General features: G+C 75.1%; 47 protein-coding genes and 2 riboswitches (2 of these 49 running past the window's edge). Of the genes, 21 read left to right on the top strand and 26 right to left on the bottom strand.

Annotated elements, in window-relative coordinates; genetic code table 11:
* Positions 1 to 98: the 3' end of a threonine--tRNA ligase gene (gene thrS, locus ABEB06_RS29790; protein WP_345699993.1), read on the top strand. The gene continues 1,093 nt to the left of window position 1, outside the view; 98 of the gene's 1,191 nt are visible here — the last part of the coding sequence; its start codon lies off the left edge, out of view; the stop codon is at positions 96 to 98.
* Here thrS and ABEB06_RS29785 read toward each other — a convergent pair.
* From ABEB06_RS29785 to ABEB06_RS29765, 5 genes are all read right to left on the bottom strand, one after another.
* Entirely contained in the window at positions 95 to 688 is a 594-nt protein-coding gene (locus ABEB06_RS29785) for a hypothetical protein (RefSeq protein WP_345699992.1), read from the bottom strand. The two genes, thrS and ABEB06_RS29785, sit on opposite strands and share 4 nt — an antisense overlap.
* Positions 685 to 1,275, bottom strand: coding sequence for a hypothetical protein (locus ABEB06_RS29780; RefSeq protein WP_345699991.1), 591 nt, complete (start codon positions 1,273 to 1,275; stop codon positions 685 to 687). The genes ABEB06_RS29785 and ABEB06_RS29780 overlap by 4 nt, the downstream gene beginning before the upstream one ends.
* Before the next feature lie 132 nt (positions 1,276 to 1,407).
* Complete coding sequence (locus ABEB06_RS29775) at positions 1,408 to 2,937, bottom strand: precorrin-2 C(20)-methyltransferase (RefSeq protein WP_345699990.1); 1,530 nt, start codon at positions 2,935 to 2,937, stop codon at positions 1,408 to 1,410.
* Positions 2,934 to 3,560 carry a precorrin-8X methylmutase gene (locus ABEB06_RS29770; RefSeq protein WP_345699989.1) on the bottom strand — a complete coding sequence of 209 codons (627 nt, stop codon included), beginning with the start codon at positions 3,558 to 3,560 and terminating at the stop codon, positions 2,934 to 2,936. The genes ABEB06_RS29775 and ABEB06_RS29770 overlap by 4 nt, the downstream gene beginning before the upstream one ends.
* Entirely contained in the window at positions 3,557 to 4,804 is a 1,248-nt protein-coding gene (locus ABEB06_RS29765; RefSeq protein WP_345699988.1) for a hypothetical protein, read from the bottom strand. The genes ABEB06_RS29770 and ABEB06_RS29765 overlap by 4 nt, the downstream gene beginning before the upstream one ends.
* Positions 4,805 to 4,935: 131 nt before the next feature.
* Positions 4,936 to 5,009, top strand: a riboswitch (cobalamin riboswitch).
* Between the two features lie 143 nt (positions 5,010 to 5,152).
* Between ABEB06_RS29765 and cobN the strand changes: the two genes are divergently transcribed.
* Together cobN and lnt are read left to right on the top strand one after the other, a co-directional pair.
* Positions 5,153 to 8,761, top strand: a complete 3,609-nt coding sequence (gene cobN, locus ABEB06_RS29760) for a cobaltochelatase subunit CobN (RefSeq protein ID WP_345699987.1) — start codon at positions 5,153 to 5,155, stop codon at positions 8,759 to 8,761.
* 61 nt (positions 8,762 to 8,822) lie between these two features.
* Positions 8,823 to 10,379: an apolipoprotein N-acyltransferase gene (gene lnt, locus ABEB06_RS29755; protein WP_345699986.1), complete on the top strand. Its 1,557-nt coding sequence runs from the start codon at positions 8,823 to 8,825 to the stop codon at positions 10,377 to 10,379.
* A 34-nt stretch (positions 10,380 to 10,413) separates the two neighbouring features.
* Here the strand turns inward: lnt and ABEB06_RS29750 are convergent, their stop codons facing one another.
* Entirely contained in the window at positions 10,414 to 11,178 is a 765-nt protein-coding gene (locus tag ABEB06_RS29750; RefSeq protein WP_345699985.1) for a VOC family protein, read from the bottom strand.
* A gap of 3 nt (positions 11,179 to 11,181) precedes the next feature.
* A complete protein-coding gene (locus ABEB06_RS29745; protein WP_345699984.1) occupies positions 11,182 to 12,090 on the bottom strand; it encodes an NADP-dependent oxidoreductase in 909 nt (302 codons plus the stop codon).
* 184 nt (positions 12,091 to 12,274) lie between these two features.
* Here ABEB06_RS29745 and ABEB06_RS29740 point away from each other — a divergent pair, with 184 nt between their 5' ends.
* The gene (locus tag ABEB06_RS29740; protein WP_345699983.1) at positions 12,275 to 12,946 is read left to right on the top strand and encodes a GTP cyclohydrolase II; all 672 of its coding nucleotides are present in this window, start codon (positions 12,275 to 12,277) and stop codon (positions 12,944 to 12,946) included.
* 85 nt (positions 12,947 to 13,031) lie between these two features.
* The gene (locus ABEB06_RS29735; protein ID WP_345699982.1) at positions 13,032 to 13,856 is read left to right on the top strand and encodes a hypothetical protein; all 825 of its coding nucleotides are present in this window, start codon (positions 13,032 to 13,034) and stop codon (positions 13,854 to 13,856) included.
* 76 nt (positions 13,857 to 13,932) lie between these two features.
* Here ABEB06_RS29735 and ABEB06_RS29730 read toward each other — a convergent pair whose 3' ends face one another.
* The 4 genes from ABEB06_RS29730 to ABEB06_RS29715 form a co-directional block, all read right to left on the bottom strand.
* Complete coding sequence (locus ABEB06_RS29730) at positions 13,933 to 15,321, bottom strand: glycoside hydrolase family 16 protein (protein ID WP_345699981.1); 1,389 nt, start codon at positions 15,319 to 15,321, stop codon at positions 13,933 to 13,935.
* A 3-nt stretch (positions 15,322 to 15,324) separates the two neighbouring features.
* Positions 15,325 to 15,487: riboswitch (cyclic di-AMP (ydaO/yuaA leader) on the bottom strand.
* Positions 15,488 to 15,598: 111 nt separating this feature from the next.
* On the bottom strand, positions 15,599 to 16,873 hold the full coding sequence (locus tag ABEB06_RS29725; RefSeq protein WP_345699980.1) for a family 16 glycosylhydrolase: 1,275 nt from the start codon (positions 16,871 to 16,873) through the stop codon (positions 15,599 to 15,601).
* Positions 16,874 to 16,878: 5 nt separating this feature from the next.
* A complete protein-coding gene (locus ABEB06_RS29720; protein WP_345699979.1) occupies positions 16,879 to 18,747 on the bottom strand; it encodes a glycosyltransferase in 1,869 nt (622 codons plus the stop codon).
* On the bottom strand, positions 18,744 to 19,940 hold the full coding sequence (locus ABEB06_RS29715; protein WP_345702038.1) for an NAD(P)-binding domain-containing protein: 1,197 nt from the start codon (positions 19,938 to 19,940) through the stop codon (positions 18,744 to 18,746). Before ABEB06_RS29715 ends, ABEB06_RS29720 begins: the two co-directional genes overlap by 4 nt.
* Before the next feature lie 258 nt (positions 19,941 to 20,198).
* Here ABEB06_RS29715 and ABEB06_RS29710 point away from each other — a divergent pair, with 258 nt between their 5' ends.
* Complete coding sequence (locus tag ABEB06_RS29710) at positions 20,199 to 21,488, top strand: carboxylate--amine ligase (protein ID WP_345699978.1); 1,290 nt, start codon at positions 20,199 to 20,201, stop codon at positions 21,486 to 21,488.
* On the opposite strand, the gene ABEB06_RS29705 is transcribed toward ABEB06_RS29710, so the two are convergent.
* From ABEB06_RS29705 to ABEB06_RS29675, 7 genes are all read right to left on the bottom strand, one after another.
* Complete coding sequence (locus ABEB06_RS29705) at positions 21,443 to 22,243, bottom strand: polysaccharide deacetylase family protein (protein ID WP_345699977.1); 801 nt, start codon at positions 22,241 to 22,243, stop codon at positions 21,443 to 21,445. The genes ABEB06_RS29710 and ABEB06_RS29705 overlap by 46 nt on opposite strands.
* A complete protein-coding gene (locus tag ABEB06_RS29700) occupies positions 22,240 to 23,199 on the bottom strand; it encodes a glycosyltransferase family 2 protein (protein ID WP_345699976.1) in 960 nt (319 codons plus the stop codon). The genes ABEB06_RS29705 and ABEB06_RS29700 overlap by 4 nt, the downstream gene beginning before the upstream one ends.
* Entirely contained in the window at positions 23,189 to 24,577 is a 1,389-nt protein-coding gene (locus ABEB06_RS29695; protein ID WP_345699975.1) for a lipopolysaccharide biosynthesis protein, read from the bottom strand. The genes ABEB06_RS29700 and ABEB06_RS29695 overlap by 11 nt, the downstream gene beginning before the upstream one ends.
* A 6-nt stretch (positions 24,578 to 24,583) precedes the next feature.
* On the bottom strand, positions 24,584 to 25,900 hold the full coding sequence (locus ABEB06_RS29690; RefSeq protein WP_345699974.1) for a glycosyltransferase family 2 protein: 1,317 nt from the start codon (positions 25,898 to 25,900) through the stop codon (positions 24,584 to 24,586).
* 5 nt (positions 25,901 to 25,905) lie between these two features.
* Entirely contained in the window at positions 25,906 to 26,733 is an 828-nt protein-coding gene (locus tag ABEB06_RS29685) for a glycosyltransferase family 2 protein (protein ID WP_345699973.1), read from the bottom strand.
* 275 nt (positions 26,734 to 27,008) lie between these two features.
* On the bottom strand, positions 27,009 to 29,078 hold the full coding sequence (locus ABEB06_RS29680; RefSeq protein ID WP_425559811.1) for a putative bifunctional diguanylate cyclase/phosphodiesterase: 2,070 nt from the start codon (positions 29,076 to 29,078) through the stop codon (positions 27,009 to 27,011).
* Positions 29,079 to 29,131: 53 nt separating this feature from the next.
* Positions 29,132 to 29,938, bottom strand: a complete 807-nt coding sequence (locus ABEB06_RS29675) for an SAM-dependent methyltransferase (RefSeq protein WP_345699971.1) — start codon at positions 29,936 to 29,938, stop codon at positions 29,132 to 29,134.
* A gap of 121 nt (positions 29,939 to 30,059) precedes the next feature.
* Here ABEB06_RS29675 and ABEB06_RS29670 point away from each other — a divergent pair, with 121 nt between their 5' ends.
* Positions 30,060 to 31,823: a glycoside hydrolase family 15 protein gene (locus ABEB06_RS29670; RefSeq protein ID WP_345699970.1), complete on the top strand. Its 1,764-nt coding sequence runs from the start codon at positions 30,060 to 30,062 to the stop codon at positions 31,821 to 31,823.
* A 93-nt stretch (positions 31,824 to 31,916) separates the two neighbouring features.
* Here the strand turns inward: ABEB06_RS29670 and ABEB06_RS29665 are convergent, their stop codons facing one another.
* Positions 31,917 to 34,223 carry a glycoside hydrolase family 6 protein gene (locus ABEB06_RS29665; RefSeq protein ID WP_425559717.1) on the bottom strand — a complete coding sequence of 769 codons (2,307 nt, stop codon included), beginning with the start codon at positions 34,221 to 34,223 and terminating at the stop codon, positions 31,917 to 31,919.
* A gap of 260 nt (positions 34,224 to 34,483) precedes the next feature.
* Between ABEB06_RS29665 and ABEB06_RS29660 the strand changes: the two genes are divergently transcribed.
* A complete protein-coding gene (locus ABEB06_RS29660) occupies positions 34,484 to 34,969 on the top strand; it encodes a DNA glycosylase AlkZ-like family protein (RefSeq protein ID WP_345699969.1) in 486 nt (161 codons plus the stop codon).
* On the opposite strand, the gene ABEB06_RS29655 is transcribed toward ABEB06_RS29660, so the two are convergent.
* Both ABEB06_RS29655 and ABEB06_RS29650 read right to left on the bottom strand, forming a co-directional pair.
* Complete coding sequence (locus tag ABEB06_RS29655; protein WP_345699968.1) at positions 34,942 to 36,900, bottom strand: S53 family peptidase; 1,959 nt, start codon at positions 36,898 to 36,900, stop codon at positions 34,942 to 34,944. The genes ABEB06_RS29660 and ABEB06_RS29655 overlap by 28 nt on opposite strands.
* A gap of 111 nt (positions 36,901 to 37,011) precedes the next feature.
* Positions 37,012 to 37,593, bottom strand: a complete 582-nt coding sequence (locus ABEB06_RS29650) for an antibiotic biosynthesis monooxygenase (RefSeq protein WP_345699967.1) — start codon at positions 37,591 to 37,593, stop codon at positions 37,012 to 37,014.
* A gap of 100 nt (positions 37,594 to 37,693) precedes the next feature.
* On the opposite strand from ABEB06_RS29650, the gene ABEB06_RS29645 reads away from it, so the two are divergent.
* From ABEB06_RS29645 to ABEB06_RS29610, 8 genes are all read left to right on the top strand, one after another.
* Positions 37,694 to 38,806 (top strand): aminotransferase class I/II-fold pyridoxal phosphate-dependent enzyme, encoded by a 1,113-nt coding sequence (locus ABEB06_RS29645; protein ID WP_345699966.1) that lies wholly within the window; start codon positions 37,694 to 37,696, stop codon positions 38,804 to 38,806.
* A gap of 133 nt (positions 38,807 to 38,939) precedes the next feature.
* Entirely contained in the window at positions 38,940 to 40,241 is a 1,302-nt protein-coding gene (egtA, locus tag ABEB06_RS29640) for an ergothioneine biosynthesis glutamate--cysteine ligase EgtA (RefSeq protein WP_345699965.1), read from the top strand.
* Positions 40,235 to 41,557: an ergothioneine biosynthesis protein EgtB gene (egtB, locus tag ABEB06_RS29635; RefSeq protein WP_425559716.1), complete on the top strand. Its 1,323-nt coding sequence runs from the start codon at positions 40,235 to 40,237 to the stop codon at positions 41,555 to 41,557. Before egtA ends, egtB begins: the two co-directional genes overlap by 7 nt.
* Complete coding sequence (egtC, locus tag ABEB06_RS29630; RefSeq protein ID WP_345699964.1) at positions 41,557 to 42,297, top strand: ergothioneine biosynthesis protein EgtC; 741 nt, start codon at positions 41,557 to 41,559, stop codon at positions 42,295 to 42,297. Before egtB ends, egtC begins: the two co-directional genes overlap by 1 nt.
* A gap of 26 nt (positions 42,298 to 42,323) precedes the next feature.
* Positions 42,324 to 43,304 (top strand): L-histidine N(alpha)-methyltransferase, encoded by a 981-nt coding sequence (egtD, locus tag ABEB06_RS29625; protein WP_345699963.1) that lies wholly within the window; start codon positions 42,324 to 42,326, stop codon positions 43,302 to 43,304.
* Positions 43,305 to 43,382: 78 nt separating this feature from the next.
* Positions 43,383 to 43,958: an RBBP9/YdeN family alpha/beta hydrolase gene (locus ABEB06_RS29620; RefSeq protein WP_345699962.1), complete on the top strand. Its 576-nt coding sequence runs from the start codon at positions 43,383 to 43,385 to the stop codon at positions 43,956 to 43,958.
* Between the two features lie 232 nt (positions 43,959 to 44,190).
* Complete coding sequence (locus ABEB06_RS29615) at positions 44,191 to 45,312, top strand: nitric oxide synthase oxygenase (RefSeq protein WP_425559810.1); 1,122 nt, start codon at positions 44,191 to 44,193, stop codon at positions 45,310 to 45,312.
* Between the two features lie 57 nt (positions 45,313 to 45,369).
* Positions 45,370 to 46,575 (top strand): aminoglycoside phosphotransferase family protein, encoded by a 1,206-nt coding sequence (locus ABEB06_RS29610; protein ID WP_345699961.1) that lies wholly within the window; start codon positions 45,370 to 45,372, stop codon positions 46,573 to 46,575.
* A gap of 42 nt (positions 46,576 to 46,617) precedes the next feature.
* Here the strand turns inward: ABEB06_RS29610 and ABEB06_RS29605 are convergent, their stop codons facing one another.
* On the bottom strand, positions 46,618 to 47,253 hold the full coding sequence (locus tag ABEB06_RS29605; RefSeq protein ID WP_345699960.1) for a TetR/AcrR family transcriptional regulator: 636 nt from the start codon (positions 47,251 to 47,253) through the stop codon (positions 46,618 to 46,620).
* Positions 47,254 to 47,389: 136 nt separating this feature from the next.
* Between ABEB06_RS29605 and ABEB06_RS29600 the strand changes: the two genes are divergently transcribed.
* Genes ABEB06_RS29600 through fabG form a run of 3 tightly spaced genes read left to right on the top strand, consistent with a single transcriptional unit; the run spans position 47,390 to position 50,547 of the window.
* Positions 47,390 to 48,538 (top strand): acyl-CoA dehydrogenase family protein, encoded by a 1,149-nt coding sequence (locus ABEB06_RS29600; RefSeq protein ID WP_345699959.1) that lies wholly within the window; start codon positions 47,390 to 47,392, stop codon positions 48,536 to 48,538.
* A gap of 24 nt (positions 48,539 to 48,562) precedes the next feature.
* Positions 48,563 to 49,750, top strand: coding sequence for a thiolase family protein (locus tag ABEB06_RS29595; RefSeq protein ID WP_345699958.1), 1,188 nt, complete (start codon positions 48,563 to 48,565; stop codon positions 49,748 to 49,750).
* A gap of 38 nt (positions 49,751 to 49,788) precedes the next feature.
* Complete coding sequence (fabG, locus tag ABEB06_RS29590) at positions 49,789 to 50,547, top strand: 3-oxoacyl-ACP reductase FabG (protein WP_345699957.1); 759 nt, start codon at positions 49,789 to 49,791, stop codon at positions 50,545 to 50,547.
* A gap of 66 nt (positions 50,548 to 50,613) precedes the next feature.
* Here the strand turns inward: fabG and ABEB06_RS29585 are convergent, their stop codons facing one another.
* The 3 genes from ABEB06_RS29585 to ABEB06_RS29575 form a co-directional block, all read right to left on the bottom strand.
* Complete coding sequence (locus tag ABEB06_RS29585) at positions 50,614 to 52,803, bottom strand: hypothetical protein (RefSeq protein WP_345699956.1); 2,190 nt, start codon at positions 52,801 to 52,803, stop codon at positions 50,614 to 50,616.
* Between the two features lie 118 nt (positions 52,804 to 52,921).
* Positions 52,922 to 53,962 carry a S66 family peptidase gene (locus ABEB06_RS29580; protein WP_345699955.1) on the bottom strand — a complete coding sequence of 347 codons (1,041 nt, stop codon included), beginning with the start codon at positions 53,960 to 53,962 and terminating at the stop codon, positions 52,922 to 52,924.
* A 39-nt stretch (positions 53,963 to 54,001) separates the two neighbouring features.
* Complete coding sequence (locus tag ABEB06_RS29575; protein WP_345699954.1) at positions 54,002 to 54,973, bottom strand: zinc-binding dehydrogenase; 972 nt, start codon at positions 54,971 to 54,973, stop codon at positions 54,002 to 54,004.
* A 121-nt stretch (positions 54,974 to 55,094) separates the two neighbouring features.
* Here ABEB06_RS29575 and ABEB06_RS29570 point away from each other — a divergent pair, with 121 nt between their 5' ends.
* Positions 55,095 to 55,658, top strand: a complete 564-nt coding sequence (locus ABEB06_RS29570; protein ID WP_345699953.1) for a DUF4328 domain-containing protein — start codon at positions 55,095 to 55,097, stop codon at positions 55,656 to 55,658.
* Between the two features lie 101 nt (positions 55,659 to 55,759).
* Positions 55,760 to 56,248, top strand: coding sequence for a VOC family protein (locus ABEB06_RS29565; RefSeq protein WP_345699952.1), 489 nt, complete (start codon positions 55,760 to 55,762; stop codon positions 56,246 to 56,248).
* A 23-nt stretch (positions 56,249 to 56,271) separates the two neighbouring features.
* Here the strand turns inward: ABEB06_RS29565 and ABEB06_RS29560 are convergent, their stop codons facing one another.
* On the bottom strand, positions 56,272 to 57,179 hold the 3' portion of the coding sequence (locus ABEB06_RS29560) for a BTAD domain-containing putative transcriptional regulator (RefSeq protein ID WP_345699951.1). The gene runs 3,382 nt beyond the window's last position; 908 of the gene's 4,290 nt are visible here — the last part of the coding sequence; its start codon lies beyond the right edge, outside the window; the stop codon is at positions 56,272 to 56,274.

The raw sequence follows: 57,179 nt of genomic DNA, 5'->3' as shown, positions 1-57,179 counted from the left end.
CCACCGGCCGCCTCTCCCTCCGCCCCCGCACCGGCGAGCACCTGCCCGCGGAGCCGGCCGAGGACGCCCTCCGCCGCATCCTGGCGGACCGACCCTAGGGTGCGCTCCCGGTCGGCGTGGGCCTGCCGCTCCGCGGGTCCACGCCGAAGAGCAGCCGGACGCCGCGGTCCGTGGTGACCGTGAACCGCTCCGGGCCGGTCCACCGGGCCGTGGCCGACAGCCCGCCCCCGGGGGACCTCCCGGGCAGTTCGAGGACCGTCCACCGCCGCGCGGACCATCCCGATCCGCTCTCGACCTGGATCTCCCAGGACTGCGCCTCCGCCTCGGCGCCCGGGCTCCCGTGGTGCACCACCACCAGCGTCCGGTCGGCCCCGCCGGGTGCCGCCTCCCGGGTCACCGTCGTCGGCTCGGCGAACGCGGAAGCCCCCCACGCCCCGAGCACCAGCACCGCCCCGGCGACCCAGGTCAGGAACAGGCCCACCGCCCGGTTGCCCCGGTCCTCGACGAAGCAGCACGCGACCGCCGCCAGCAGGAGCGCCACCGGCAGCAGCACGAGCGGCCGGTCCAGCGTCTGCGCCACCAGCACCCGCCCACCGGGCCGGCTGTGCCACCACCCCACCGCCAGCAGCGCGAGCGGCACCGCCACCGCGGCACCGAACGCCCGGCTCACCGTCCGACGCCCCGTCACTCGGCGACGCTCCCGGTCGGCGCGGGCCTGCCGCTCCGCGGGTCCACGCCGAACACCCGGACGCCCCGGTCCGTGGTGACCGTGATCTCGTCGGGCCCGGTCCACCGCGCGGAGGTGAAGGCCCCGTCCCCGGGGAACTGCTCCGGCATCTCGAAGACCGTCCACCGGCGGGCGGACCAGCCGGATCCGGACTCCACCAGGACCTCCCAGGACTGGGCCTCCGTCTCGGCGCCGAGGTTGCCGTGGTGGACCACCACCAGCGTCCGGCCGACCCCGCCCGGGGCCGCCGTCCGGGTCACCTGCGTCGGCTCGCCGAACACGCCGGCCGCCCACGCCCCGAACCCCAGCACCGCCCCGGCCACCCAGGTCAGGACCAGCATGCCCGCCCGCCGGCCCCGGTGCTCCTCGGCGACGCACCGGCCGATCGCCACCAGCGCGAGCGCCACCGCCACCAACGGCCGGTACAGGGTGTCCGCCACCAGCACCCGCCCACCCGGTCGGGTGTGCCACCACCCGACCGCCAGCAGCGCGAGCGGCACGGCAGCAGCCCCGCCGACGATCCGGCCCGCGATCCAGCGTCGTGTCATCTCCGCCCCCCTCGTCCGGCAGAACCCCAACGTCTCCGGCCCGCGCCGGCGTTGCCACTCCCGCCCGGCCCCACCGACCTCACCGTACCGACCGCCCGCCGGCCCGCACCCGGTCCGGGGAGGGCGAGCGACCTACTCCGGGTAGCGGCGCGGCGTCCAGACCACTTCGGTGCCGTTGTCGCGGGCGACGGCCTGGGTCTGCGAGGAGCCGATCAGCAGCAGCGTCCGCATGTCGACCTGGGTGGGGTCGAGGTCGGCGAGGCGGACGGTGCGGATCCGCTCGGTGGGGCCGCCGACGTCGCGGGCCATCACCACCGGGGTGTCCCCGGCGCGGTACTCGAGCAGCAGGTCGCGGGCCGCGCCCACCTGCGTGGTGCGGGACTTGGAGCCCGGGTTGTAGAGGGCGAGCACCAGGTCGGCCTCGGCGGCGGCGCGCAGCCGGCGGGCGATGACGTCCCAGGGCTTGAGCCGGTCGGAGAGCGAGATGGTGGCGTAGTCGTGGCCGAGCGGCGCGCCGGCGCGGGAGGCGGCGGCGTGCGCGGCGGTCATGCCGGGCAGCACCCGGACCGGCACCGACCGGTACGGGTCGGCGCAGGCGGCCTCCAGGACGGCGGTGGCCATCGCGAAGACGCCGGGGTCGCCGGAGGAGACGACGGCGACGCGGCGGCCGCGCCGGGCGAGGTCGAGCGCGAACTCGGCCCGCTCGGCCTCGACCTTGTTGTCCGAGCCGTGCCGGACCTGGCCCGGCCGCGCCGGCACCCGGTCGAGGTACGTGGTGTACCCGACGAGGTCGGTGGCGCGGGCGAGCGCGCCGCGCGCCTCGGGGGTCAGCCACAGCGGCCCGGCGGGGCCGGTGCCGACCACGACGACGTCGCCCTCCGCGCCGGCGTCCGGGGCGGGTCCGGTGATCGGCTGCCCGGTCCAGCTGAGCTGCGCGACCTTGCTGGGCAGCACGGCGACCGAGAAGTACGGCACGCTCTGCGGGTCGACCTCGGCGAGCGGCGCGGTCCGCTCGCCGGCCATGGTGGCCCGCTCGACGTACTGCGCGTCCTCCAGCCGCCCGGCCCGCTCCAGGGCCCGCCGGACGGCGGGGAAGGTGCGGCCGAGCTTCATGATCACCGCGGAGTCGGTGGCGGCGATCCGCGCCGTCAGCTCCTCCTCCGGCAGGGTGCCGGGGATGATCGTGAGCACTTCCTCCGCCTCGACCAGCGGGGCGCCGAGCCGGGCGGCGGCCGCGCTGACGGAGGTCACGCCGGGCACCACCTCGGTCGGGTAGCGGTGCGCGAGGCGCTTGTGCATGTGCTGGTAGGAGCCGTAGAACAGCGGGTCGCCCTCGGCGAGGACCACCACGTCGCGGCCGGCGTCCAGGTGGGCGGCGAGCCGGGCGGCGGCCTCCTCGTAGAACTCGTCCAGCGCGCCGCGGTACCCGCCGGGGTGGTCGGTGGTCTCGACGGTGACCGGGTAGACCAGCTTCTCCTCGATCTGGCCGCCGGCCAGGTACCGCTCGGCGATCGAGCGGGCGATCGAGCGCCCGTGCCGCGCGCTGTGGTACGCGACGACGTCCGCCTTGCCGATGAGTTCGGCGGCCCGGACGGTGACCAGCGACGGATCCCCCGGACCCAGCCCGACACCGTACAGTCGACCGGTCTGACGCTCCGTCACTCTTCCTCACTCGCAATCGCGTTGATCGCGGCAGCGGCCATCGCGCTGCCGCCCCGGCGGCCCCGCACCACCAAGTGCTCCAGGCCGGACGGGTGTTCGGCCAGGGCCTGCTTGGACTCGGCGGCGCCGATGAAGCCCACCGGCACGCCGATCACGGCGGCCGGCCGCGGCGCGCCGGCCTCGATCATCTCCAGCAGCCGGAACAGCGAGGTCGGCGCGTTGCCGACGGCGACCACCGCGCCCTCCAGGCGGGGCAGCCACAGCTCCATGGCGGCGGCGCTGCGGGTGTTGCCCATCGCCCGCGCCAGCTCGGGCACGGACGGGTCGGTGAGGGTGCAGATCACCTCGTTGTCGGCGGGCAGCCGCTTGCGCGTGACGCCGCTGGCGACCATGTTGACGTCGCAGAGGATCGGGGCGCCGGCGTGCAGCGCCTTGCGGGCGGAGGCGACCACGCCCGGCGAGTACACCAGGTCCTCGACCAGGTCGACCATGCCGCAGGCGTGGATCATCCGGACCGCGACCTGCGAGACGTCGGCGGGCAGGGCCACGAGGTCGGCCTCGGCCCGGATGGTGGCAAAGGACTGGCGGTAGATGGACGCGCCGTCCTTCTCGTACTCGATCATCGGTTCCTCCGGGCCTCGGCGACTGCCTCGGCCATCTGCTCGTCCGTCACGTCCGTCGAAGTTCCTGCCGCGGTCACCCGGTAGCCCTGCCCGGTGGCGAGCACGTCCACCCATGGCCCGGCGGGGTGTCCGCACCGCCGCTCGCAGCCGGACCAGTGCACGGGCAGCAACGCACCCGCCGCGGCACCCACCCCGGCCCCGCCGCCCGCCACGCCGCCCGGCGTCCGCGCCCCGCCGCCCGCCACGCCGTCCAGCGCCCGCGCCGCGTCCGTCCGCACGTCGGCCAGCGACTTCCCGCAGCCCGGCAGCCCGGTGCAGGCGGTCGCCCGGTCCCAGGCGCCGCCCGCGGCGACGGTGAACCCGCCCGCCGCCAGCTCCGCGAGCCGCCCGGCGTCCGCGCCGGGCAGCACCGCGCCGCGCCACGGCGTCAGCCGGACGCCCCGCGCGGCCACCGCGGCGAGCAGCCGCCACTGCGCGGCCGTGGCCCGGCCGAACCGCACGCCCACCGCCAGACCGCCGGTGTGCGCCCCCGGCTCGGGCGCCGCGCCGTCCGGGACCGGCAGCGGCCGGCTCCCGCCGGTCAGCTCGGGGCGCTCCCGGAAGTGCCAGGCACTCGTGCCGACCGTCTCCAGGAACCTCCGGGCCGCCTCCAGCGCGGCGTCCACCGGCGCGTCGACCGGCTCGCCGGTGGTGGCCCGTCCGAGCCGGAGCAGCGCGCCGCCGCCCGGCCTTGCGATCAACGTCACATCGGCGTCCAGGGCCGCGACGTCCCCGCGCCCGTCGTCCAGGGCGAACAGGAACTTGCCCGACAGCCCGGCCGCCCACCCGCTCGCGCAGAGCCGGGCGTCCAGCTCCCGCACCCAGGCCTGGACGTCGGCGTGCCCGCGCCCGTCCAGCCCGGCGAGCGGCGAGGCGACGATGTTGCGCACCCGCTCGTGGGTGTCGGAGGGCAGCAGCCCGGCGCGGCGCAGGGCCAGGGCCAGTTCCGCGCCGCAGTCCGAACGCAGGCCGCGCAGCTGGACGTTGCCGCGCGAGGTGGTCTCCAACGCGCCGTCACCCAGCTGCTCGGCGGCCTCGGCCAGCGCGAGCACCTGATCGACCGTCAGCAGCCCGCCGGGCAGCCGGACGCGGGCGAGCGCCCCGTCGTCGGCCCGGTGCAGGCGGAGGGTTCCGGGACAGGCGTCCGACCGCTCCCGGGAGGGCGCGGCGGAGCCCGGCGCGGAGGCGTCGGGTGTGGGTGGCATGGCCGCGAGCATACAGATGGTCCGACCGCGCGCCTCCGTCCTGTAGGTCACACTGCCGCAGGTCAGCCGCACCCCGTACGATGCTGCCCGGGTGGTCGCGCGCGTCCGCCCGCCGCCAGCGACGGCGCAGGGAGGAAGTCCGGTGCAAACCCGGCGCGGTCCCGCCACTGTGACCACGGCTCACCGCCGTGGGAGTCAGGAACTCCTGCCGTCCTCCACCAGCCCGGGGCGCGGACCCCGAGGAAGGCCTGACGCCATGCGCCGCCGCATGCCCGCGCCCGGGGGTTGCCCCGCGCCCGCGGCCCCCGCCTCGCCCGTGCTCACCGACCAGCCCGGGAGGGCATCCGCATGATCCTGCTGCTGTCGACGTCCGACACCGACCTGCTGAGCGCCCGCGCCGCCGAGGGCCCGGTCCCGTTCCGGCTCGGCAACCCGGCCCGGCTGACCGCCGAGGAGCTGCCGGCCCTCGTCGAGGGCACCGACCTGGTGGTGGTCCGGCTGCTCGGCGGCCGCCGGGCCTGGGCGGAGGGGCTGGACGCGCTGCTCGCCGGCCCGCGCCCGGTGATCGTGCTGACGGGTGAGCAGGCGCCGGACGCCCAGCTGATGGAGCTGTCCACGGTGCCGGCCGGCATCGCCGCCGAGGCCCACGCGTACCTGGCGCACGGCGGCCCGGCGAACCTCGCCGAGCTGGGCGCCTTCCTCTCCGACACCGTGCTGCTCACCGGCCACGGCTTCAACCCGCCCGCCTCCGCGCCCGCCTGGGGCCCGCTGGAGCGCGAGGCGGCCGTGCACCGGGGTCCGAGCGTCGCGGTGCTCTACTACCGCGCCCACCACATGAGCGGCAACACCGGCTTCGTCGAGACCCTCTGCGAGGCGGTCGAGGCGCAGGGCGCCAACGTCCGCGCGTTCTACTGCGCCTCGCTGCGCGGCGCCGAGCCGGAGCTGCTGGCCGAGCTGGGCCGGGCCGACGCGATCGTCACCACCGTGCTCGCCGCGGGCGGCACCCGCCCGGCCGACGCGCAGGCCGGCGGCGACGAGGAGGCCTGGGACGCCGGCGCGCTCGCCGCGCTGGACCGCCCGATCCTGCAGGCGCTGTGCCTGACCTGGTCGCGCTCGCAGTGGGAGGAGAGCGACGACGGCCTCTCCCCGCTGGACACCGCCACCCAGATCGCCGTCCCGGAGTTCGACGGCCGGCTGATCACCGTCCCGTTCTCCTTCAAGGAGCTGGACGAGGACGGCCTGACCGTCTACCGCGCCGACGAGGAGCGGGCCGCCCGGGTCGCCGGCATCGCCGTCGCGCACGCCCGGCTGCGCCACACCCCGGCCGCCGAGCGCCGCCTCGCGCTGGTGCTCTCCGCGTACCCGACCAAGCACGCGAGGGTCGGCAACGCGGTCGGCCTGGACACCCCGGCCTCGGCGGTGCGCCTGCTGGCCCGCCTGCGCGAGGAGGGCATGGACCTCGGCAGCGACGTCCCCGGTCTCGACAGGGACGGCGACCGGCACGAGGGCGACGAGCTGATCCACGCCCTGATCGAGGCCGGCGGCTACGACCAGGCCTGGCTGACCGAGGACCAGCTCTCCCGCAACCCGGTCCGGATCCCCGCCGCCGACTACCGCCGCTGGTACGCCGCGCTGCCCGAGGAGTTGCGCGAGCAGGTCGAGCGGCACTGGGGGCCGCCGCCCGGCGAGATGTACGTGGACCGCTCGCAGAACCCGGACGGCGACATCGTGCTGGCCGCGATCCGCTCCGGCAACCTGCTGGTGCTGATCCAGCCGCCGCGCGGCTTCGGCGAGAACCCGGTCGCGATCTACCACGACCCGGACCTGCCGCCCTCCCACCACTACCTGGCCGCCTACCGCTGGATCGCCGCCTCCCAGGAGGACGGCGGCTTCGGCGCGCACGCCGTGATCCACCTCGGCAAGCACGGCAACCTGGAGTGGCTGCCCGGCAAGACCGCCGCGCTCTCCGCCGCCTGCGGCCCGGACGCGGTCCTCGGCGACCTCCCGCTGATCTACCCGTTCCTGGTCAACGACCCGGGCGAGGGCACCCAGGCCAAGCGCCGCGCCCACGCCACCCTGGTCGACCACCTGGTCCCGCCGATGGCCCGCGCCGACTCCTACGGCGACATCGCGCGCCTGGAGCAGCTGCTCGACGAGCACTCCAACATCGCCGCGATGGACCCGGCGAAGCTGCCCGCGATCCGTGCCCAGATCTGGACGCTGATCCAGGCCGCCCGCCTCGACCACGACCTGGGCCTGGACGAGCGGCCCGAGGACGACGGCTTCGACGACTTCCTGCTGCACGTCGACGGCTGGCTGTGCGAGGTGAAGGACGCGCAGATCCGCGACGGCCTGCACGTCCTCGGCCAGGCGCCGGCCGGCACCGACCGGGTCAACATCGTCCTCGCCATCCTGCGCGCCCGGCAGATCTGGGGCGGCGTCAGCGCCCTCCCCGGCCTGCGCGAGGCGCTCGGCCTGGACGAGGCCGCGCTCACCCTGGGCGCCACCGACGCCGCCGAGGCGCAGGCCCGCGCCCTGGTCGAGGCCATGGAGGCCGAGGACTGGGCGCCCGAGGCGGTGGAGAAGGTCGCCGCCGGCCACCCTGCCGCGGTCGCCGAGGTCCTCGACTTCGCCGCCCGCCAGGTCGTCCCGCGGCTCGCCGCCACCACCGACGAGCTGGACGCCGTGCTGCACGCGCTGGGCGGCGGCTTCGTCGCGGCCGGCCCGTCCGGCTCGCCGCTGCGCGGCCTGGTCAACGTGCTGCCGACCGGCCGCAACTTCTACTCCGTCGACCCCAAGGCGGTGCCCAGCAAGCTCGCCTGGGAGACCGGCCAGGCGCTGGCCGCCTCGCTCGTCGAGCGCTACCGGGCCGACAACGACGGGGCGTTCCCGCCCTCGGTCGGCCTCTCGCTCTGGGGCACCAGCGCGATGCGCACCGCCGGCGACGACATCGCCGAGGCGTTCGCGCTGCTCGGCATCCGGCCGGTCTGGGACGACGCCTCCCGCCGGGTCACCGGCCTGGAGCCCATCCCGCTGGAGGAGTTGGGCCGCCCCCGGATCGACGTCACGCTGCGCATCTCCGGCTTCTTCCGGGACGCCTTCCCGCACGTGGTGGCCCTGCTCGACGACGCGGTGCGCCTCGCCGCCCGCCAGGAGGAGGCGGACGGGCAGAACTTCGTCCGCGCCCACGTGCAGGCCGACCTCGCCGAGCACGGCGACGAACGCCGGGCCACCATCCGGGTGTTCGGCTCCCGCCCGGGCACCTACGGCGCCGGCCTGCTGCAGCTGATCGACAGCCGGGACTGGCGCACCGACGCCGACCTCGCCGAGGTGTACACCGTCTGGGGCGGCTACGCCTACGGCCGTGACCTGGGCGGCCGCCCGGCCCGCGAGGAGATGGAGACCGCGTACCGGCGGATCACCGTCGCGGCGAAGAACACCGACACCCGCGAGCACGACATCGCCGACTCGGACGACTACTTCCAGTACCACGGCGGCATGGTGGCCACCGTGCGCGCGCTCACCGGCAAGAACCCGGCCGCGTACATCGGCGACTCCACCCGCCCGGAGACGGTGCGCACCCGCACCCTCACCGAGGAGGCGGCCCGGGTCTTCCGCGCCCGCGTGGTCAATCCGCGCTGGATGGAGGCGATGCGCCGGCACGGCTACAAGGGCGCCTTCGAGATGGCCGCCACCGTCGACTACCTCTTCGGCTACGACGCCACCACCGGCGTGGTCGCCGACTGGATGTACGAGCGGCTCACCCAGGAGTACGTCCTCGACGGGACCAACCGCGAGTTCCTCACCTCCGCCAACCCCTGGGCCCTGCACGGCATCAGCGAGCGCCTCCTGGAGGCCGCCGACCGCGGCCTGTGGGCCGAGCCCGACCCGGCCCTCCTCGACGCCCTCCGCCAGGCCTACCTGGAGACCGAGGGCGACCTGGAGGAGAACGCCTGAGTTCCCCGTCCGGGGGCGCGTCCCGGTGACGCCGGCCTCCGGAAGGCGGACAATCACGGACATGACGTTGCGCTCCGCTCTCGGTCGGCCCGCCCGGTACGCCTCGCTCGCCGCGGGGGCGGTGCCGGTGCTGGCCTTCCCTGGGGCGGGTCTCGGCGCGCTCGCGTGGGTGGCGCTGGTGCCGGCGCTGCTGGTCCTGCGGAGCTCGCCGAACGGGCGGGAGGCGGCGGTCCGCGGCTGGTGGTCCGGTGCCGGGTTCATCCTGGTGGCGATGTACTGGCTGACCCCGTCGATCGGCCCGGCGCTGCCCCTGCTCGCGGTCGTCTTCGGCGCGCTGCAGGCCCCGTTCGGGTACGCGGCGCACCGGCTGCTCGGCCCGCCGGTGACGCTCCGGCGGGCGGCGGGCGCCCTGGTCGTGCTGCCGGCGCTCTGGCTGACCGCCGAGTTCGCCCGGTCCTGGCACGCGCTGGGCGGGCCGTGGGCGCTGTACGGGGCGAGCCAGTGGGAGCACCCGGCGGTCCTGGGCCTGGCGTCGGTCGGCGGGGTGTGGCTGGTGAGCGCCGCGCTGGTGGCGGCCAACACGGCCGTGGTGCTGCTGTGCACGGCGTCCGCGCTGCGGGTCCGGGTGGCGGCGGGTGCGATGGCCGCGCTCTGCCTGCTGACCGGTCCGCTGCTGTTCGCGCTCCAGGCGGCTCCCCCGGTGTCTGGCGAGGCGACGGTGGCGCTGGTCCAGGCCGGTCAGACGCCGGACGAAAACGCCCGGCTGGCGGCAAACGTCCGGTTGACCCGTTCGCTGGCCGGGCGCCCGGTCGACCTGGTCGTCTGGGGCGAGAGCTCCACCACCGCCGACCTGGACCGGGAGGGCGCGACGCTGGACCGGCTGCGGGCGCTGTCCGCCGCGACCGGCGCCCGGCTGCTGGCCGGGGAGGACGCCCGCAAGGCGGACGGCCGGATCTCCAAGGACGCGGTGCTGATCGGGCCGGACGGCATCGAGTCCCGCTACCGCAAGATCCGCCTGGTGCCGTTCGGCGAGTACATCCCGATGCGCTCGGCGCTCGGCTGGATCGCCGGGGTGAGCGCCGCCGCGGGCGAGAACCGGGCGCCGGGCGCCGCCTTCCACCTGCTCCCGGCGGTGGACCGGTCCGGCCGCCCGCTGCCGGTCGGCGCGCTGATCTGCTTCGAGTCGGCCTTCCCGGACATGTCCCGGGCGGCCGCCGCGGACGGCGCGCGGCTGCTGGTCTACCAGTCGTCGACCTCGACCTTCCAGTCGACCTGGGCGCCGGCCCAGCACGCCTCGCTGGGCGCGATCCGGGCCGCCGAGACCGGTCGGCCGGTGGTCCAGGCGGCGCTGACCGGCGAGTCGGTGGCGTACGACCCGCAGGGCCGCCGGCTGGCCCGGATGACCACCGACGGGAGCGGCACGGCCACCGTCCGGCTGCCGCTGGCGGCGCCGGGCGCCCGGACCTGGTACGTCCGGCTCGGCGACTGGGTGCCGTACACCGCCGTCGCGGTGACCGCCGGGGCGGCCGCCGTCGCCCTGCGCTCCCGGGCCCGCACGCGCCGGGCGGCGGGCCCGGACTCCGCGTCCCGACCCGCCGCCGAACCGGCCCGCCGCTGAGGCCGTCGCCGGGCCCCGCCGCCGTCGCCGGGGTTCAGCCCCCGCTGCCGGCCACGTGGATGCCGAACACCGCCCCCTGCGGGTCGCGCAGCACCGACAGCCGCGGCCCGTCCGGCACGTCGGTCGGCGGCAGGGTGACGGTGGCGCCCAGCAGCGCGGCGCGCTCGGCGGTCAGGTCGACGTCGGCGACCGCGAAGTACGGCATCCAGTACGGGGGGACGTCCGGCGGGAACTGGTCGGCCATGTCGAGCATCCCGCCGAAGTCCCGCCCGGCGATGCCCCACTGGGTGTACATCTCGCCGACCGTGACGCTCCAGCCGAACACCCGGGTGTAGAACTCCTTGGCGCCGTGGGTGTCGCGGGTGGCGAGCTCGACCCAGCCGAGCGAGCCCGGCTCGTCGATCAGCTGCGCCCCGCCGAAGGAGCGGCCCTGCCAGGTGGAGAGGACCGCGCCGGAGGGGTCGGCGGCGATCAGGAAGCGGCCCCAGTCCAGGGCCTCCATCGGCTCGACGAGCAGCCGGCCGCCGGCCGCCTTGATCCGCTCGGCGCAGGCGTCGGTGTCGGCGGCGGCGAAGGACACCGTCCAGGCGGTCGGCTGGTCCGGCTGCATCAGGCCGGCCAGCCCGGCGACGGCGGCCTCGCCGACGTAGAGCATGGTGTAGCCCATGGCCTTCTCGTCGGGTGACACCTCGACCCGCCAGCCGAAGAGCTCGTGGTAGAAGGCCTTCGCGGCGACGGGGTCCTTGGTGGACAGTTCGACCCAGCAGGGTGCGCCCTCGGTCGGCTCGGTGATCTTCACGGGTCAGCTCATCTCCAGGATCAGTTTTCCGCGGGCGTGGCCCGATTCGATCTCGGCCATCGCCTCGGCGGCGTGGGCCAGCGGGTAGGTCGCCGAGACGTGGGGGTCGAGCTCGCCGGCCGCGACGAGGTCGGCGAGCGCGGCCAGCACGGTGCCCTTCGGGTCCCAGGCCAGGTAGCCGCCGCCGAGCGCGGCGGCACCGTCCCGGTCGACGGTGGAGACCAGCCGGCCGCCGGCCCGGAGCGCCGGGGCGGCGGCCCGCAGGGCGTCGCCGCCGACCAGGTCGAGCAGCCCGTCCACGCCCTCGGGCGCGGCGGCCGCGACCAGGTCGGCGACCGGGCCCTTGGAGTCGACGGGGGTGGCGCCGAGCGTGCGCACGTACGCCGCGCTGATCCCGCTCGCCGTGCCGATCACCCGCAGCCCGCGGGCCCGGGCGATCTGCGCGGCGGCGGTGCCGACGCCGCCGGAGACGCCGAGGACCAGGAGGGTCTGCCCGGCCCGCAGGCCGAGCTGCTCGAGCCCGCCGTACGCGGCGGCGCCGGCCACCGGCAGGGCGGCGGCCTGCGCGAAGCCCACCCCGACGGGCTTGCGGGCGGTGGTCCGCGCGGCGAGCAGGGTGTGCTCGGCGAACGCACCGGCCGGGGCGATGCCGAACACCTGGTCGCCGGGCGTGAAGCCGGTCACCCCCGCGCCGACCGAGAGCACCACGCCGGACGCCTCGGTGCCCATCACCACGGGGAGTTCGCCGCCGGTGCCGAACAGGCCGCGCCGCTTCTTCCAGTCCGCCGGGTTGACCCCGGCCGCCCGGACCGCGACCAGCAGCATGCCGGGGCCGGGGTCGGGCACCGGCCGGTCGAGGAACTCCTGGGTCTCCGGTCCGCCGTACTCCACGAACCCGAACGCCTTGGACATGCCGCCTCACCTGGGTCGCCTGCACCGTCCCTGTCCAGCCTCGGGGGTACCGGTGGGTAACGCGGGGCCGCTGGGCCGAAAGAGGTTGTTCAAATTGGAACAACGGTGTAGCGTCAGCCCGGCACGATCGGTTCGAATTTGAACCACAGGCTTCGGGCCACACCCGCGCACCACGGAGGACGGAATGACGAACATCGAGACCGCCCGGGCGATTCCCGGCGCCGCCACCGTCCGCGCGCGCGTCCGCATCCCGCTCACCTTCCCGGACGGGTACCGGGTGGAGGCCGAGGTCACCACCTTCCACGGCCTGGCCGACGGCGCCGAGCACCTCGCCCTGGCCCTCGGCGAGCCCGAGCCGGGCGGCACCCCGCTGGTCCGGCTGCACTCCGAGTGCCTCACCGGCGACGTCTTCGGCTCCGACCGCTGCGACTGCGGCCCGCAGCTGCGCGAGTCGGTCGAGCGGATCGCCGAGGCCGGCGGGTACCTGCTCTACCTGCGCCAGGAGGGCCGCGGCATCGGCCTCTACAACAAGCTCGACGCCTACGCCCTGCAGGACCAGGGCCTGGACACCTACCAGGCCAACACCGCGCTGGGCCTGCCCGAGGACGGCCGCGACTACACCGCCGCCGCGCAGATGCTGGCCACCCTCGGCGCCCCGGCGATCCGGCTGCTCAGCAACAACCCGGACAAGGCCGGCCAGCTCGCCGACCTCGGCGTCACCGTGACCGAGCGCGTCCCGACCGGCGTGCACCTCTCCCCCAGCAACGTCCGCTACCTGCGGGCCAAGGTCGAGCACACCGGCCACTCGATCGCGCTGGACCTCTCCGTCCCCCTCCCGCACAGCCGCACCGCCTGACGGCCGCGGACCGGCCGCCCGTCCGTCCGTCCGCGAACGCCCCTCGACCAGGGGGGAACTGACGGGTGTTCTATGATCTCGGCCCATGACGGGACAACGTGGATCATGGCCGGGCGGGAGCGGCGACCCGCTGGTGACCAGGGCCGCCGAGCCCGACTGGACCGCCATGGCGGAGCGACACCAGGAGGAGCTGCGGCGCCGCAAGCACCTGCGCGTCGCGGCGGCGGGCGCCGTCGCGACGGCGGCCATCGGCGGTCTGGCCGTCCTGGTGGTGCCGGGCGGCTCGGGCGGCGGTCCGGCCCGCCCGGCGGCAGCGGCCGGGAGCACCGGCGCCTCCGCCGTCGCCCCGGCCCCGGTCGGGGGCCCGCCCTCCGGCTCCGCGGAGCCGTCCCCCGCCTCCACCGGCGACCCGGCCTCGGCGTCGCCCTCCGCGACCGGCGCCACGCCGGGGTCCGCCCAGGCGTCCGCCGGCTCGGGACGCCCGACCGCGCCCGCGACGAAGGCCCCGCCGGGCGGTGCGTCCTCGCCGACCCCCGCGCCCAGCGCGACGCCCACCCCGGAGAAGTCGCAGACCTCGACCCCGCCGCCCGGCAAGCCGTACACCCCGGTCCAGGTCTGCGGCAGCGGCTTCGCCGTCATCGACTCGCACTCCCTCGGCGCCGCCACCGTGTACCTGCTGTACAAGGGCGCCACCGGCGACAACTGCGTCACCACGATCGCCGGCAGCCCGAGCGGCCCGGTGCCGATGAACGCGACCCTGGCGGTCAAGGGCGGCACCTCGACCGGCAACCCGGGCAGCTTCACCTACTACGCGGGCCCGATCATCAAGCGCGCCCCCGACACCTGCGTGCAGTGGGGCGGCTCCTTCGGCGGCACCTCCTGGACCAGCGGCTGGACGCACTGCGGCTGAGCCCCGCCGGGAGACCTCGCGGCAGTGCCCCCGGACCCCTGCGCGGGTCCGGGGGCACTGCCGCGACGCCGGGAGGCTAGGAGGCCTTCCAGTAGCGCACCGAGTCGACGGCGATGTCGGCCGAGCTGCCGACCGCCGGGACGGTGCCGTCCAGCGCGGTCTCGGACTGCAGCACCCAGTGCATCGGCGTGTTCGGCACCCGCGAGGTGGAGTGGCCGATCAGCTTGCCGTCCAGGTAGAACTTCAGGTCGTTCGGCTGCCACTCGATCCGGCTGACGTGCCAGTTGCCGGCCGTCTTGATCCCGGTGGAGTAGGCGTCCTGGTCGCCGCCGGAGGTGCCGTTCTGGCGGTGCATGAAGGCGGAGACGTTCCCGCACAGGTCGCCCTCGGGGAAGTCGATCTCGCCGTCGCCGGGCCAGCGGTCGGAGTCCGGCCAGAGCAGCCAGGCCACCTTGTAGCCGGCGGCGCAGCTCGCCTTCCAGGTCACCTCGTAGGTGCCGTAGGTGGTGTTCGCCGGCAGCTTCGGGGTCGGCGCGGCCACCCAGGTGCCGGTGGAGTCCCGGTTGAGGTGGATGTTCAGCTGGCCGTCGGCGATCGAAAGGGCCTTCGCCGGGTTGTAGGTGCCGTTCTTCGAGGTGTCCTTCCACCCGGACGGGTAGGCCCACCACTTGGCGTCCACCGCGGCCGGCAGTCCGGAGCAGTGGCTGTTGGCGATCGGGCCGTTGGAGGAGCAGCCGGTCCAGCTGCCGAGCGGCACCGAGCTGCCGGTGAAGTCGTCGGAGAAGGTCAGCGTGCCGGAGGCGCTCGGGTCGGCGGTCGCGGTCGGCGTGGAGGTCGCCGTCGGCGTCGGCTTCGGGGTCGCGAACGGCGACTCGGACGGCGACGGGGTGGGGGTCGGGGTCGGCGCGGCCGTCGGGGTGGGCGACGCCGTCGGGGTGGTGGGCGCGGCCGTCGGGGTCGGGGCGGACGACGGGGTGGCGGCCGGAGTGGGCGTGGCGGTCGCCGTCGCGCTGGGCTGCGAGGGGGCCGGTGCCTGGGCGGCGTCGGCGTTGACCGTCAGCCGCTTGGCGGGCAGGTTGTGGTAGCCCCCGGAGAGGTCCTGCCAGTAGCCGAACACGGTGAACTCGCCGGCCGGCAGCGTCCGGCTGTCGGTGGTGAGGGTGTAGCCGTGCTGGCACACCCGGGTCCGGCCGCTCGACCCCGGGAAGTCCAGGTTGTTGCCGGCCGCGTCGCGGACCGCGACGCCCACCGAGCGGGCGGTGACGCAGCGGTCGGCGTGCACGGAGAGGCTGGCGGACGCGGCGGTGCCCGCGGTCATGGAGGTCGGTGCCAGCCGGTCCTGGATCACGGTCGTCCCGGTGGCGGCGTCGGCGGAGCCGAGACCGGTGAAGGCGATTCCGGCGACGACGGCCAGGCCGGTCGCGGCCACCGCGCCGACCCGGGCAGGTGTGGCGGAGATGCGCATGGGTGCAGTCCTCTGCGACGCCTGCGAGGTGAGCTGTCGGGTTCGGGCCGCACGAGTGGCCCGGCCGCCTGCGGGACGGCTTCACCCCGAGCCGTGGCAGCCCCGGGGAACGGGAATGCCAGGCGTACTACCTGGTTCCCCCGCTCCCGTCCGGCTCGAGTTCCGAGGTGCCGCCGACCGGGTGGACGGGATTAGGCGCCCCGGTGACGGTGCCCGCTCCCGGCGGGCGTCCGAGCACCCTAGCCGGTGGACGCGTACAAGACAATTGAACACCCGATCAGGACGGCCGCTGCCAGACCCGCACCCAGTCCACCTTGAACGTCGCGGTGTCGACGTCGGCGGGCGGCGGGACGGGGTAGCCGACCGCGAGGTTGATCAGGATCTCCATCGGGACGTTCGGGATCTTCTGCGGCTCGGTCACCCGGAAGCGCTCGACCCCGTCCACGTACCAGGTCAGCGAGGTCGGCTCCCAGTCCACCGCGAAGACGTGGAACCCGGCGGGGAAGTCCACCGGGCCGTAGCGGTCGGCCTGGTGGGTGTCGCTCCCGTCCGGCTCCGCCCAGTGGACGGTCATCTGCACCGAGCGCGCGTCCGAGATGAACTCGGCGACGTCCAGCTCGGGCGGGACCTTCCGGGCCTCGGGCAGCAGCCAGAACGCCGGGAACATGGTGTCCTCGTCCGGGACCCGCAGCGCCGCCGCGAAGTAGCCGTAGGTGAAGGTGTGGCGCGGGGGCGCGTCCCAGGAGTCGCGGCCGGTGGTGATCATGCCGGAGGTCCAGGGGTAGACCTTGCCGTCGGAGCCGACGGTCCTGCGGCGCTCGGCCACCAGCTGCGCCTCGCCATCCGCGACCTTCACCTGGGAGGGCAGGTACCACTCCAGCTCGTGGTTGCCGGCGTTGGTGCAGCCGTCGTCGTTCCAGTCGTAGCAGGTGGCCCAGTCGGCGCGGTCGAGCCGGGAGCCGAGGAAGTCGTCCTCGAAGACCTTCTTCCAGGGGCCGGGTGCGGTCGGGACGGACAGGTCCACGCTTGCCGTGGACCGTGGCGCCGACAGGCCGATCGGCATGGCCGAGGACCCTCCGCAGGCCGTCGTCAGGGCCAGCAGTCCGGCCGACCCCAGGCCGGCGACCCGGCGCAGCCGGCCGTCCGGCGCGGCCTTCTCCCCCGGCGGCTCGGCCGGTCGCGGCCCCGGCCGGCGCATCCGCTCCCGGTCGAGGACGGCGGCGACCAGCACCAGCAGCGTGGTGAGCACCGCGAGCGCGGCCGTCGCGCGGGCCACCGTGAAGGCCCGGGCCAGGTAGAAGGCCTCGGCGACCAGCGCGGTCAGCGCGAGGCTCAGGGCCACCGAGAGCACCGCCCGCTCCAGCGTGTCGAGCGGCAGGCCGCGCCGGAGGGTGAACGGGTGGACCAGCCGGACCAGCGCCAGACCGGGGCAGACGACGAGGAAGGCGGCGGTGACCGCCAGCCGCAGCAGGTCGGGGCCGGGCAGTGCGGTGCAGGCCAGCGCGGCCCAGCCGGACAGCGCGAGCCAGCCGCGGCGGAGGAGCCGGTCCATGGGAATCACCCTCCTCCGGTGGATCCGGCCGGTACCGGGTTCGGCACGAACCGGTAGACCACGGCGTCGTCGTTGCGGTAGACCACAGTGAAGCGCCGGGAGAGGTCGGCGGCCTGCTGCATTCGGCCGATCGTGTCGGCGGGCAGCAGGCCGGTGAGGTAGGTCTCGGCGGCCTGGCCGCGGGTCAGGATCAGGTAGGCCGGGACGCCGGGCGGGGTGTTCTGCAGCGAGTCGAAGATGCCGGAGAGCGGGTCGTGGGACAGCTCCCGGACCTGGTCCGGGGTGCCGCGGAACAGCTCGTTCCTCGGGTGCAGGTCGTAGTCCTGCGCGGCGCCGGGGAGGGTTCCGCTCAGGGTGACCACCAGGGCGCCCGGCGGCGCCGTCGCGACGGCCCGGCGGACCGCCTCCGCCTCCTGGGTGGTGAAGTAGTTCATCGCCTCCTTGCTGTAGTAGCCGAAGAACAGCCCGCCGAGCAGGGCCGCGGACACCGTCACCGCCACCGCCGCCCGCCACTTCGGGTGCGGACCGGCCGGCAGCAGCAGCGCCGCGATCAGGAACGCGGTGGACGGCAGCGCGACCAGGTACGCCCGGAAGACCATCTCCCCGCCGTAGGGGTTGGCCACCACCAGGGGCAGCGGCGCGACCGCCAGGATCGGGACGGCGGTGTGCCGCACCCAGGGCCGGCGGATCACGCAGAGCAGCGCGAGGCCGAACACCGCGGCCGACAGGCCCCGGTCGATCCAGGCCACCAGCACCTGGCCGGGCGCCGCCGCGCCGAGCCCGACGAAGCCGGAGACCAGGTTGCCGTCCGGCGAGAGCAGGGCGTCGACGAGCGAGTGGATGTTGGCGGCCAGGTAGGGGCGCGCCACGGTGAGGTCCCACAGCACCGTGAGGACCAGGGCCCCGGCCAGCGCCGGCAGCACCGTCCGGCGGTTGCGCCTCGGGATCGCCAGGCCGAGCAGCGCGGCGACCAGCATCACCGGGGTGAGCTGGTGGGAGGAGGCGATCACCGCCTCCAGCACGAACACCGGGACCAGCAGGATCCCCAGGCCGTGCCCCTTCGACGGGTCCGCGCCGTGCCGGGCGGCCATCGGGTCCGCGCCGCCCCCGCCGGGCGAGGACCGGGCGGGCAGCCGCCGGACCACCAGCGCGATCACGGTGACGTACAGCAGGAACGCGAAGGCCTGCGGGGCGAAGTAGTCCTGCCCGACCCAGGAGCAGGAGTAGAAGATCCACACCGCGCCCCAGACCAGGGTCCGGTTGCGGGTCACCGCGCGGTAGAGCAGCAGCAGCGGGGCGAGCAGCAGGGCGTTGGTGACCGGCGGGGCCCACGCCGCGAAGCCCAGGATCGAGTGCTCCCCGGTCACCCGCAACAGGAGGCCGCTCAGCACGAAGAAGCCCGGCCACTGGTTGTAGATCTCGAAGCCCTGGGCGTCGGGGACCGGCCCGTTGTGCCGGATCATCGCGTCGACCACGGCGACGTGCTTCCACGCCCAGGCGTAGCGCAGCGTCGGGTAGAGCAGCGTGGGCGTCGCGTGGATCATCGCGATCAGCCCGAGCACGTACCCGGTCAACTGACCGGTGCGGGTGCGCCGGTTCGCCAGGGAGAGCGCGAAGCCGACGGTCAGCAGCCCGACGGCCACCCAGTACAGCGGCGGGAGCACCTGGAGCAGGCCGAGGTCGCCCATCCGGTCCAGCGGGACGTTCCGCAGGGCCAGCAGCCACAGGCCGACGGAGAGCGGCAGCAGCGCGTACGAGGCGTACACCGCCGCGCGGCGGCCCCGCGAGGCCGCGGGGGCCTCGGGCGGGGCCGTCGTGGCGCTCCGGCCGGTCGCGCCGGCCGTTGTCGCCGTCCGCCGGGACAGCGGGCTCACCTGCGCCGTCCTCCCGTCCCGCCGGCCACCGCGGCGCTGATGGTGCGGGCGGCGAATCCGGTGCCGGCGACGAAGCGCTGCACCGGGCCGAAGGTCGCGGCGGCGGACAGGCCGGTGAAGTACAGGCCCGGGACCGAGGCCTGGAAGTCCGCGCCGAGCAGCGGCGCCCCGCGGGTGCGGCGGACCGCCCGCCGGATCTCCGGGGAGAGCAGCGTGAGCCGGTCCACGTCCACCCGGTAGCCGGTGGCGACCAGCACGTGGTCGGCCTCCAGCTCGATCGTGCCGGCCTCGCCGCGCAGGGTCAGCCGCGCCGAGTCGGCGCCGGCCGCGACGGCGGTCACCCGGTACCCGGCGAGCGTGTCGATCCTCCCGTCGTAGCGCTCGCGCAGCCACCACCCGCCGGACGGCCCCAGCACGGTCTTCACCAGCCGGTGCCGGGTGTCCTCCGGGAGCAGCCGGAACCACGCCGGGGCGTTGGCGAAGCCGTACAGGGACCAGCCCGGCCCGAGCGAGGACCAGGGCTTGGCGAGCCGGGTCGGCAGCGGCCGGTCGCGGCCGGAGTCGCCGGCCGGCGGATCGCCGAAGAGGATCCGGTGCGCCCGCGCGACGACGGTGGGCAGCGCCCCCGCCTCGTGCAGCAGCACCGCGCTCTCCAGCGCCGACTGTCCGGCGCCCACCACGGCGACGCGCTGCCCGGCGAACCGCGACAGGTCGTCGTGCGCGGAGGGGTGCGAGGCGACGCCGGCCTCGACCAGCGGGACGAATTCCGGCGCGACGTACGCGTAGGGGCCGAGCCCGGTGGCCATCACCACCCGGTGGCTGGTGAACACCTCGTCCGTCTCCAGCTCCACGCGGAACCCCGCGGGGTCGCTGTCGATCCGGCGGACCACGGTCCGTTCCAGCTCCGGGGCGCAGGACTTCTGGAACCACTCCCCGTAGCGGATGAAGTCCTCGATGGCGACCGGGTGCAGGTCGCCCGCCGGAGGCCGGTCTTCGAGCGCGTTGAAGGCGTTCAGGCCGAAGCGGCCGGCGGGGTCGGAGATCGAGGAGGCGGCCGGCGTGGACTTGAGGAACATCCCCACCGGCATCCTGACGCGCCAGCTCTCCATGGGTATCCCGAACATGCGGACCGGGACACGGCGTGCCCGGAGGTGCGCCACGGTGGCCAGGCCGTACGGTCCGGCGCCGACCACGGTGACCGGTACGGCTGATGCATTGGCACTGGAGTACACGGTGCCCTCCAGGGGGTTTCGACACTCAGTGATCGATCCCTCGTACAGCTTGCACCCCCGCGGACCCGACGGCATGTCCGCTGCCCGGTCCGGGCCCCGCCGACGGGGGACGGCGGGGGCAAGCACGGTCGCGACGGTCGCGCGGAGTGCCGAGAATGGGTCACGGGCCGACCGTCTGCTCCAGCACCCCGACGGTGCGATCGGTGAGGGAGTGCCCTGATGACGCGCAACCGGATCGACCTCGACCGTGACGTCCCCGTGCTCCTGGTACGGGTGGGGCACTACCCCCAGCACCACGGTGTGGTGGGCGCGATCCGCAGCCTCGGCCGGCTCGGCGTACCGGTGTACGCCATGGTGGAGAACCGCTGGACCCCGGCCGCCCGCTCCCGCTACCTGACCGCCGGGTTCGTCGCGCCCTGCTCGGGGCTGGAACCGACGCGGCAGCTGGTGGACACCGTCATGGGGCTGGGCCGTGCCGTCGGGCGGCGCGCGGTCGCCCTGCCCACCGACGACGAGGCCGCGGTGCTCCTCGCCGAGAACGCGCAGGAGCTGGCCGAGCACTTCCTGCTGCCGTCGGTGCCCTCCGGTCTGCCCCGGCGGCTGGCCGACAAGGCGGGGCTGTACGAGATCTGCACCGCCACCGGCACGCCGACCCCGCGCGCCGCCGCCCCGCCGGACCTGGACGCGGTGCGGGCCACCGCCCTCGCGTGGGGCTACCCGCTGATCCTCAAGAACCTGGCGCCCTACACCCGGCTGCGCAGTCCGGTGGTCGGCCACAGCACGGTCGTCCGCGACGAGGCGGAGCTGGTGTCGTTCTGCGCACCGGGCGCCGGAGCGAACGGTGACGGTCCGTCGGTCCTGCTCCAGGAGTACCTGCCGCCCGAGCACTCGCAGGACTGGTGCGCGCATCTGGTCTGCGGTCCGGGCGGTGAGCCGCTCACGGTCTTCACCGGGCGCAAGGTCCGGTCCTGGCCGCCCGACGCGGGGGTGACCGCCCGCGGCTCCGCGGAGTCCAGCCCCGAACTGGCCCGCCTGGCCGCCGAGCTGTGCCGGCGGATCGGCTACGCCGGGGCCGCCGACATGGACTGGCGGTACGACGGCCGGGACGGCCGGTACAAGCTGGTCGACTTCAATCCGCGGACGGGCGCCCAGTTCCGGATGTTCGAGACGGTCGACGGCGTCGACGTCGTCCGGGCGCTGCACCTGTCGCTGACCGGGCGTCCGGTGCCGGACGGGCCGCAGCGGGAGCGGCAGTTCGCCAGCGCCCTGCTGGACGTCCCGTCCGCCCTGGTGCAGGCCTGGAACGAGCGGCGCGTCCCCCCGTCGGTCGGCCCTCGGCGGAGCACCGAGCGGGCCTGGCTCTGCCGCGACGACCCGCTCCCGGGCCTGGTGGAGCTCGGCTGGTACAGCGGGACGGTCGCCGACAAGGCGGTGGGCGCCGCGCGCCGGATCCGGGGCGCCCATCAGCACGCCACCGGGCGGCCCAGCGAGGACCGCACCCGGCGGTAGACCCGCCAGGCCCTCGTCCGCAGGTGCTCGGGGAACGGCGCGACCGGCGCGCCGCGCCCGTCGGCCCACTGCTGGAACCGCTCGGCCGGGGTGTCGGCCATCACCATCAGCCGGGCGATCCGCAGCGGATCGTCCTGGGCGGAGCTGAAGGCGTTCACCACCGCGGTCGCGGAGCCGAACCCGGCCGCGGCGACGCAGCGGCGGACCGCGGCGCTGGAGTAGCCGTGCGGGTAGGCGAAGGCGCGGACGTGGTGCCCGAGCGCGTCCTCCAGGTCGGCGCGGCTCCCCTTCACCTCGTCGGCGAGCCGGCGGGCGGGCAGCGTGTCCAGCTGGGCGTGGGTGCGCGAGTGGGCGCCGAGTTCGAAGCCGAGCGCGTCCAGGGTGCTGACCTGGCGCCAGTTCAGCATCGGCGCTTCGGGCAGCATGCTCCCCGAGGCGCGGCCGCCGGGCACCCGGATGGCGCCGGTGGTGAGGTAGAGGGTGGCCGGCAGGTCCCGCTCGGTCAGCAGCGGGGCGACGGTCCAGTAGAAGTCCTCGTGGCCGTCGTCGAAGGTGAGCACGGCGCAGCGGTCCGGGAGCGGCGGGCCGCCGCGGAGGGCGGCGACCAGGCTGCGCAGCGGGACGACGGTGCGGCCGCTGGCCTCGATCCGGTCGAGCTGCTCGACGAACGCCTTCGGGGAGACCGTGTAGGGCGCGATCCAGGGCTCCGGGTCGTCGGACACCGAGTGGTAGATGAAGACCGGTACCGGAGTCATGGCGTGCCTCCCGTGGCGGGTGCGGACGCCGGGAGCCGGATGCGGCCGGCGGTGTATCCCAGGCCCGCGGCCAGGACTCCGCCGCCCAGCGCCGCCAGCCGGCGGGGGGCCGGGCTGCGCGGACGCAGGCAGCGGACGAGGGCCCGCGGGATCGTGGAGCGGAGGTAGGTGCGTTCCGAGGCGAGCCCGGGGCCCCGGCCGGACAGCCGCGCGACCGCGGCCTTGGACAGGCCCTCGGCGTAGCAGCGGGAGAGGAAGTAGGTCCAAGTGGCCCGGGAGTCGGGGACGTGATGGCTGACCGTCGCGGCGGGCTCGTAGCGCAGTTCGGCGCCGGGGCGGCGCCTGCTGAGCCGCAGGCACAGCTCGGTCTCCTCGCAGCCGAGCGGGCGGGTGCCGACCCGGCCGAGGTCGGTGCGGAATCCTCCGGCCGCGAGCACCTCGGCCCGCCGGAACGACATGTTGGCCCCGATGAAGTTGCGCACCGGCCCGGACCGTTCGGGCAGTCCCCGGTAGCTGCAGCCGACCACCCAGTCGAACTCGGGCGGGAACCAGGGCGGCCGGGCGCTGTCCCAGCGGGGGCGGACCAGCCCGCCCACCCCGAGCACCTCCGGTTCCCGGTAGGCGGCCAGCAGGTGCTCGGTCCAGCACGGGTCGGCGGCCGCGTCGTCGTCGAGGAAGGCGACCACCTCGCCGCCGGCCTCGGCCAGGCCGGTGTTCCGGGCGCCGGACAGGCCGCGCCGGCCGGTGTTGTCGACCACCCGCACCCCGGTCAGGAACTCCCGTGCGTAGGACTCCAGTTCGGGGCAGTGGTCGATCACCAGCAGCACCTCCTGCACCGGCCGGTACTGGTGCTGCACGGACCGTACGGCCCGGTGCAGGTCCTCGACGCGGGCCATGGTGTAGGCGCAGATCACCACGCTGAGGCTGCGGGTGGCGGAAACCGAGTCAGGTGACATGGCCGACTCCGATCGGTCCGGGGCGCCGGGAGCGGGCGGCACGCGGCAGCCAGGTCGGGAGCATGAGCAGGAGCGGGACGGCGAGCACGCTCTCGGCGACCAGCCAGGCCAGGCCCACCCCGGCCAGCCCGATGACGGGCAGCAGCAGGACCGTCAGGGTGAGCACCATGACGCACAGGGCGGCCTGGAGGCCGACCATCCAGCGCAGTGCCTGCCGGGCCCGGGCCACGTCGACGGCGACGTCCAGCACCAGGTTGGGCAGGGCGGAGAGGGCGAGCAGCCGCAGGACGGTGGTGCCGTGCTCGGCGTAGGAGCCGCCGAAGAGCGACAGCACCACGGGGGCGAGGGCCACCACGACGCCGATGCCGACCGCGAGCAGGAGGCCCGCGTGCCGCAGCACCCGGCGGCCGAGCTCGCTCAGCCGCTCGGGGGCGCGGACCGCCTCGACGAGCAGGGAGTTCCCCATGTTGAGGGCGGCGAGGTAGAAGGTGTAGGCGACGACCCAGGCGAGCGCGAAGTGGGCGCTGGCTGCCGGGCCCAGCTCGTTGAGCACCAGCAGCGGGGTGATGTTGTAGGCGACCCCGCGGAGCAGGGCGCCGAGGTAGTCGGCGGTCGCGTAGCGCACCATCCGGGGCTGCGGCCGGCCCTCCGGCGCGGAGCGCTCGTGCTGCGGGAGCGCCCGGCGGAACAGGTACACGTTGGTGACGACGATCGAGACCACCAGCGCGCCGCTCCACGAGAGCAGGATGCCGGTGGTGGAGACCCAGGCGACCAGCAGGCCCAGCAGGCCCACCTTGGCGACGGCGAAGAGGGCGTTCTCGGCGAGCACCCAGTGCGGCCGGCGCAGGCCGGTGAGCACGCCGTCCTGGAGGACGAAGAGGCTGTAGCCGGCGACCGAGAGGGTGAAGGCGACCACCATGCCGGGGCTGTGCAGGAACCCCAGCTGGGGGGCGAAGGAGGGGAGGAGCAGCAGGAAGACCCCGGCGGCCAGGCCGCTGACCAGGGTGCTGAGGCCGTAGCTGCGGAGCACGATGCGGCGCGAGTGGCGCCCCGCGGTCGGGACGAAGCGGACCAGCACGTCACCCAGGTTGAGCTGGCCGATCCCGGAGAGCAGGGCCGCCATCGACAGCGCGGCGTAGGAGCGGCCGACCGTTTCCGCGCTGTACCAGCGGGTGGCCAGCAGCCAGAACAGCGCGCCGATCGCCGCGGCCACCACGGAGCTGAGGGTCAGCACGTACCCGTTGCGCAGCAGCGGCTCGCCCCGGACGACGGTCCGGGCCCGGGCCCGGACCAGGCAGCGGAAGGAGCAGGGCGCGGGCAGCTCGCACGGGCACCCGGTGCCGGGGGCCGAGGTGCGGGCCGCGGTGGTGTGCAGCACGGCGGATCACCGCGCCGCGGTCCTGCTGCGCAGGGCGCTGCGCAGGTAGCCGACCGGACCGTACAGCAGTCCTTCGAGTTCCAGCCGGGAGATCCGGGAGGAGCACGTGCGGGGCGAGGTGCGGCCGACGCCGGCGACCCGGCCGCTCCGGCGGCTGCGGGCGAGCGCGTAGCGCACGCCGCGCGGGAGGCGGCGGAGCATGGCGGGCAGCACGGCCGGCTCGCGGGCGACGGCGGCGACCAGGTAGGCGCCGAGGCCGGCCCCGTAGCCGTACGCCTGGCCGTAGAGGTCGCGCTCGGTGCGGCGGTGCCGGTGCCAGACGATCGCGTCGGGCTGGTAGACCAGCGTCCAGCCGCGGGTGATCACCTGGAAGAAGGCGAGCAGGTCGTGGCCGCCGAAGGCGAGCGTGCCGGTGCCGATGACCGGGTCGAAGCCGCCGATGGCGCGGAGCACGTCGGTCCGGAAGGCCATGTTGGCGCCCGAGCCGAACTGTCCGGCGGTGAAGGGGAAGAGGGGGTCGCGGGTGGGCCGGTCGAGGGACCAGGCCTGCGAGGCGAAGCCCTTCTCGAAGTTGCCGTGCTCGTGCAGGGCCGCCTGGGCGGCGGTCTCCAGCTCGGCCGGCAGGATCAGGCCGGTGACGCACCCGACCCGGTCGTCGGCGAACCCGGCCGCCACCGCCCCGACCCAGTCCGGGTCGAGCAGGCAGTCGTCGTCGGCGATCGCGAGGATCTCGCCCCGCGCCGCGGCCAGGGCCCGGTTGTGGGCCCGGGCGACGCCCGGCAGGTCCTCGCGCAGGTAGCGCACCCGGTCGGCGTACCGGCCGCGGACCAGGGTCTCGGCGGCGCCGCTGTCCGGCGCGCTGTCGACCACGATCACCTCGTACCGCGGGTAGGGGTTGCGGAGCAGGGTGTCGAGGCACTGGCGGAGCATCGCGGGCCGGTTGTGGGTGGCGACGACCACGCTGACCAGGGGCGTGCCCGCTTGCACCCGGGCGCGGCCGACCCGACTGTGCCGCGCCGCGGGTGCCGCGGTGGACTGCGCGGGGACGTGGAGTTCCCGGTAGGCGGCGTCGACCAGCGCGCGGCACAGCGAGGCGGGGTCGCCCGCCGTACCGGTGGCCTGGACCAGACCGAGCGGGTGCCCGTGCAGCCGCACCAACGCCAACACGCGGCCTTCGGGGTCGGCCGGTCCGGATCCGCCGGGAGAGCGCAGCTCGTCCGGTTCGTCCAGGTCCAGTTCGACGACCCTGACGGGGGTGTAGAGCGAGTCACGGACGGCAAAGCGGGGGCAGGCAGCTTCGGCGCGCCGGTCGGAGCCTTCCATCTTCCTCACTCCTCCCTCGTGGCAACGGCCGTCGCCGCCCTGGCGCCGGGACGTTCGGCGATCAGGGTGCGCAGGACCCGGCGGCCGTCGGAAACGGCGTGGAGGTGCGAGCGACCACTGCGGCGGGGGAGTTCGAGGCTCGGGACCTCGGCGAGGCGCAGGCCCGAGCGCAAGGCGTGGGCGACCATCTCGGCCTCGATCTCGAAGCCGGTGGAGCGCAGGTCGAGTTCGGCCAGGAAGCTGCGGCGGAACGCGCAGTACCCGTAGCAGAGGTCGGTCAGGTGGGCGCCGTACAGGTGGTTGACCACGGAGAGCAGCACGCGGTTGCCGGCCGCCCGGATCCGGGTGAAGTCCAGCGAGCCGCCGCCGGCGATGCACCGCGAGCCCTTGACGAAGTCGTAGCCGTTGTCGAGGAAGTGCAGGTAGTGCGGGATCTCGCCGGGCCACATCGAGCCGTCGGCGTCCATCATCACGATGTACTCGCCGGTGGCGGCGGCGAAGCCGGTGCGCAGCGCGGTGCCCTTGCCGGGGCCGGTCTGCTGCACGCTGCGGACGGTCGGCAGGCACTCCCGGGCCACCGCGACGGTGGCGTCGCTGGAGGAGCCGTCGACCAGGATGACCTCGTCGACGCAGCTCGGGATCTGCTCGAACACCCAGGGGATGTTGCGGGCCTCGTCCCGGGCCGGGACGATCAGGCTGACGGAGTGGCGGGTGACGAAGTCGGTCTTGCGGCGCATCGGCAGCTGCCTGGCCGGGAGCCGGTCGCCGGCCCGGCGCATGGGGGTGGACAGTACACCGTCGACGTGGTGGTCGGAGGGCGCAGTGGTGCTCATCGTCGAGGAACCCCTCGGGAAGCACACGGGCACACCGGTGCCCGGTGGATGGTGAAGAGAGCGAAGCACGACGCGCGGGCGTGCGATCCGTGTGATCCCCCGGATCGGCTGTCCCTCGAGGACAGGCCCCCCACAGGCCCCAGAACTGGCGTCGGCACTCTCGGCGTCCGGAGGACGCCCCTGGCAACGCCTGGTGGACCGCGTAAGAAGCGGTACCAGCTGCCCTCATCTTCGGACGGATCCGGACAGCACGTCAAGGGCTTTGTCCGAATTTTCTAGCTTTCGCGAGCAAGGTCCGTTTCGGGGAGGTTCGCCTCGGCGATCCTCCGGGCGATCTCGCCGGGCCGCACCGGCCGGCCGAAGTGCCAGCCCTGCGCCCAGTCGCACCCCATCAGCCGCAGCCGCTCGGCGTCCGCGCGGCTCTCCACGCCCTCGGCGGTGACCGTCAGGCCGAGCGTGTGGGCCAGCGAGACAAGGCCGCTGACGATCCGCCAGCCCAGGTGGGTGTCCTTGGCCGGGTCGTGCAGGTCGCCGACGAAGGAGCCGGCGATCTTCAGCGCGGAGACCGGCAGGTCGCGCAGGTAGGCGAGGTTGGACCAGCCGGTGCCGAAGTCGTCCACGGCCAGCGAGACGCCCATGTCGACCAGGGCGTGCAGCGCCTTCAGCGCCTCGTCCTCCGGGCCGACCACGGTGGACTCGGTGATCTCCAGTTGCAGCCGGGAGGGCTCCAGGCCGGTGGTGCGCAGCACCCGGTCGACGTCCGCCACCAGCCCCGCGTTGCGGGCCTGACGGACCGCCAGGTTGACGGAGAGTTTGGGCGCGCGGTCGCCGAACCGGGCCACCCAGTCGGCGGCCTGCCCGCAGGCCTGCTCCAGCACCCAGCGGCCGAGCGGCATGATCAGCCCGGTCTCCTCGGCGACGCCGACGAACTCGTCCGGCCCGAGCACGCCCAGCTGCGGGTGGCGCCAGCGCACCAGCGCCTCGACGCCGGCCATCGAGCCGTCCGCCAGGTCGACCATCGGCTGGTAGTCGATGAAGAACTCGCCGCGGTCCAGCGCGGCCGGCATCCGCACCGACACCGCGTACCGGCTGACCGCGCGGGCGTTCTCCTTCGGGTCGAACAGCGTCCAGCGGCCCCGGCCGGCCTCCTTGGCCCGGTACAGGGTCAGGTCCGCGGCCCGGACCGCGGCGCCCGGAGTGGTGGTGGCGATCCGCCGCTCCAGCACGCCGACACTGGCCCCGACGGCCAGCTTGTGGTCGCCGATCAGCACCGGTTTGGCCAGCGCGGCCAGCACCGTCTTGGCGGCGGCCACCGCCTCCTGCTCGCCCCGGCAGTTCTCCAGCAGCACCACGAACTCGTCGCCGCCCAGGCGCGCCACCAGGTGGCCGAGCGGGGTCAGCGCCGACTCCAGGCGGCCCGCGACGGCGGTCAGCAGCTGGTCGCCCATGTCGTGGCCGAGCGAGTCGTTGACCACCTTGAAGCCGTCCAGGTCGACGTAGCACAGCCCGAAGCGGGCCCCCGGCTCCGGCTCCTCGAAGAGCTTCTCCAGCCGCTCGAAGAAGGCCGCCCGGTTGGGCAGGCCGGTCAGCGGGTCGTGGGTGGCCTGGTGGCGCAGCCGCTCCTGCAGCCGGTAGCGGTCGGTGATGTCCTCCAGCATCGCCACCTGGTAGAGCGGCGTGCCGTCGTCGTCGCGGATCAGCGACACGGTCAGGTGGGTCCACACCACCTCGCCGTCCCGGCGGTAGTACGGCTTGTCGAACTGGAAGTACTCCCGTTTGCCGCTGATCAGGTCCTCGTACGCCTCCCAGACGCCCGGGGTGTCCTCGGGGTGCACCAGGTCGTTGACCCGCACCCCGGTCAGGTCCGCCGGGCCGCCGCCGAAGATCTCGCCGAGCGCCCGGTTGACCGCCAGGATGTTGCCGTCGGTGTCGCCCAGGCCGATCCCGATCGCGGCGCTCTCGAACAGCGCCCGGAACCGCGCCTCGGACGCCCGCAGCGCCTTCTCCACCTCCTGGCGCGCGGTGTCCGCGGCCAGCCGGATGGACTCCTGCTCACGCAGCGTGCGCTCGCGCAGCGCCGCCGCCCAGCCCGCCGCGAAGGCGCCGCACAGTGCCGGGCCCCGGCCGTCGTCCGGGAGCGACTGGCGGGTCAGCAGGTGGAGCGCGTCGGAGAGCACCGCGGGGTCGCTGAAGTGGTTGTCGACCAGCATCGCGCCGGCCTGCTCGGCCAGCCGGGCCTGGAACGGCTGCTCGTGGCCGGCCCGGTGCAGCAGCTCGGCGCTGCGCTCGGCCAGCTGCTGCAGTTCCTCGGGGTGAACCGCGCTGCCGTGGCCGGACCGGAGCATCCCGGCCCAGGCCGCGTGGAAGGCGCTCGCGCCGTCCGCCGGCAGCCGCTCGCTCACGACAGGAATCCGACGCCGGCCAGTCCGGCCATCCGCTCGGGGTGCGGTCCGACCCCCTCCGGGTCGTCCGGGCGCCACTCCGGCAGGTAGACCACGCCGGGCTCGACCAGCTCGAAGCCGTCGAAGAACCCGGCCACCCGTTCCTTGCTGCGCATGGTCAGCGGTGTCGGGGTGCGCTTGTACAGGTCCTGGTGGGAGCCGGCCTGGTCGGGGCGGCCCTCGGAGCCGGCGTGCGAGAGCACCAGGGCGCTGCCCGGCGGCAGCGCGTCGCGCAGCTGGCCGAGGAGCTTCTCCGGCTCGTCCTCGTCGGTGACGAAGTGCAGCACCGCGACCAGCATCAGCCCGACCGGCTCGCCGGCCGCCAGCAGCCGGGCCACCTCGGGCCTCGACAGCAGGTCGCCGACGTTGCGCAGGTCGGCCTCGGCCACCTGGCAGCGCGGCTCGTCGGCCAGGATCAGCCGGCTGTGCGCCACCGCGACCGGGTCGCGGTCCACGTACACCACCTCGGCGTCCGGCTGGATGCCGCGGGCCACCTCGTGCACCGGCCCGAAGGTCGGGATGCCGGAACCGATGTCCAGGAAGCGGCGGATCCCGCTCTCGGCGAGGAACTGCACCGAGCGGCGGAGGAAGGCCCGGTTGGACCGCATGATCCGCGGCAGGTCCGGCCAGAGCTCCATCGCCTTGCGGGCCATCTCCCGGTCGGCCTCGAAATTGTGCGAACCGCCCAGGTAGTAGTCGTAGACCCGGGCCGCGTTCGGCTTGTCGAGGTCGGTTCCGGCGGGCACCCAGTTAGGTCGCCGCATCACGGCACCCCTTCCGGAAAATGACAACAGGACATAAAGATCTTCCTATAACAGAGAACCCTGCCGCAAGCGGTGGGGACCGAACGGGCGGGCGGGCCCGGCGGGTCGGAGAATGGGGGCGATGGCCGGACGCATCGAGGACTACGCGCTTCTCGGAGACCTGCAGACCGCCGCCCTGGTCGGCCGGGACGGCTCGGTCGACTGGCTCTGCCTGCCCCGCTTCGACTCCCCCAGCTGCTTCGCCGGCCTGCTCGGCACCCCCGAGCACGGCTGCTGGCGGCTCGCCCCGGCCGGCGCCGGCGCCTGCACCTCCCGCCGCTACCTGGCCGACAGCCTGGTCCTCGCCTCCGACTGGGAGACCCGCGAGGGCACCGTGCGGATCATCGACTTCATGCCGCAGCGCGACCGCGTCCCCCAGCTGATCAGGATCGTCGAGGGGATCAGCGGGTCCGTCCCGGTCCGCGGCGACCTGCGGCTGCGGTTCAACCACGGCCGGGTCGAGCCCTGGGTGCGCCGCACCGAGCGCCACCGGGTGGCCGTGGCCGGCCCCGACTCGGCCTGGCTGCGCGTTCCGCCCGGCGTCCACACCTACGGCGAGGACGGCGCCACCGCCTCCGACTTCACCGTGCGCGCCGGCGAGCGGGTCCGCTTCGTCCTCACCTGGCAGCCCTCCCACCTGCACACCACCCCGCGCACCGACCCGGACGCCGCGCTGGAGTCGACGCTGGCCGGCTGGCAGCAGTGGTCGGCCGGCTGCCAGTACCGCGGCGAGTGGCGCGAGGCCGTCCTGCGCTCGCTGATCACCCTCAAGGCGCTCGCGTACGAGCCCACCGGCGGCATCGTCGCCGCCCCCACCGCCTCGCTGCCCGAGGTGGTCGGCGGCAGGCGCAACTGGGACTACCGGTTCTGCTGGGTGCGCGACTCCTCGATGACGCTCTCCGCGCTGCTGCGCGGCGGCTTCCGAGAGGAGGCCGCCGCCTGGCGCAAGTGGCTGCTGCGCGCCATCGCCGGCGACCCGGGCGACCTGCAGGCGGTCTACGGCGTCGCCGGCGAGCGCGGACTGCCCGAGACCCAGGCCGACTGGCTGCCCGGCTACCTCGGCTCCACCCCCGTCCGGTTCGGCAACGCCGCCGTCCACCAGCTCCAACTCGACGTCTACGGCGAGGTGGTGGACACCCTGCACCTCGCGCTGCTGGCCGGCATCCCGATGGAGCGGCAGGTCTGGAGCCTGCTGCGCACCCTGATGGGCTTCCTGGAGCGGCACTGGTCGGAGCCGGACGAGGGCCTGTGGGAGGTCCGCGGGAAGCGCCGGCACTTCGTGCACTCCAAGGTGATGGCCTGGGTGGCCGCCGACCGGGCCGTGAAGATGGCCGAACTCACCGGCCTGCCCGCCCCGGTGGAGCGCTGGCGGACGATGCGCGACCAGGTCCACGCGGACGTCTGCGCACACGGCTACGACCGGCGGCGCGGCGTGTTCGTGCAGAGCTACGGCGGCCAGGAGCTGGACGCCGCCACTCTGTTCATCGCCAAGACCGGCTTCCTGCCCGCCGACGACCCCCGGGTGGCCCGCACCGTGGAGGCGGTGCGCACCGGCCTGGACCACGGCGGATTCGTCCGCCGCTACGCCACCGAGAACGGCACCGACGGCGTGCCCGGACCCGAAGGCGCCTTCCTGGCCTGCTCGTTCTGGCTCGCCGACGCGCTCGCCGCGCTCGGCCGCCGGGACGAGGCCCGCGAGCTGTTCACCCGGGTGGTCGCGCTCGGCAACGACCTCGGGCTGCTCAGCGAGCAGTGGGACCCGGTGGAGGGGCGGCAGCTGGGCAACACCCCGCAGGCCTTCACCCATGTCGCCCTGGTCAACTCGGCCTTCCTGCTGTCCGGTTGAACGCGCTGCCCGGTCGAACGTGCTGCCCGGTCGAACGTGCGACGGCCCGCACCCGGGGAAGCGGGTGCGGGCCGTCGGCTGCTGCGTGCCGGATCAGCTGGCGGTGCAGGTCAGGGTCGGGACGCCGTTGGCACCGGAGTAGTTCGCCCCGAAGCCGAAGGAGGTCGAGGCGCCGGCCCCGATCGCGCCGTTGTAGCCCTGGTTGACGACGCTCACGGACTGGCCGCTCTGCGTCACGACGCCGTTCCAGAGGTTGGTGATCTGCTGGTTGCCCGGGAAGGTCCAGGTCACCTTCCAGCCCTTGGTGGCGGCGGTGCCGGTGTTGGTGACGGTGACGTCGGCGTTGAAGCCGGCACCCCAGTCACTGCTGATCTTGTAGGTCGCGGCGCAGCCGGTGCTGCCGCCACCGTTGGACGAGGTGGTGACCACCAGCGCGGTGGAGGCCGCCGAGACGTTGCCCGCCGCGTCCTTGGCCCGGACCGTGTAGCTGTACGCCGTGGAGGCGGTCAGACCGGTGTTGGTGAACGAGGTACCGGTGGAGGAGCCCACCAGCACGCCGCCGCGGTAGATGTCGTACCCGGTCACACCGACGTTGTCGGTCGACGCGGCCCAGGTCAGCGCCACGCTGCTGGAGGTCGCGGTACCGGCCAGGCCGGTCGGGACCGACGGCGCGGTGGTGTCGGCGGTGCCGCCCGAGGTGGTGGTCACCGAGAGCGCGGTGGAGGCCGCCGAGACGTTGCCCGCCGCGTCCTTGGCCCGGACCGTGTAGCTGTACGCGGTCGAGGCGGTCAGACCGGTGTTGGTGAACGAGGTACCGGTGGAGGAGCCCACCAGCACGCCGCCGCGGTAGATGTCGTACCCGGTCACACCGACGTTGTCGGTCGACGCGGCCCAGGTCAGCGCCACGCTGCTGGAGGTCGCGGTACCGGCCAGGCCGGTCGGGACCGACGGCGCGGTGGTGTCGGTGGTGGTGCCGCCCACCGGCGGGTTGGCGTTCTTCAGCAGCTCCTGGAACTGCGCGGAGAACCAGTGGCCCGCGAGCGGGGCGTTCGGCAGGGCGCCCGACATGTTGTTGTTGTTGCGCGGGTTGCCGGTGTACGTCGGGTCGCACATCCGGTCGAAGCCCTTGCCCTCGTCATTGGCGATGGCCGAGCTCGCGCCGTCCGACTCGCCCGGGGGCTTCACCCACACGTAGGCGTCGATGCCGGCGTCGGGCGCGGCGGTGGGACGCTCGCCGAGGCCCGCACCGGACTGGTTGCACCAGTTGCCGGTCTGGAAGCGGCGGTCGATCCGGCCGCCGTCCACGTACGCGTCGACGGTGGTCTTCGGGCCCGGACCGGTCGGACGGTTGGCGCCGCCCCAGCCGTTGCGCGAGGTGTCGATCAGCATGCCGATGTTGGAGTCGAAGCCCTTGGCCACGGCCTTGTCGCGGAACGCCTTGGCGTAGCTGGTCTCGTCGACGAAGCGGTTCCAGTCCACCCACTTGCTCTGGCGGACCGAGGTGCCGTTCACCGTGTCGTCGATGGTGAAGTTGGGCTCCTTCAGCGCACCGTAGTTGGCGGTGTTGACGATGAAGCCCGCCACGTTCGCCGGGGTCGAGCCGGAGGCGTTGGCGGCCTGGTAGAGCTGGTCGATCACCGGGCCGAGGTTGGAGTCCCAGCCGAGCCAGCCGTGGTGGCCCGCGTCGATGTAGTTGTAGACGTTCGGGATGGCGCCCAGCTTGGCCAGCGCGTAGCCCACGCCGGTCACGTAGTTGCCGTTGGCCTTCATCACGTCGCACGCGGGGGTGGCGGTGGGGGTGCCGCCCGCGTTGGTGGTCAGGTTCGGCAGCGAGTCGAGCTCGACCGTCGTGGCGATCCGCAGGTTGGCGTAGGCGGGGTCGGCCAGGATCGCGGCGATCGGGTCGATGAACTCGCTCTTGTAGCGGTCGATCTCGGTGGGGCCGAGTTCGCCGTTGGAGGCGAGGGCGGCGCAGTCGCGCCCCGGCAGGTCGTAGATCACGACCTGGAAGACGGTGGGCTTGCCGGAGGCCTTTGCCTGGTCGACGGCCGCGTTCAGGTGGGCCCGCAGGCCCATCGAGCCGTTGACGCCGTTGATCGCGGCGATCCGGTCCAGCCAGACGTAGGTGGGCTGGTTGGAGATCGCGCTGCCACCGGGCTCGGCGGCGGCGTGCGCGGACCACTCGGGGTTCACGTAGACCCCGGCGCCCACGTAGGGGTTGTCGACGCGGGCGGCCGCGTGGGCGGACTGCGCCGTGGCGATCGGCAGCACGGCCGTGGCGCTGAGCACCACGGCGGCCGCGGCCGTCTTCAGACGGCTGACGAGAAGGGCCGACACTGGGGGGATCCTTTCGGGTGGGGGACGGATCCGGCTGGGAGCGGATTGTGGGAGCGCTCCCATCTATTGTCCGTTCCCGAGCTCGAACTCAGCCCGGGGACACCGGATATGAAGCCATGCCCTGCGATCCGCGTCAAGGACTTCGACCGGATTCGGTGGGAGCGCTCCCGCTTGTGGCAACGATGTGCTGCACGCACCTTCCCACCGGCCCCGTCGCTGTGTCAGAGTTCCCGCCCAGTCGTGCAGTTGACCGGCGGCGAGCGGCGTCGCCGCCCGTCCGCGCCTCCACCACGCTCAAGGTCGCCGACCGCGGACGCCGCGGCGTGCTCGCCGACTTCGCCGGGCCCGGCCTCTCCGCGGAGTGGACCGCCGAGGTCGAGCGGCGCGTCCTCGCCGCCGTGGCCGATTCCGGCGAGGTGACGGGCGTACGGCTCGGGGCGCTGGTGCCCGAGCTCCGCGAGGAGATCCCGTACCGGGTCGGCACCTCGTACGGGACGCAGCAGACCGTCGGCACGCGGCTGGTGCGCGCGCTCGGCCCCGCGCCGGTGGGCCGGCGGCGCCGCGACCGGTACCGGGCCGAGGAGCCGCGGGCGGAACTCTTCGACCGCAGCGGCACCATCGGGCCCACCGTGGGGTGGGACGGCCGCGTCGTCGGCGGCTGGGCGCGGCGCGCCGACGCCTCACCGGTCCGGGAGTTCCCCGCTCCCGTCCCGCCCGCCGCAGGGGTGGGCGCCCGGACGGGACCGGCGGGGGCCGGAGCCGTCCGGGCGCCCGGGTGGGGTCAGCGGCGGAAGAAGGGCAGGGCGTAGGAAGCGACGTAGCCCGGGGCGGGGGTGCCGACGCCGGTGACGTCGTCGTAGCCGCGGACGGCCTGCAGGGAGGAGTCCTTCCCGAGGGTGCGGACCGAGGTGCGCAGGCCGTCGGCCGCGTCCACGCCGTTGACGAAGTCGACCCGGGCGACCGCGAGGTCGCGGTCGGCGCCGAGCGGGTGGTCGGTCACGTCGTGGTACAGCGGGGAGCCGTAGCGGGCGTAGATCCCCGGGTTGGCGAAGCCGATCGGGAAGTGCCGGGCCTGCTGGGCCAGGGCCTGGACGCCGGCGATGACCGGTGCGGCCAGCGAGGTGCCGCCGATCCGGTACTCGTCGTAGGAGACGGTGCCGTCGGGCCACGCCTGGGTCTGGCCGACCAGGAAGCCGGTGTTGGGGTCGGCGACCGCGGCGATGTCCGGGGTGGTGCGCATCCGGGTCGGGCCGTTGGCCTTCGCCAGGGAGTCCGGCACCACGCCGCGCTGGTAGAAGGGCTGCTTGACGGTGGAGCTGGTGCCGCCGCCGGCGCCGCTGGTGTAGGCGCCGGGGAAGTCGGTCCAGCTCTTGCCGTCGGCGGAGAGGTTGGCCTTCTCGGTGCCCCAGCCGGTCTCGAACTGGTACCTGTCGCCCTTGCCGACGGCCAGCGAGGTGCCGCCGACGGCGGTCACCCAGGCGGAGTTGGCGGGCGTGTCGATCTGCTTCTTGCCGTGGGCGGCCACGTTGTCGCCGTCGTCGCCGGAGGAGAAGTAGAAGCCGATGCCCTCGATCGCGCCCAGCTTGAAGGTGCGGTCGTAGGCGGCCGCGGTCTCCGGGGTCTCGTTGGCCTCGATGTCGCCCCAGGAGTTGGAGACGATGTCGGCGAGCCGGCTGTCGACGATCTTGTTGAGGGCGTCGAGCAGGTCCGGGTCGTTGCAGGAGGCGCCGGCCACGTACACGATGTCGGCGTCCGGGGCGAGCGCGTGCACCGCCTCGACGTCGAGGGACTCCTCGCCGTACCAGCCGGAGGCGCCGCAGTCCTCGACGCTGTTGTAGGAGGCCGGGAGGACCTCGGTGTACTGGCCCTTGCGGTACGGCTGGTCGCCGTTGCGCCTGGCGTACTCGGCCGCGTCGGCCGCCATGGTCGGCGAGGCGTAGGCGTCGGTGATCGCCACGGTCACGCCCTTGCCGGTGAAGCCGCCCGCGCCGTAGGCGGCGCGCAGCTGCTTGCCGGTGTAACCGCGCACGGCGTACGGGACCTTCCCGCCGTACGCGTCCGGCAGGGTGCTCGCGACGTTCGAGCCGTAGGAGGTGGAGAACGGGCCCGCGTTGCGGAAGCCGTCGCCGGGGCCGGGCAGGGTGTCCTGCGGCTTGGCGCGGCGCGGCGAGTCGTCCAGGCCGGTCACGGTGAGCACCGCGTCGGCCAGTTCGCGCGGGGTGGAGGCGGCGTGCGCGGGGGCGTGGTAGGTCCTGCCGTCCTTGCGGTAGTCGTGCAGCGGCGCGGCGAAGGCCTTCTGCACGGCGGCGGCGTCGCCGGTGACCGCGAGGTAGTGGCGGTCGCCGCCGGTCACGGTCAGGCCGGAGGACTTCAGCCACGCGGTGACCGCGGCGATCTGCTGCGGGGTGGCGCCGAAGCGCGCCTCGGCCTGCTCGGGCGTCAGGTACCGGCCGTAGCTGGGCGAGGACGGGTCGGAGACGGCGGAGGCGTAGGCGGTGAGGCCCTGGGTGTCCCGGCCGGCGAGGTAGACCCGGGCGCTGACCTGCGTGGAGCCGGCGGTGGCGCCGGCGTCGGAGGCGGCGGCGGTCCACTCCGGGGCGGTGCCCTCCAGTGTGGCGCGGCCGTTCGGGCCGGTGTCCGCCTGCGCGGCCGGTATGCCGACGGCCAGCGAGCCGGCGAGCAGCGAGACGGCGGCAGCGGCCCGCAGACCCGTCCGACGGCGGGTGTGATCGGTGGTCATGGAGCGGTCCCCCCTGGGTTGTCCTGGTGGATTGTCAGGGGCGGATCATATTGACCGGTTGTCGCATTCCCCAGGGGTTTCGCCCCGATCGCGGATGATCTGACGAAGACTTTACGAAAGCTCGGCGTCGGCCCCCCGCCGCGGGAAGAGCCAGCGGCGCATCGCCCGGGTGGCGGCGGGGAGGGCCACGTAGGTCATCAGCGTGGAGATCACCGGCGCGAGCACCAGCGAGCGGACGGCCGCCGGCATGACCAGGTGCGGGTTGAGCCACAGGCTGGCGCTGACGGTGAGCGGGGCGATCGCCACCGTGGAGGCGACCGCCATCTTCCAGCGCGGCGGCGGCGTGCGGTGGGCGCCGGTCGGGGTGGTGGCGAACCAGCCCTCCATGCCGTGCAGTTCGCGTCGGCGGACCTCGACGTGGTGGCCGGTCGCCTTCGCGAAGCACGCGGCCCGTTCGGGCGACTCCTGCCAGGCCCTGAACACCTCGGCGTCGCGGAAGTGCAGCAGCAGGTGCCACGGCTCTCCGGGCGCCGACGGCCGGAGCAGGCCGGTCCCGAGGTTGCCCGGGTGCGCCGCCGCCGCGCCGAGGATCCCCCGCGCCCAGCGCTCGAAGTCCTCCTCGTGCCCGCGGTCCACGCTCCGGGCGACGAACAGGGTGACCTCCCCGCCCGCGACCGGTTCCGACGTCTGCATGGTGCGCCCCCGTACTCCGACAGTGATCACCCGCAGGCTACGCCCTCCGGACCGGGCCGATCACCGGGCCCGCGGGCGCTGCAGCTGGCAGCATGGGCGGATGGACACCGGGTTCGACCGGGCGGGGACCGGGAGTGCGAAGTGGGCGCGGGCCGCGGGCGGGGCGATCGCGCTGGGGCTGGCGGACATGGACCTGCCGGGGCCTGCCGCGATCGGCGAGGCGCTGGCGCGGCGGGCGGCCCACCCGGCGCTCGGGTACACGGTGGTGGAGCCGGCCGACCGCGAGCTGGTGGCGCGCTGGTACCGCCGGCGGCACGGGGTGGCCGTGGATCCGGCGTGGGTGGTGCTGATGCCGTTCGGGGTGCGGACGGCGGTGCGGCTGCTGCTGGAGGCCGCCGGCCCGCTGCCCGGGCCGGTGGTGTCCGGGTCGCCGGAGTGGGGCGGGTTCGCGGCGGTGTGCCGGGCGGCCGGGTCCGCGCACCGGGAGGTCGCGTTCGAGCGGGGCGCGGACGGCTACCGGCTGCCGCTGGCGGGGTTCGCGGCGCTGCGGCCGGGCGCGGTCCTGCTGAGCAGCCCGCACAACCCGTCGGGCACGGTGTGGCGCGAGGACGAGGTCCGGGCGGCCGCGGCGCTGGCGGCGCAGTGCCGGGGCCTGCTGGTCTCCGACGAGGTGCACGGCGACCTGCTGCACCCGGACGCGGGCCGGCCGCAGCCGGTGGCGGTCGCGGTGACGGGCGGGGCGCCGCACGTGGTGACGCTGAACTCGGTCGGCAAGACCTTCAACACCTCCGGCGTCCCGAGCTGTTTCGCGCTGGTCCCGGACCCGGGGCTGCGGGCGCGGCTGACCGGGGTGATGGCGGGCTACGGCCTGTGGGAGGGCGGGCTGCTGGAGGCGCTGGTGCAGCGCGCGGCGCTCGCGGAGGGCGGCCCGTGGCTGGAGGGGGTGCTGGCGCACCTGACCGCCGCTCGGGACCTGGCGGTGGCCGCGCTCGGCCCGGCGGTGCTGGTGCGGCCCCGCGCCGGGTACCTGCTGTGGCTGGACGGCTCCGCCCTGGGGACGCGCGCCGGGCTGCTCACGCAGCGCAAGGTGGAGCTGTCCGACGGCGCCGATTTCGGGTCGGCCGGAACCGGTTGCCTACGGCTGAATTTCGCCCTCCCGCTACCCCGCCTGCAAGCCGCTCTCACCCGGTTGACCAGCCAGGACGCCCGCTGAGCGGCGGCGAGGTTTGGCCCGTAGCAGACTGAGCAGGAAGTACCGGGCCGCAATCGCGTACCGAGGGATGGTGAGTCCGGTGATACCCGTACGCCCGCACCAGCCGACGGACCGGCAACAGTCGCAACCGAGCGTGACGCCCCTGACCGAGGCGTCGGCGGAGCGACATCTGGCCGGCATATGTTTCAAGATCGGGCCTCCCCGGCTGGTCGGGGTGGAGGCGGAGTGGTTCGTCCACGACGACCGATGTCCCGAGGCCCCGGTCGATCCCGCGCGCGTCGCGGCCGCCCTGGCGGCGCTGCCCGCGCACCCCGACGGCCCGCTGCTCCCGGCGGGCTCCCGGCTCACCGAGGAGCCGGGCGGGCAGGTCGAGCTCAGCTCCCCGCCCGCCGAGACCCTCCGGGCCTGCGCCGAACTGCTGCTGACCGACCAGGCGGCCCTCCGCGCGGCCTGCGCCACCCAGGGCCTGACCCTCACCGGCAGCGGCACCGACCCGCTGGCCCGCGAGCGCCGGATGCAGGCCTCGCACCCGCGCTACCTCGCGATGGAGCAGTACTTCGAGCGCGGCGGCCCGTGGGGCCGGGTGATGATGACGGGCACCGCATCCGTGCAGGTCTGCGTGGACTCCGGGACGGAGCGGCAGATCGCCGGGCGCTGGCGCCTCACCCACCTGCTGGGGCCGGTGCTGGTCGCCGCGTTCGCCAACTCGCCGCTGTTGGACGGCCGTCCGACCGGATACCGGTCCACCCGGCAGATGGTGTGGTCGCGGATGGACGCGAGCCGCACCACCGCCCCGGCACCGGACGGCGACCCGCGCACCGCCTGGGCCCGGTACGTGCTGGACGCCGAGGTGCTGTGCGTGCGCCGCCCCGACGGCCTGCCGTGGACGGCGCCGGCCGGCCTGACCTTCCGGGACTGGCTGCGCGGCGCCGGCGAGCGGCCCGCCACCCTGGCCGACCTGGAGTACCACCGCACCACGCTGTTCCCGCCGGTCCGCCCGCGCGGCCACCTGGAGCTGCGCATGATCGACGCCCAGCCGGGCGAGGGCTGGCTGGTGCCGCTGGCGCTGGTCGGCGCGCTGCTGGACGACCCGCGGGCCGCCGACGCCGCCCTGGAGGCGCTGGACCGGCTGCCCGACCCCGGCCCGGACGCGGCGCCGCGCAGCGCGCTGTGGCAGCGCGCGGCGAGCGCCGGGATGTCCGACCCCGAACTGCGCCGCGCCGCGCTCGCCTGCTTCGCCGCCGCCGACCGGGCCCTGGCCCGGCGCGAGGAAGGCGGCACGGGGGCCGGCCGGGACGGTGACGGCCGGCTGCGGCGGGCGCTCGGCGAGTTCGCCGAGCGCTACCCGATGCGGGGCCGCTGCCCCGCCGACGACCAGTTGGACGCGGTCCGGGCGGGCGCCCGGCCGCTGCCCGAGGAGGCGCCGCCGTGCTGAACGCCGACACCACCGACCCCGCCGTGCTGCGCGAGCTGATCGCCGCCGAGCTGGAGGCCGCCCGGACCCGCACCGCCGGCCTGACCGACTGCGTCGAGGACGGCGAACTGACCGCCCAGCACTCCCCGTTGATGTCTCCGCTGGTCTGGGACCTGGCCCACATCGGCAACCAGGAGGAGCTGTGGCTGCTGCGCAACGTCGGCGGCCGCGATCCGATGCACCCGGAGATCGACCCGCTGTACGACGCCTTCGAGCACCCGCGGGCCGAGCGGCCGAGCCTGCCGCTGCTGCCGCCGGACCAGGCCCGCGCCTACGCGCACGAGGTCCGCGGCCGGGTCTTCGACCTGCTCGCGGCCAGCCCGCTGGAGGGCGCGCCGCTACTGGACGCCGGCTTCGCGTTCGGGATGATCGTCCAGCACGAGCAGCAGCACGACGAGACCATGCTGATCACCCACCAGCTGCGCACGGGACCGGCGGTGCTGACCGCTCCCCCGCCGCCGCCCGCGCCGGACGGCCCGCTGCCCGCCGAAGTCCTGATCCCCGCCGGGCCGTTCACCATGGGCACCGACACCGAGCCGTGGGCGCTGGACAACGAGCGGCCCGCGCACCGGGTCGACCTGCCCGCGTACTGGCTGGACACCACCCCGGTCTCCAACGCCGCGTACCAGGAGTTCATCGCCGACGGCGGCTACCGCGACCCGCGCTGGTGGACGGCCGAGGGCTGGGCGCACCGGCAGCGGGCGGGCCTGGAGGCACCGCTGTTCTGGTCGCGCGAGGGCGGGCAGTGGCTGCGCCGCCGCTTCGGCACGGTCGAGCCCGTGCCCGGCGACGAACCGGTGCTGCACGTGAGCTGGTACGAGGCGGACGCGTACGCCCGGTGGGCGGGCCGGCGGCTGCCGACCGAGGCGGAGTGGGAGAAGGCCGCCCGGCACGACCCGGTCGCCGACCGCTCCCGCCGCTACCCGTGGGGCGACGAGTCGCCCGGCCCCGAGCACGCCAACCTCGGCCAGCGCCACCTGCGGCCCGCCCCGGTCGGCGGCTACCCGGCCGGCCGGTCCCCCTACGGAGTCCGGCAGTTGATCGGCGACGTGTGGGAGTGGACGGCGAGCGACTTCACCGGCTACCCGGGCTTCCGGGTGTGGCCGTACAAGGAGTACTCCGAGGTGTTCTTCGGCCCCGAGTACAAGGTGCTGCGCGGCGGCTCGTTCGCCGTGGCGCCGGTCGCCTGCCGGGGCACCTTCCGCAACTGGGACTACCCGGTCCGGCGGCAGATCTTCTCCGGGTTCCGCACCGCCCGGGACGCGGAGGCCGGCTGATGTGCCGCCACCTCGCCTACCTGGGGCCGCCGGTGCCGCTCGGACGGCTGGTGCTGGAGCCGCCGTACGGACTGTACCGGCAGTCCTGGGCGCCCCGGCTGCAGCGCTACGGCACGGTCAACGCGGACGGCTTCGGCCTCGGCTGGTACGCCGACGGCGACGAACGGCCCGCCCGCTACCGGCGCGAGGGCCCGATCTGGGCCGACGCCAACCTGCCGGACCTGGCCCGGGTGGTGCGCACCGGCGCGCTGCTGGCGGCCGTCCGCAGCGCCACCGAGGGCTGCGCGGCCGGCGAGGCGGCCGCCGCGCCGTTCGCCGCCGGACGGTGGCTGTTCAGCCACAACGGCGCGCTGCCCGGCTGGCCCGAGCGGTACGGGCCGCTGGCCGGCGAACTGCCGCCCGCCGAACTCCTGGCGCTGGAGGCGCGGACCGACTCGGCCCTGCTGTGGGCCCTGGTCCTGCACCGGCTGCGGGGCGGCGCCGAACCCGGCGAGGCGCTGGCGGAGACCGTCCGGGAGACCGCCAAGTACGGCGACGCCCGGCTCAACCTGCTGCTCACCGACGGCACCTCGATCGCCGCCACCGCCTGGGGCGACACCCTGTACCACCGCGCCGGGCCGGCCGGCGGCGTGCTGGTCGCCTCGGAGCCCGGCGACGACGGACCCGACTGGGCCGAGGTGCCCGACCGCTCCCTGCTGCTCGCCACCGCAGCGGGCAGCACCGTCCGACCGATCGACTGACCCCACGCCCTCGAGAGGACCCCACCGTGACCGGATACGACCTCACCCGACTGCTGCCCGCCGACCACTTCCACCACGCGCTACGCCACGACGTCCAGAACGGTCTGACCGCGAGTCCCAAGTGGCTGCCCCCGAAGTGGTTCTACGACGCCCGGGGCAGCGAGCTGTTCGAGGAGATCACCCGGCTGCCCGAGTACTACCCGACCCGCGCCGAACGCTCCATCCTGGTCGCCCGCGCCCCGGAGATCGCCGAGGTCAGCCGGGCCCGGACGCTGGTCGAGCTGGGATCCGGGTCGTCCGAGAAGACCCGGCTGCTGCTGGACGCGCTGCGCGGGCTCGGCACCCTCGACAGCTACGTGCCGGTCGACGTCAGCGAGAGCGCCCTGGAGGCGGCCGGGCGGGCCCTGACCGAGGACTACCCGGGGCTGGGCGTGCACGCCGTGCTCGCCGACTTCACCCACGGCCTGCACCTGCCCGACGGCGACGGGCCCCGGCTGCTCGCCTTCCTCGGCGGCACCCTCGGCAACCTGCTGCCCGCCGAACGCGCCCGCTTCCTCGCCGGGATCGGCGAACGGCTGCGGCCCGACGACGCGCTGCTGCTCGGCACCGACCTGGTGAAGGACACCGGCGTGCTGGTCGCCGCGTACGACGACGCGGCCGGGGTGACCGCGGAGTTCAACCTCAACGTGCTCAACGTGCTCAACCGGGAACTGTCGGCGGACTTCGACCCGGCGCAGTTCGAGCACGTCGCACTGTGGGACGCCGAGCAGGAGTGGATCGAGATGCGGCTGCGCTCGCGGCGCGACCAGACCGTGAAGATCCCCGAGCTCGACCTGCCGCTGCACTTCGCCGAGGGCGAGGAGCTGCGCACCGAGGTGTCGGCGAAGTTCCGGCGCGAGCGGGTCGCGACGGAGCTGGCGGCGGCGGGTATGCGGCTCGCCGAGTGGTGGACCGACGAGCAGGGCCGCTTCGGCCTCTCGCTCGCCCGCCCGGCGTCCGCCGGCTGAGCCGCGCCGTCCGGACCCTTACCGCCCGGCGCCGATCGGGCTGGACCTCACCGGCGCCGGGCCCCGAAGATCGTCGGCATGGACTTCCTCATCCTGCACGGCTGGCAGAACCGCCGCCCCGTCGACCACTGGCAGCACTGGCTCGCCGGGCAGCTCACCGGGCTCGGCCACCACGTCGACTACCCGCAGCTCCCCGACCCGGACGAGCCGCGGTTGGAGGCCTGGCTCGGCGAGCTGGAGCGGCTGCCGGCCCGGCCCGGCGGGCGGACGGTGCTCTGCCACAGCCTCGGCTGCCTGCTGTGGCTGCACGCGCTGGACCGGGGGCTGCCCGTCGCGGCCGGGGCGGAGCGGGTGCTGCTGATCGCGCCGCCCTCCCCCGAGGTGACGGCGGGCATCCCGGAGATCGCCGGCTTCGCCCCACCGACCGCCCTCCGGCCGGGCCCCTCGGTGCGGCTGGTCGCCGCCGACGACGACCCCTACTGCCCGGGCGGCGCGCTCGCCGCGTACGCCGGGCCGCTCGGCCTGGACTCCGACCTGGTGCCGGGCGGGGCGCACCTCAACCCGGACTCCGGCTACGGCCCCTGGCCCGGCCTGCTCGCCTGGTGCCTGGACCCGGCCGTGCGGGTGACCGGACGGGAGCGGCCCGGGCGGTGATCCGGACGGGATCGGCCCGCGAGTCGGGCACACCCTAGCGGCGGGGCGGGCGCGGTGTGGGCCGAATCGCTCACTCTCTGCGCCCAACCACGCACATCCGGTACTCCTGTGACTCGGGAGGGATGTGCTCTTGATCTTCAGTCGCCTTCGTACACGCAAGCCGGCCCCGGCAGGGGTCTGTCCGTTCGGCCACCACCAGCAGGCGGGCCACCCGCACCACGCCGTGCCCCCGGTGCACGACGCCGCCGGACCGCCCGGGGGCGCCGGGCAGCGCGGACTGGTCGCGGAGGCCGCCGCGTTCGTCCGCCAGTTCCACGAGGAGACCCCCGCGGCCGGCGACCCCCTGCCGCGGCTGCGCGAGGTGATCGCCGAGATCGAGCGGACCGGCACCTACCGGCACACCGTCGAGGAGCTGGCGTTCGGCGCCCGGATCGCCTGGCGGAACTCGGCGCGCTGCATCGGACGGCTGTACTGGCGCAGCCTGGTGGTGCGCGACCTGCGGCACGTCACCGGGCCGGAGGAGATGGCGCAGGAGTGCTTCACGCACCTGCGCACCGCCACCAACGGCGGCCGGATCCGCCCGGTGGTGTCGGTCTTCGCGCCGGACGCGCCGGGCCGCCCGGCCCCCCGGATCCTCAACTCCCAGCTGGTGCGCTACGCCGGCTACCTGGACGAGGACGGCGTCCGGACCGGCGACCCGGCCGGGGAGCGACTGGCCTCACTGGCCCGATCGCTGGAGTGGAAGAGCGGCGAAGGCCGGTTCGACGTCCTGCCGCTGCTGATCCAGCCCGGGCCGGGCGCGGAGCCGCGCTGGTTCGAGGTGCCGGACGACGCGGTGCTGGAGGTGGACCTGCGCCACCCCGAGCACGGCTGGTTCGCCGAGCTGGGGCTGCGCTGGTACGCGGTGCCGGCGATCAGCGACATGACCCTGGAGATCGGCGGGGTGCGCTACCCGGCGGCGCCCTTCAACGGCTGGTACATGGGCACCGAGATCGGCGCCCGCAACCTGGCGGACGCCGACCGGTACGCGATGCTGCACGAGGTCGGGCGGCGGCTCGGCCTGGACACCTCCTCCGAGCGCACGCTCTGGCGGGACCGCGCGCTGGTCGAGCTGAACGTCGCGGTGCTGCACTCCTTCCAGGAGGCCGGGGTGACGATGGCCGACCACCACACCGAATCGGAGCGCTTCCTGCGGCACATCGCCCAGGAGGAGCGGCTCGGCCGGCCCACCCCCGCCGACTGGAGCTGGATCGTGCCCCCGGTCTCCGGCGGCCTCACCCCGGTCTACCACCGCTACTACGACCCGGTGGACCCGGACCTGCGGCCCGCCTTCCTGACCCGCGAGCCGTGGTGAGCCCGGCCGGGTGGAAAACCGCTGGCCGACGGGGTGGTCCACCCGGAGAATGCGCGGGTGCAGACGAATGAAGAACGGCGTGTCACCGCCGTGGTGACCTGGCAGGGCGAACTCCTGGGCGAGGTCGGCCCGTTCCCGGTGGACTCCCCGCACTGGGCCGAAGCGGCGTGCGTGGTGGACGGGTTGACGGACCGGATCGGCGTCCCGGCGGTGGTGCTGCGGCTGCTGTCGGTGGACGGCGGCGAGGGCGGCCGCGGCGGGCTGGTCCGCTACCACGTGGAGGCGCTGGAGCGTCCGGCCGCCGAGCTGGAGCCGGCCCCGGTGGACGGCGAGCTGGCGGACCACCCGCTGCGCCTGCCGTGGGCGACGGCGGACGGGCTGCGGGCCGCGCTCGACTGGGCCGGGGCCGAGCTGGCCGCCCTCGGCCGCCCGGCGCTCGGCCCGGCGGAGCAGGTGAAGACCTGGAACCTCTCCGGCCTGTTCCGGATCCCGACCGCCGACGGCCCGGTCTGGCTGAAGACCACGCCGCCGTTCGGCGTGGACGAGGCCCGTGCCATCGCGCTGTTCGCCACCGCCGACCCGGCGCTGGTCCCCGGTGTGCTGGCGGCGGACGACCACCGGGTGCTGCTGGAGCAGGTGCCGGGCGTGGACTGCTGGGGCGTGCCCGAGGACGCCATGCTCGACGCCGTGGAGAACCTCGCCCGCGCCCAGGCCGCGCTGGCCGGCCGTCGCGACCCGGCGCTGAGCGACCGGACGCCCGCCGCGCTGGCCGGCGCGTTCGGCGAGCTGCTGGCGAGCGGCAAGGTGACCGACCTGTCCGCCGAGGAGCTGGCGGCGGCGCACGCGCTCACCGGTCAACTGCCCGGCATCGCCGACGCGTTGGCGGCCTGCGGGCTGCCGGAGAGCCCGGTGCACGGCGACTACCACCCGGGCAACTGGCGCCACCGGGACGGCGTCACGGTGGCGATCGACTTCTCCGACGCGTTCTTCGGCCACCCGGCCTTCGACGGCCTGCGGGCGCGGCCGTTCCTGTCGCCGGAGCGCTGGGCCGAGGCCCGCGGGCGCTGGGTGGCGGCCTGGCGGGAGCTGGCGCCGGGCAGCGACCCGGAGCGGGCGCTGGAGCTGGCCGCGCCGCTGATGCACGTGTACTACGCGATCCGCTACCAGGAGTTCCTGGACGGCATCGAGCCGAGCGAGCGGATCTACCACGAGGGCGACCCGGCGGGCGAGATCCGCCGGGCGCTGGAGGCCGTCGCGGGCTGAGGCCCGCCGCGCGCCTCGGGCCGGGCGGGCCGCGCGCCGGGGTCAGCCCGCGTTCAGGCGGGCGTAGCGCAGTTCGAGACCGTCCAGGAGCGCCTCCAGGCCGGTCTCGAACGCGCCCTCGTCGATCGAGCGGCGGTGCTCGGCCAGCAGGTGCGCCTCGCCCAGGTGCGGGTAGTGCGCCGCGTACAGCTGGGCGTCCTCGGGGAAGCCGGCCGCGAAGGAGCCGAGCGCGGAGCCGGTGATGAAGTAGCGCATCAGCGCACCGACCCGGGTGGCCTGTCCGCGCGGCCACCCGGCGTCCACCAGGCAGCCGAAGACGGCGTCGGCGAGCCGGAGCGCGTTCGGCCGGCGGCCGGGTCCCTGGGCCAGCACCGGCACGATGTTGGGGTGGGCGGCCAGCGCCGCCCGGTACGAGCGGGCCCAGTCGCGCAGCGCCGTCCGCCAGGACCGCGGCGCGTCGAACATCGACAGGTCCACCTCGCCCATCACACTGTCGACCACGGCGTCGAGCAGCTCGTCCTTGGTGGCGAAGTGGTTGTAGAGCGAGGGCCCGCTGACCGAGAGCTCGGTGGCCAGGCGGCGGGTGGAGAGCCCGTCCAGGCCTTCGGCGTCGACCAGGGCGAGGGCGGTCGACACGATCCGCCCGCGGCTGAGCAGCGGGGTGCGCGGTCGGGCCACGGTCGCCTCCTCCGGTCCGTTCGGGTGACCGCCCATTGTTGCAGGCGCCGCGGTGCGGTCCCCCTTCCCAGGCCGCCGGGTGCGGGCTACAGTCACCATAAAACTTGCAGCGCTAGTTTATCGAGGTGCCCGCCGCATGAACCTGGAACTCACCGAGGAGCAGGCCGCCGTCCGCGAACTCGCGGCGGACTTCACCGACCGCGAGATCGTGCCGCACGCCGCCGAGTGGGACCGGGCCGAGCAGGTGGACCTGGGGATCGTGCGCAAACTCGGCAAGCTGGGCTTCCTCGGCCTCACCCTGCCCGAGGAGTACGGCGGCAGCGGCGGCGACCACCTCGCGTACTGCCTGGTCCTGGAGGAGCTCGGCCGCGGCGACTCCTCGGTGCGCGGCATCGTCTCGGTCTCGCTGGGCCTGGTCGGCAAGTCCGTCAACTCCTTCGGCACCGAGGAGCAGAAGCGGCACTGGCTGCCCCGGCTCACCTCCGGCGAGGCGCTGGCCTGCTTCGCGCTCACCGAGCCCGGCACCGGCTCGGACGCCGCCAACCTCACCACCCGCGCGGTGCGCGACGGCGACGACTGGCTGATCACCGGCTCGAAGACGTTCATCACCAACGGCACCTGGGCCGAGGTCGCCCTGGTCTTCGCCCGCACCGGCGGGCCGGGCCACCGGGGGGTGACGGCGTTCCTGGTGCCCACCGACTCCCCCGGCTTCGAGCGGCGGCTGATCCACGGCAAGCTCGGCCTGCGCGGCCAGGCCACCGCCGAGCTGACCTTCGACGGCGTCCGGGTGCCCGACAGCGCCCGGCTCGGCGCGGAGGGCAAGGGCTTCACCGTCGCCATGGCCGCCCTCGCCAAGGGCCGGATGTCGGTCGCCGCGGGCTGCGTCGGCATCGCCCGGGCCTGCCTGGAGGCCGCCGTGAGGTACGCCGGCGAGCGCGAGCAGTTCGGGAAGCCGATCGCCTCGCACCAGCTGGTGCAGGAACTGATCTCCGACATCGCCGTCGACGTGGACGCCGCCCGACTGCTCACCTGGCGGGTCGCCGACCACATCGAGCGCGGACTGCCGTTCGCCACCGAGTCCTCCGTCGCCAAGCTGTACGCCAGCGAGGCGGCGGTGCGGGCCGCCAACAACGCCCTCCAGGTCTTCGGCGGCTACGGCTTCATCGACGAGTACCCGGTCGGCAAGTACCTGCGCGACGCGCGGGTGATGACCCTGTACGAAGGCACCAGCCAGATCCACAAGCTGCTGATCGGGCGATCCCTGACCGGCATCAACGCGTTCTAGTATCGAGATTAGGAGCCCGACGAAGTGCGTCCTGTCTACTTCGCCGCCGCCCGCCGCACCCCGATCGGGAAGCTGCGCGGCGCGCTGTCCACCGTCCGGCCGGACGACCTGTCCGCCGCCGTGCTGCGCGGACTGCTCGACGGCGTCCCGCAGCTCGACCCCGCCCGGATCGACGACGTCTACTGGGGCGCCGCCAACCAGGCCGGCGAGGACAACCGCAACCTCGCCCGGATGGCCGTCCTGCTCGCCGGACTGCCCGACACCGTCCCCGGCGCCACCCTCAACCGGCTCTGCGCCTCCGGCCTGGAGGCCGTCACCACCGCCGCCCGGGCGATCGGCTCCGGCGACGCGGACGTGGTGGTCGCCGGCGGCTGCGAGTCGATGAGCCGCGCGCCGTTCGTGCTGCCCCGCCCCGACGAGGCGCTGCCGCACCGGATGGAGACCTTCGACACCCGGCTCGGCTGGCGGATCACCAACCCGCGGATGCACGAGCTGCACGGCGTGCTCTCGATGGGCGAGACCGCCGAGGAGGTCGCCCGGCGCCACGGCGTCAGCCGCGAGGAGCAGGACCGGTTCGCCCTGCGCAGCCACCGGCTGGCGGCCGCGGCCCGCAAGGACGGCCTCTTCGACGCCGAACTCCTCTCCGTGGTACGGCCGGACGGCGTCACCGTCACCGAGGACGAGTGCATCCGCGAGGACACCACCCTGGAGAAGCTCGGCCGCCTCAAGCCGGTCTTCCGGGCCGGCGGCAGCGTCACCGCGGGCAACGCCTCACCGATGAACGACGGCGCGGCCGCCCTGCTGCTGGTCAGCGAAGAGGTCCTGCGGGAGCTGGAGTTGGAGCCGCTCGGCCGGTACGTCGCGGGCGCCTCGGCCGGGGTCCACCCGGACGTGATGGGCATCGGCCCGGTGCCCGCCACCCGCAAGGTGCTGGCCCGCGCGGGCTGGAGCGTCACCGACATCGACGAGGCCGAGTTCAACGAGGCCTTCGCCGCCCAGGCGCTCGCCAGCGTACGGGAGTTGCGCTTCGACCCGGAGCTGGTCAACCCGACCGGCGGCGCCATCGCGCTCGGCCACCCGCTCGGCGGCTCCGGCGCCCGCATCCTCACCACCCTGCTGCACCGGATGCACCGCACCGGCGCCCGCCGCGGCCTCGCCACCATGTGCGTCGGCGTCGGGCAGGGCACCGCCGTCGTCGTCGAGAACGTCTGAGACCCACCGAACAGCGTTACGCAGAAATGGAGTTGGCAATGGATCGGTTCACCGGCAAGGTCGCCGTGGTGACCGGGGCGGCCCAGGGCATCGGCGCCGCCACCGCGATGCGGCTCGCGGAGGAGGGCGCCACGGTCGCCGTCGTCGACCTCACCGCCGAGCGCGCGGCGGACACCGTGGCCGCGATCACCGCGAAGGGCGGTACGGCCCGGGCGTACGGCTGCGACGTCGCCGACTACGACGCGGTGGAGGCCGTCTTCGCGGCCGTGGTCGAGGAGCTGGGCGCGATCCACATCCTGGTGAACAACGCCGGGATCACCCGCGACAACCTCTTCTTCAAGATGCCGAAGTCCGACTGGGACGCCGTGCTGACGGTCAACCTGACCAGCGCGTACAACTGCAGCCACGTCGTGCAGAAGTACATGGTCGCGCAGAAGTACGGCAAGATCGTCTCGCTCAGCTCGCGCTCCGCGCTCGGCAACCGCGGCCAGGCCAACTACGCCGCCGCCAAGGCCGGCATCCAGGGCCTCACCGCGACCCTGGCCATCGAGCTCGGCCCGTTCAACATCAACGTGAACGCCGTCGCCCCCGGCTACATCGCCACCTCGATGACCGCCGCCACCGCCGAACGCGTCGGCGCCACCGCCGAGGAGCACCAGGCGCTCGCCGCCGACCGCACCCCGCTGCGCCGCGTCGGGCAGCCCGAGGAGATCGCCGCCGTGGTCGCCTTCCTCGCCAGCGAGGACGCGTCGTACGTCAGCGGGCAGACGCTGTACGTCAACGGCGGCGCCCGCTAGCACGGCCGGAGGGCGCGGGCCCGGTGCTTCGGCGCCGTACGGGCCCGCGCCCTCGGGTCAGAACGGCTAGGCCCGCGCCTTGGCCTCGGCGAGCTGCATCAGGTGGCGCTCCGCCGCGCGGAGCTTGCGGCCGTCGGGGCCCGGCAGGTGGGCGCGCAGTTCGATGATGTCCGGGGCGATCCTGATCGCCTCGGCGGGCTCGGGGATCGCCCGCCAGCACGCCTCGGCGTTGGTCGCGGCCTGCTGGGTCTCCGGGTGCCCGGCGCCCTCGGTGCGCAGCAGGACCACCGCCACCTGGCGGTACAGCTCCGCGGCCAGGGCCGGGCTGCCCGCGAGCCGGGAGACGTGCGCGCGCACCTGGCGGGCCTGCAGCACCGCCGGCGCGTCGTCGCCGTGGGCGGCGACGGCCTCCTGCTCCAGCGTCAGCGCGAGCTCGGCGGCGGTCGTGTGGTCGCCCGCGTCGGCGCAGCGGACGATCCGGCCGATCGCCTCGCGGTAGTCGGTCGACGGCGCCGGAGGCGGCGCCTTGGCCAGGTCGACGGTGGCGGCGAGCGGGTCGGAGCCGGGCTTCGCCAGGTCCACGGTCGCCGCGAGCGGGCCGGAGGCGGGCCCCGAGGAGCCGGACGCCGCGGGGCCGGGCGCCGCGGGGCCGGGCGCCGCACCGGGCGGCGGGGCCTGGGTCGACGCCGCAGGGCCGTGGGCCGTGGCCGCGCCGGGCGCGATCGCCGGGCCCGGGCCCGGAGCTCCGCCCGGGGTGGGCAGCGGGTCGTGGGCCGGAGCCGGACCGCCGCGCACCGCGTCCGGGGTCGGTTCCGACCGGCCGGGGGCGAGGTCCAGGGTCGCGGCGAGCGGGTCGCTGTTCCGCGGCTCGGCCAGGTCGACGGTGGCGGCGAGCGGGTCCGTACCCGGCTTCGCCAGGTCCACGGTCGCCGCGAGCGGGCCGGAGGCGGGCCCCGAGGCGCCGGGAGCCCCGCCCGGGGCGGGCAGGCCGGCGGTCGCCGCCAGGGGCTCGGCAGCGGTGTCGCCGGCCTTGAGCAGGGAGACGGGCCGGGGCGGTCGCGGCGGCGTGGGCGGGACGCCCGGCTTGCGGAGGCTGACCATGCCGCGCGGCGTCCAGCCGGGGCTCACCCGGGTCCGTACCGTGCCGTCGGCCGTGCTCGCGGCGACGGACGGCGGGCCGGCCGGCGGCGCCGGGACCCGGGGTTCGGCGGCGGCGGGAGCGGGCGCGGGCTCGGTGCCGGCGCCGGCGCCGGCACCGATCTGCCGCGAGGTGTTGCGGAAGTACGGGCGCCCGGCCGGGTGGGCGACCACCACGATGTTGTCGGCGCGCAGCACGGAGTGGACCTGCGGCTGGAGCTGTTCGGGCGTCAACAGGGTGTCGGCGCCCGGCTGGCCCCGGTGCAGGGACTCGACCAGGGCGCGGGTGAAGGTGCCGATCTGGTCGGGGTCGGGGCTGATCGCGGCCCACATCGGCACGCCTTCGGCGAGGCCGTGGCCGAGGGCGAGGAGCTGCGGCCAGGTGGCGTGGTCGGCGCTGAGGTCGGCGATGACGAGGGTGTCGAGTTCGGCGGGCCGGTGGCGCAGCTCGGTGGCGAGCGCGGACCAGGGCAGGCTCTCGGACGGCTTGGCGTCACGGAGGGTCAGGTACAGCTGGCCGCCGCGCCGGTCGGTGATCAGGTGGCCGCCGAGGTGGATCAGGACCGGCCCGAGGTGGCGGGCGGCGGCCCGCAGGTGGGCCAGGACGGTCTGCGGTTCGGCGCCGCCGGGCAGGTGGACGGCGTCCACCGCGTCGGCGGAGAGCAGGATCTGCGGGGCCACGCCGGCGAGGACGGTGGAGAGCATCTCGGCGTGCGCGGATCCGCCGCGGCCCCAGGAGCGCCGGCCGCCGTAGCCGCCCTCGATGACCAGGATGCGGCCGCGCAGGCCGCCGCCGATGCCGTGCGCGGGGGCGTCCGGGCCCGCCGGTGCCGGCGCCTGGCCGGGCACGACGGCGGGCATCACGCCGGTCCACCCGGTCGCCGGGGCGGTGGGCGGCAGCGGCGGGACGGGCGGCAGCGCACCGGCGGCCGGCGGCGCGGCCACTGGCGCGGAGTCAGGTCGGGCGAAGGGGTCGGCGGCGGCGGTGCGCGGCAGCTCGAACGGGTCGGGGGGGGCCGGAGCGGCCGGTTCGCCGCCGGGGCCGGGCAGTTTGACGGTCTGCTCGGGATCCACCGGGGTCTGCGATCCGTCCGCGGATGCGGTCGTCAGGTCCGCCACTGCCCGTCATCCCCCCGCCCTGCCGCGGTCGCGGCACCGTGCCCGGTCAGCCACCTTACGGGGTCGCCGGGATCGGAGCCAGGCCCGGGTGCCGCAGCCGGGCGGAGCGGACGCCTGCTCAGTAGTGCACGGTGATCCGCCGCGCGGGCCCGTCCACCCGGACCCGGCCGCCGTACGGGACGACCTGCTGCGGCTCGGTGTGCCCGAGGTCGACGTCGAAGACGGCGAGCGTGTCGGGGGCGTACGCGGCCAGCGCCCGCAGCACCGCCGCGCGCTGCTCGGCGCGGTACGTCTCGCGGGCGGCCCGGTCGTTGCGCTTCTCGAAGTTCCACGCCATGGCGCGGCCCATCAGCAGCGCGGGGAACTGCCGGAGCAGCCCGCGCTCGCCCATCGCGCGCAGGGTCCGCCAGACCGTGTCCGCACTCGGCAGCTCCTCGGAGGTCTCCAGGAGGAGCACGTGGCCCGCGTACGCCTCGGGCTCCTTGATCCGGTCGGCCATCAGCATGCCGGCGAGGACCTCCAGGCAGCCGCCCCAGGTCGGGCCCTCGACCACCCGGTCGGCGTGGTGCCAGGTCCACCCCGGGACGGGCTCGGTGGCGGGCTCCTGCTCGAAGGTGGCGGGGTCGGCCCAGTCGCGGATCTCCTCGGTGATCCGGCCGGGCTCGGCGAGCTCGTACGGGCCGGTGGTGAACAGGGCGGCACGCGCGGAGGCGGCGGTCATCGGGTGCATCGCGCCGGGCCGGCCGAACTGGGTCATCACCGAGGCGCCGTGGTAGCCGACGATGCCGAGGCCCCAGAGGAAGTCCAGCAGGTTGGTGTTGTCGCTGAAGCCGAAGAACGGCTTGGGGTTGGCCCGGATCAGCTCGGCGTCCAGGTGCGGGACCACCGTGATCTGGTCGTCGCCGCCGATCGAGGCGATCACCGCCTTGATCTCCGGGTCCGCGAAGGCGGCGTGCAGGTCGGCGGCGCGCGCCTGCGGGCTCGCGCCCATGGTCCGGGTGGTCGGGTACTCGACCGGCTTGAGGTCGAACTCCTCGACCAGCCGGCGCAGCCCGAGCTCGTACGGCAGGGGGAGGACTCCGGGCAGGCCGGCGGCCGGCGAGACGACCGCGACGCGGTCGCCGGGGCGGGGCTTGGGAGGGATGATCGGCGCGTCCATGACGAGATCGTAGGCGGCGGGCCGTCCGGCGACGACGGGTTATCGGACGCGTCCGTCCGGCCCGGGCTGCGCCACGTCGAGCAGGGTCTTGCCGAGCGTCGCCCGGGACTCGATGGCACGGTGCGCGTCGGCGGCCCGCTCCAGCGGGAAGCGCCGGCCGATCACCGGCCGCAGCCGCCCCGCCGCCGCCTCCGCGAGGACGTGCTCGGTGGCCGCGCGGACCCGGTCCGGCGTCGGACGCAGCCCGAGCAGGGTCACGTCGCGCGCCCCCGCCTCCTCCGCGTCGATGCCGGCCCAACTGCCGCTGGCCAGACCGAAAGAGACCATCCGTCCACCGGCCCCGAGTCTGCCGAACGCCGCCCGGCCGATCTCCCCGCCGACACCGTCGAAGACCACGTCCAGCTGACCGACCCGCTCCGCCCAGCCCGGCTCGGTGTAGTCGACCGTGGCGTGCGCGCCGAGCTCGCGGGCCAGCGCCAGCTTGGTCGCGCCGCCCGCCGCCCCCGTCACCTCGGCCCCGGCCGCGCCGGCGAGCTGGACCAACAGACTGCCGACCCCGCCGCCCGCCGCCTCCACCAGCACCCGGTCGCCCGGCCGGACGCCGGCCGTCTCCACCAGCATCGCGGCGGTCCGGCCGTCGGCCAGCAGCGCCAGCGCCGCCTCCGGCGCGAGGCCGTCCGGGATGCCGTACAGGCCGTCGGCCGGGGCGAGCGCCAGCTCGGCGTACCCGCCCGAACCGCCGGTCGCCGTCACCACCGAACGTCCCAGCACCGCCCGGTCCACGCCCTCGCCGACCCCCACGACCGTCCCCGCCACGCCGTTGCCCGGCACGAACGGCGGCTCGACGGCGAACGGCCCCCGCCCCGACGCCCGGAACTGGGTCTCCACGAAGGTGATGTTCGCGTGCGACACCCGCACCACCACCTGCCCCGCCCCCGGCACCGGCTCCGGCGCCCACCCCGGCACCAGCACCTCGGGACCGCCGAACTCCCGCACCCACACCGCGCGCATGCCGCCCTCACTCCACTCGACCACCGACCTGTCGGAGCCATCCTGAAACTTCAAGCGAACTTGAAGTCAAGCCCGCTCTGCTACCTTCTCGCTACTCGATCACCGCACGGAGGAGCCGCCCGTGATACCGCCTCAGCCACGCGACCCCCGGGAGTCGGCACTGGGACTCCAGGTCTCCGCCGCGCTGAACGTGGTGTGCCAGATCGCCGCGGTCGTCCTTCTCCTCGCGGGCCTGCCGGACCGGGCGGTCCTGCCCGGCGTACTGGCGCAGGTGTTCCTGGTGATCGGCTACATCGTCGGCGCGGTCTGGTTCCGGCGCTGCTGGGCCAACGCCGCACTGCTCGCCGACGATCCGCTGCCGTTCGGCCCCGGACGGGCGCTGGCCGGCTGGTTGGTCCCGGTGCTGAGCGTGTGGATGCGTTGGCGCCTCCTGCTCGCGCTGCGACGCGCCGGCGAGGCCCCGGTCTCGGCCACGACGGTGCACCTGTGGTGGGGACTGCACCTGGCCGCCGGTGCCGTGGCAGTCGCCGGCATGCTCGGGATCCGGACCGTGGGCACACTGCTCGGCTCCACCGTGCTCTCGGCCGCGAGCGCCGTCGTCTTCGTGCTGATCGCCCGCCGGATCACCGCGCGACAGGTGGAACTGCTGCCGCCCGCGCCCGCCGCCGAGCCGGTCGCGGTCTGACCCGGGCGCTGCTCCGACCGGGGTCACCCGTGCGGTCGGTCCGCCGCCGGGCGGCCGGGACGGCCTAGCGTCGTGCGGGACCGACCGCATGAGGAGGCGTCATGGCGCAGCAGAAGATCACCCCGTTCCTCTGGTTCGACGACCGGGCGGAGGAGGCGGCCGAGTTCTACACCTCGCTCTTCCCGGATTCCCGCATCCTCGAGATCCAGCGCTACGGCGAGGCCGGTCCGGGCGTGGCCGGGACGGTGATGACGGTGTCGTTCGAACTGGCCGGGCAGCGGTACGTCGCGCTGAACGGCGGGCCGCTGTTCAGCTTCACCGAGGCGGTCTCGTTCGAGGTGGACTGCGTAGACCAGGCCGAGGTGGACGAGCTGTGGGCCCGGCTGACCGACGGCGGCGAGGAGAGCGCCTGCGGCTGGCTCAAGGACCGCTTCGGCCTGTCCTGGCAGATCGTGCCGCGCCGGCTCACCGAACTGCTCGCCGACCCGGACCCGGTGAAGGCGGCCCGGGTGATGAAGTCGATGCTCACCATGCGCAAGATCGACGTCCAGGCCCTGGAGGACGCCTACGCGGCCGGCGGCACCGCGTAGGCCCTCCGTCGGAACCCCTGCCGTCACGCTCCGGTGAGGAGGTCGCGCAGCAGCGCCACGGTGTCCGGGTCGAGATCGCGTCCGGTGCGGCGGGAGAGCGCGTCCAGCCGGTTGACCGCCCGGACCAGCTGGTCGCGGGCACCGGCCGAGGCGTACGCGTAGAACAGGTCGCGGTGCAGCAGCTCGACGTCCGGGGCGACCGCCAGCGCGCGGAAGATCGCCGCCTCGGCGGTGCGGTGGTCGCCGTACTGGAGGCGCCGCGCGGCGAGTTCGTGCGCGGTGTCGACGATCGCGGCGAGCATGTCCTGCCGCTCCGACTCGGCCCAGCCGTACGCCCCGGCCGGGGCCTCCGCGAACGGCGCCCCGCGGACCAGCGCCAGCGCGTGCGCCAGCGCGGCGTCGGCGGTCGCCGAGGTCGACCGCATGCCCCGGCGGTAGAGGCTGCGGAACTCGTCCCAGTCGCAGCTGACCGTCGGCACGAGCGCGTACGCGGCCACCGGGTCCGGCCGGCCGGCCGGGGCAGCGTGGTCGATCGGCAGGAACGGACGTCCGTCGGCCGCCGTGCCCAGCCAGCGCGAGAGCGCGGCGAGCTTGGCGGGCAGCGGGTCGGCCAGACGCTCCGCGGTCGCCCGCGGGTCGAGGTGCGCGGCGCCCGGGTGCAGGTCGTGGTCCAGGGCGACGTGCTCGGTGCCGGGCCGCAGCGCCAGGTACGCGGCCAGCTCGGTCAGCCGGACGGCCGCGGCCGGCTCGACCTGACCGGCGGCGCTCAGCACGTCGACCGGGCCGAGGACGCGGATCCTGGGCGCGGTCCGGGCGGCGTGCGCCTCCGAGGAGCGCAGGATCGCCAGCAGGTCGTCGCTGTCGGTACGGGCCGGCCCGGTGTCCGGCCGCGGCGCGGGGCGGGTGGGTGCGGCGGCCGGGCCGTGCGCGT

Origin of the sequence: Kitasatospora terrestris (assembly GCF_039542905.1) — a bacterium.
GTDB classification, from domain to species: Bacteria; Actinomycetota; Actinomycetes; order Streptomycetales; family Streptomycetaceae; genus Kitasatospora; species Kitasatospora terrestris.
This window is presented reverse-complemented; position numbering and strand designations above follow the sequence as displayed.

Bases quoted from the DNA above. Each gene is read 5' to 3' on its own strand.
- ABEB06_RS29680 (WP_425559811.1), bottom strand. From the start codon at position 29,078: ATGCTCCGGTCCGGCCACGGCAGCGCGGTTCACCCCGAGGAACTGCAG.
- ABEB06_RS29665 (WP_425559717.1), bottom strand. From the start codon at position 34,223: ATGGGAGCGCTCCCACAATCCGCTCCCAGCCGGATCCGTCCCCCACCC.
- ABEB06_RS29580 (WP_345699955.1), bottom strand. From the start codon at position 53,962: ATGGACGCGCCGATCATCCCTCCCAAGCCCCGCCCCGGCGACCGCGTC.
- ABEB06_RS29700 (WP_345699976.1), bottom strand. From the start codon at position 23,199: ATGTCACCTGACTCGGTTTCCGCCACCCGCAGCCTCAGCGTGGTGATC.
- ABEB06_RS29770 (WP_345699989.1), bottom strand. From the start codon at position 3,560: ATGATCGAGTACGAGAAGGACGGCGCGTCCATCTACCGCCAGTCCTTT.
- ABEB06_RS29710 (WP_345699978.1), top strand. From the start codon at position 20,199: ATGACGCGCAACCGGATCGACCTCGACCGTGACGTCCCCGTGCTCCTG.
- ABEB06_RS29725 (WP_345699980.1), bottom strand. From the start codon at position 16,873: ATGGACCGGCTCCTCCGCCGCGGCTGGCTCGCGCTGTCCGGCTGGGCC.
- ABEB06_RS29780 (WP_345699991.1), bottom strand. From the start codon at position 1,275: ATGACACGACGCTGGATCGCGGGCCGGATCGTCGGCGGGGCTGCTGCC.
- ABEB06_RS29730 (WP_345699981.1), bottom strand. From the start codon at position 15,321: ATGCGCATCTCCGCCACACCTGCCCGGGTCGGCGCGGTGGCCGCGACC.
- ABEB06_RS29565 (WP_345699952.1), top strand. From the start codon at position 55,760: ATGGCGCAGCAGAAGATCACCCCGTTCCTCTGGTTCGACGACCGGGCG.
- egtC (WP_345699964.1), top strand. From the start codon at position 41,557: ATGTGCCGCCACCTCGCCTACCTGGGGCCGCCGGTGCCGCTCGGACGG.
- ABEB06_RS29655 (WP_345699968.1), bottom strand. From the start codon at position 36,900: ATGACCACCGATCACACCCGCCGTCGGACGGGTCTGCGGGCCGCTGCC.
- ABEB06_RS29670 (WP_345699970.1), top strand. From the start codon at position 30,060: ATGGCCGGACGCATCGAGGACTACGCGCTTCTCGGAGACCTGCAGACC.
- ABEB06_RS29620 (WP_345699962.1), top strand. From the start codon at position 43,383: ATGGACTTCCTCATCCTGCACGGCTGGCAGAACCGCCGCCCCGTCGAC.
- ABEB06_RS29685 (WP_345699973.1), bottom strand. From the start codon at position 26,733: ATGAGCACCACTGCGCCCTCCGACCACCACGTCGACGGTGTACTGTCC.
- ABEB06_RS29705 (WP_345699977.1), bottom strand. From the start codon at position 22,243: ATGACTCCGGTACCGGTCTTCATCTACCACTCGGTGTCCGACGACCCG.
- lnt (WP_345699986.1), top strand. From the start codon at position 8,823: ATGACGTTGCGCTCCGCTCTCGGTCGGCCCGCCCGGTACGCCTCGCTC.
- cobN (WP_345699987.1), top strand. From the start codon at position 5,153: ATGATCCTGCTGCTGTCGACGTCCGACACCGACCTGCTGAGCGCCCGC.
- ABEB06_RS29740 (WP_345699983.1), top strand. From the start codon at position 12,275: ATGACGAACATCGAGACCGCCCGGGCGATTCCCGGCGCCGCCACCGTC.
- ABEB06_RS29735 (WP_345699982.1), top strand. From the start codon at position 13,032: ATGACGGGACAACGTGGATCATGGCCGGGCGGGAGCGGCGACCCGCTG.
- ABEB06_RS29600 (WP_345699959.1), top strand. From the start codon at position 47,390: ATGAACCTGGAACTCACCGAGGAGCAGGCCGCCGTCCGCGAACTCGCG.
- fabG (WP_345699957.1), top strand. From the start codon at position 49,789: ATGGATCGGTTCACCGGCAAGGTCGCCGTGGTGACCGGGGCGGCCCAG.
- ABEB06_RS29765 (WP_345699988.1), bottom strand. From the start codon at position 4,804: ATGCCACCCACACCCGACGCCTCCGCGCCGGGCTCCGCCGCGCCCTCC.
- ABEB06_RS29675 (WP_345699971.1), bottom strand. From the start codon at position 29,938: ATGCGGCGACCTAACTGGGTGCCCGCCGGAACCGACCTCGACAAGCCG.
- ABEB06_RS29575 (WP_345699954.1), bottom strand. From the start codon at position 54,973: ATGCGCGCGGTGTGGGTGCGGGAGTTCGGCGGTCCCGAGGTGCTGGTG.
- ABEB06_RS29645 (WP_345699966.1), top strand. From the start codon at position 37,694: ATGGACACCGGGTTCGACCGGGCGGGGACCGGGAGTGCGAAGTGGGCG.
- ABEB06_RS29650 (WP_345699967.1), bottom strand. From the start codon at position 37,593: ATGCAGACGTCGGAACCGGTCGCGGGCGGGGAGGTCACCCTGTTCGTC.
- ABEB06_RS29745 (WP_345699984.1), bottom strand. From the start codon at position 12,090: ATGTCCAAGGCGTTCGGGTTCGTGGAGTACGGCGGACCGGAGACCCAG.
- ABEB06_RS29690 (WP_345699974.1), bottom strand. From the start codon at position 25,900: ATGGAAGGCTCCGACCGGCGCGCCGAAGCTGCCTGCCCCCGCTTTGCC.